This is a genomic window from Cupriavidus sp. 2TAF22, from assembly GCF_052115045.1.
Classification (GTDB): domain Bacteria; phylum Pseudomonadota; class Gammaproteobacteria; order Burkholderiales; family Burkholderiaceae; genus Cupriavidus.
The window spans coordinates 1-56,971 of the sequence record NZ_JBFRFX010000041.1 but is presented as its reverse complement, the minus strand read 5'-3'; the positions used below and the strand labels follow the sequence as shown (position 1 = coordinate 56,971).

General features: G+C 64.7%; 50 protein-coding genes (1 of these 50 cut by a window edge). 31 read left to right on the top strand and 19 right to left on the bottom strand.

Annotated elements, in window-relative coordinates:
• Together AB4Z48_RS32970 and AB4Z48_RS32965 are read left to right on the top strand one after the other, a co-directional pair.
• A protein-coding gene (locus tag AB4Z48_RS32970; protein WP_441621820.1) for an ATP-binding protein crosses the window boundary here: on the top strand, positions 1-572 show its end. It extends 745 nt beyond the left edge of the window; the window shows 572 of its 1,317 coding nt (coding positions 746-1,317); its start codon lies off the left edge, out of view; its stop codon occupies positions 570-572.
• Positions 569-2,350 (top strand): glycosyltransferase family 39 protein, encoded by a 1,782-nt coding sequence (locus tag AB4Z48_RS32965; RefSeq protein ID WP_441621818.1) that lies wholly within the window; start codon positions 569-571, stop codon positions 2,348-2,350. Before AB4Z48_RS32970 ends, AB4Z48_RS32965 begins: the two co-directional genes overlap by 4 nt.
• Positions 2,351-2,403: 53 nt before the next feature.
• Here AB4Z48_RS32965 and AB4Z48_RS32960 read toward each other — a convergent pair whose 3' ends face one another.
• From AB4Z48_RS32960 to AB4Z48_RS32940, 5 genes are all read right to left on the bottom strand, one after another.
• Complete coding sequence (locus tag AB4Z48_RS32960; RefSeq protein WP_441621834.1) at positions 2,404-3,168, bottom strand: fumarylacetoacetate hydrolase family protein; 765 nt, start codon at positions 3,166-3,168, stop codon at positions 2,404-2,406.
• A 93-nt stretch (positions 3,169-3,261) separates the two neighbouring features.
• Positions 3,262-4,710, bottom strand: coding sequence for an MFS transporter (locus AB4Z48_RS32955; protein ID WP_441621816.1), 1,449 nt, complete (start codon positions 4,708-4,710; stop codon positions 3,262-3,264).
• 112 nt (positions 4,711-4,822) lie between these two features.
• Positions 4,823-6,349, bottom strand: a complete 1,527-nt coding sequence (locus tag AB4Z48_RS32950) for an amidase family protein (RefSeq protein ID WP_441621814.1) — start codon at positions 6,347-6,349, stop codon at positions 4,823-4,825.
• A gap of 104 nt (positions 6,350-6,453) precedes the next feature.
• Positions 6,454-7,758 (bottom strand): MFS transporter, encoded by a 1,305-nt coding sequence (locus AB4Z48_RS32945; RefSeq protein ID WP_441621812.1) that lies wholly within the window; start codon positions 7,756-7,758, stop codon positions 6,454-6,456.
• A gap of 118 nt (positions 7,759-7,876) precedes the next feature.
• The gene (locus AB4Z48_RS32940) at positions 7,877-9,097 is read right to left on the bottom strand and encodes a pyridoxal-phosphate-dependent aminotransferase family protein (RefSeq protein ID WP_441621810.1); all 1,221 of its coding nucleotides are present in this window, start codon (positions 9,095-9,097) and stop codon (positions 7,877-7,879) included.
• 180 nt (positions 9,098-9,277) lie between these two features.
• On the opposite strand from AB4Z48_RS32940, the gene AB4Z48_RS32935 reads away from it, so the two are divergent.
• Complete coding sequence (locus AB4Z48_RS32935; protein WP_441621808.1) at positions 9,278-9,997, top strand: GntR family transcriptional regulator; 720 nt, start codon at positions 9,278-9,280, stop codon at positions 9,995-9,997.
• A gap of 103 nt (positions 9,998-10,100) precedes the next feature.
• A complete protein-coding gene (locus AB4Z48_RS32930; RefSeq protein ID WP_441621806.1) occupies positions 10,101-10,787 on the top strand; it encodes an aspartate/glutamate racemase family protein in 687 nt (228 codons plus the stop codon).
• A 101-nt stretch (positions 10,788-10,888) separates the two neighbouring features.
• Here the strand turns inward: AB4Z48_RS32930 and AB4Z48_RS32925 are convergent, their stop codons facing one another.
• Positions 10,889-11,827: a LysR substrate-binding domain-containing protein gene (locus AB4Z48_RS32925; RefSeq protein ID WP_441621804.1), complete on the bottom strand. Its 939-nt coding sequence runs from the start codon at positions 11,825-11,827 to the stop codon at positions 10,889-10,891.
• A gap of 150 nt (positions 11,828-11,977) precedes the next feature.
• Between AB4Z48_RS32925 and AB4Z48_RS32920 the strand changes: the two genes are divergently transcribed.
• From AB4Z48_RS32920 to AB4Z48_RS32905, 4 genes are all read left to right on the top strand, one after another.
• Positions 11,978-13,177: a fumarylacetoacetate hydrolase family protein gene (locus AB4Z48_RS32920; RefSeq protein WP_441621802.1), complete on the top strand. Its 1,200-nt coding sequence runs from the start codon at positions 11,978-11,980 to the stop codon at positions 13,175-13,177.
• A 132-nt stretch (positions 13,178-13,309) separates the two neighbouring features.
• Positions 13,310-14,641, top strand: a complete 1,332-nt coding sequence (locus tag AB4Z48_RS32915; RefSeq protein WP_441621800.1) for an MFS transporter — start codon at positions 13,310-13,312, stop codon at positions 14,639-14,641.
• A 106-nt stretch (positions 14,642-14,747) separates the two neighbouring features.
• Positions 14,748-16,304 carry a UxaA family hydrolase gene (locus AB4Z48_RS32910; protein ID WP_441621798.1) on the top strand — a complete coding sequence of 519 codons (1,557 nt, stop codon included), beginning with the start codon at positions 14,748-14,750 and terminating at the stop codon, positions 16,302-16,304.
• 68 nt (positions 16,305-16,372) lie between these two features.
• A complete protein-coding gene (locus AB4Z48_RS32905; RefSeq protein ID WP_441621796.1) occupies positions 16,373-17,107 on the top strand; it encodes a TetR/AcrR family transcriptional regulator in 735 nt (244 codons plus the stop codon).
• 2 nt (positions 17,108-17,109) lie between these two features.
• Here the strand turns inward: AB4Z48_RS32905 and AB4Z48_RS32900 are convergent, their stop codons facing one another.
• Genes AB4Z48_RS32900 through AB4Z48_RS32885 form a run of 4 tightly spaced genes read right to left on the bottom strand, consistent with a single transcriptional unit; the run spans position 17,110 to position 23,766 of the window.
• A complete protein-coding gene (locus AB4Z48_RS32900) occupies positions 17,110-18,513 on the bottom strand; it encodes an efflux transporter outer membrane subunit (protein WP_441621794.1) in 1,404 nt (467 codons plus the stop codon).
• Positions 18,500-21,664, bottom strand: a complete 3,165-nt coding sequence (locus AB4Z48_RS32895; RefSeq protein WP_441621792.1) for an efflux RND transporter permease subunit — start codon at positions 21,662-21,664, stop codon at positions 18,500-18,502. The genes AB4Z48_RS32900 and AB4Z48_RS32895 overlap by 14 nt, the downstream gene beginning before the upstream one ends.
• 4 nt (positions 21,665-21,668) lie before the next feature.
• Complete coding sequence (locus AB4Z48_RS32890) at positions 21,669-22,874, bottom strand: efflux RND transporter periplasmic adaptor subunit (RefSeq protein ID WP_441621790.1); 1,206 nt, start codon at positions 22,872-22,874, stop codon at positions 21,669-21,671.
• A 4-nt stretch (positions 22,875-22,878) separates the two neighbouring features.
• The gene (locus AB4Z48_RS32885; protein WP_441621788.1) at positions 22,879-23,766 is read right to left on the bottom strand and encodes an alpha/beta hydrolase; all 888 of its coding nucleotides are present in this window, start codon (positions 23,764-23,766) and stop codon (positions 22,879-22,881) included.
• Positions 23,767-23,928: 162 nt separating this feature from the next.
• On the opposite strand from AB4Z48_RS32885, the gene AB4Z48_RS32880 reads away from it, so the two are divergent.
• Complete coding sequence (locus AB4Z48_RS32880) at positions 23,929-24,942, top strand: LysR family transcriptional regulator (protein ID WP_441621786.1); 1,014 nt, start codon at positions 23,929-23,931, stop codon at positions 24,940-24,942.
• 37 nt (positions 24,943-24,979) lie between these two features.
• On the opposite strand, the gene AB4Z48_RS32875 is transcribed toward AB4Z48_RS32880, so the two are convergent.
• Complete coding sequence (locus AB4Z48_RS32875) at positions 24,980-25,558, bottom strand: TetR/AcrR family transcriptional regulator (protein WP_441621784.1); 579 nt, start codon at positions 25,556-25,558, stop codon at positions 24,980-24,982.
• 59 nt (positions 25,559-25,617) lie between these two features.
• On the bottom strand, positions 25,618-26,028 hold the full coding sequence (locus tag AB4Z48_RS32870; protein WP_441621782.1) for a plasmid pRiA4b ORF-3 family protein: 411 nt from the start codon (positions 26,026-26,028) through the stop codon (positions 25,618-25,620).
• Positions 26,029-26,321: 293 nt separating this feature from the next.
• Here AB4Z48_RS32870 and AB4Z48_RS32865 point away from each other — a divergent pair, with 293 nt between their 5' ends.
• The 5 genes from AB4Z48_RS32865 (at position 26,322) to AB4Z48_RS32845 (ending at position 32,058) form a co-directional block, all read left to right on the top strand.
• Complete coding sequence (locus tag AB4Z48_RS32865) at positions 26,322-27,590, top strand: Rieske 2Fe-2S domain-containing protein (RefSeq protein ID WP_441621780.1); 1,269 nt, start codon at positions 26,322-26,324, stop codon at positions 27,588-27,590.
• Positions 27,591-27,874: 284 nt separating this feature from the next.
• Positions 27,875-29,128, top strand: coding sequence for an NAD(P)/FAD-dependent oxidoreductase (locus AB4Z48_RS32860; protein WP_441621778.1), 1,254 nt, complete (start codon positions 27,875-27,877; stop codon positions 29,126-29,128).
• Positions 29,129-29,205: 77 nt separating this feature from the next.
• Positions 29,206-30,468 (top strand): DUF3500 domain-containing protein, encoded by a 1,263-nt coding sequence (locus AB4Z48_RS32855; protein ID WP_441621776.1) that lies wholly within the window; start codon positions 29,206-29,208, stop codon positions 30,466-30,468.
• Positions 30,469-30,535: 67 nt separating this feature from the next.
• The gene (locus AB4Z48_RS32850; RefSeq protein ID WP_441621774.1) at positions 30,536-31,507 is read left to right on the top strand and encodes a quinone oxidoreductase family protein; all 972 of its coding nucleotides are present in this window, start codon (positions 30,536-30,538) and stop codon (positions 31,505-31,507) included.
• A 95-nt stretch (positions 31,508-31,602) separates the two neighbouring features.
• The gene (locus AB4Z48_RS32845) at positions 31,603-32,058 is read left to right on the top strand and encodes a carboxymuconolactone decarboxylase family protein (protein WP_441621772.1); all 456 of its coding nucleotides are present in this window, start codon (positions 31,603-31,605) and stop codon (positions 32,056-32,058) included.
• A 193-nt stretch (positions 32,059-32,251) separates the two neighbouring features.
• Here AB4Z48_RS32845 and AB4Z48_RS32840 read toward each other — a convergent pair whose 3' ends face one another.
• On the bottom strand, positions 32,252-33,166 hold the full coding sequence (locus AB4Z48_RS32840; RefSeq protein WP_441621832.1) for a LysR substrate-binding domain-containing protein: 915 nt from the start codon (positions 33,164-33,166) through the stop codon (positions 32,252-32,254).
• A 418-nt stretch (positions 33,167-33,584) separates the two neighbouring features.
• Between AB4Z48_RS32840 and AB4Z48_RS32835 the strand changes: the two genes are divergently transcribed.
• The 3 genes from AB4Z48_RS32835 (at position 33,585) to AB4Z48_RS32825 (ending at position 36,639) form a co-directional block, all read left to right on the top strand.
• Positions 33,585-33,917, top strand: coding sequence for a non-heme iron oxygenase ferredoxin subunit (locus AB4Z48_RS32835; RefSeq protein WP_441621770.1), 333 nt, complete (start codon positions 33,585-33,587; stop codon positions 33,915-33,917).
• 53 nt (positions 33,918-33,970) lie between these two features.
• Positions 33,971-34,981, top strand: a complete 1,011-nt coding sequence (locus AB4Z48_RS32830; RefSeq protein ID WP_441621768.1) for an NAD(P)H-dependent flavin oxidoreductase — start codon at positions 33,971-33,973, stop codon at positions 34,979-34,981.
• Positions 34,982-35,199: 218 nt separating this feature from the next.
• Complete coding sequence (locus AB4Z48_RS32825; protein WP_441621766.1) at positions 35,200-36,639, top strand: NAD-dependent succinate-semialdehyde dehydrogenase; 1,440 nt, start codon at positions 35,200-35,202, stop codon at positions 36,637-36,639.
• A 115-nt stretch (positions 36,640-36,754) separates the two neighbouring features.
• On the opposite strand, the gene AB4Z48_RS32820 is transcribed toward AB4Z48_RS32825, so the two are convergent.
• Positions 36,755-37,810 carry a LacI family DNA-binding transcriptional regulator gene (locus tag AB4Z48_RS32820; protein ID WP_441621764.1) on the bottom strand — a complete coding sequence of 352 codons (1,056 nt, stop codon included), beginning with the start codon at positions 37,808-37,810 and terminating at the stop codon, positions 36,755-36,757.
• 288 nt (positions 37,811-38,098) lie between these two features.
• On the opposite strand from AB4Z48_RS32820, the gene AB4Z48_RS32815 reads away from it, so the two are divergent.
• The 8 genes from AB4Z48_RS32815 to AB4Z48_RS32780 all read left to right on the top strand — a co-directional run bounded on the left by AB4Z48_RS32815 (position 38,099) and on the right by AB4Z48_RS32780 (position 45,503).
• A complete protein-coding gene (locus AB4Z48_RS32815; protein ID WP_441621762.1) occupies positions 38,099-38,779 on the top strand; it encodes an SDR family NAD(P)-dependent oxidoreductase in 681 nt (226 codons plus the stop codon).
• A gap of 85 nt (positions 38,780-38,864) precedes the next feature.
• On the top strand, positions 38,865-39,872 hold the full coding sequence (locus AB4Z48_RS32810; protein ID WP_441621760.1) for a Bug family tripartite tricarboxylate transporter substrate binding protein: 1,008 nt from the start codon (positions 38,865-38,867) through the stop codon (positions 39,870-39,872).
• Positions 39,873-39,903: 31 nt separating this feature from the next.
• Positions 39,904-41,460 carry a class I adenylate-forming enzyme family protein gene (locus AB4Z48_RS32805; RefSeq protein ID WP_441621758.1) on the top strand — a complete coding sequence of 519 codons (1,557 nt, stop codon included), beginning with the start codon at positions 39,904-39,906 and terminating at the stop codon, positions 41,458-41,460.
• On the top strand, positions 41,457-42,176 hold the full coding sequence (locus AB4Z48_RS32800; protein ID WP_441621756.1) for an SDR family oxidoreductase: 720 nt from the start codon (positions 41,457-41,459) through the stop codon (positions 42,174-42,176). Before AB4Z48_RS32805 ends, AB4Z48_RS32800 begins: the two co-directional genes overlap by 4 nt.
• Positions 42,173-42,949: a citryl-CoA lyase gene (locus tag AB4Z48_RS32795; RefSeq protein WP_441621755.1), complete on the top strand. Its 777-nt coding sequence runs from the start codon at positions 42,173-42,175 to the stop codon at positions 42,947-42,949. Before AB4Z48_RS32800 ends, AB4Z48_RS32795 begins: the two co-directional genes overlap by 4 nt.
• Before the next feature lie 73 nt (positions 42,950-43,022).
• Entirely contained in the window at positions 43,023-43,565 is a 543-nt protein-coding gene (locus AB4Z48_RS32790; RefSeq protein ID WP_441621753.1) for a carboxymuconolactone decarboxylase family protein, read from the top strand.
• Complete coding sequence (locus AB4Z48_RS32785; protein ID WP_441621751.1) at positions 43,558-44,415, top strand: SDR family NAD(P)-dependent oxidoreductase; 858 nt, start codon at positions 43,558-43,560, stop codon at positions 44,413-44,415. The genes AB4Z48_RS32790 and AB4Z48_RS32785 overlap by 8 nt, the downstream gene beginning before the upstream one ends.
• A gap of 65 nt (positions 44,416-44,480) precedes the next feature.
• Positions 44,481-45,503, top strand: coding sequence for a Bug family tripartite tricarboxylate transporter substrate binding protein (locus AB4Z48_RS32780; RefSeq protein WP_441621749.1), 1,023 nt, complete (start codon positions 44,481-44,483; stop codon positions 45,501-45,503).
• Between the two features lie 201 nt (positions 45,504-45,704).
• On the opposite strand, the gene AB4Z48_RS32775 is transcribed toward AB4Z48_RS32780, so the two are convergent.
• From AB4Z48_RS32775 to AB4Z48_RS32760, 4 genes are all read right to left on the bottom strand, one after another.
• Positions 45,705-46,253: a plasmid pRiA4b ORF-3 family protein gene (locus AB4Z48_RS32775; RefSeq protein ID WP_441621747.1), complete on the bottom strand. Its 549-nt coding sequence runs from the start codon at positions 46,251-46,253 to the stop codon at positions 45,705-45,707.
• 134 nt (positions 46,254-46,387) lie between these two features.
• A complete protein-coding gene (locus tag AB4Z48_RS32770) occupies positions 46,388-46,633 on the bottom strand; it encodes an H-NS histone family protein (RefSeq protein WP_441621745.1) in 246 nt (81 codons plus the stop codon).
• Between the two features lie 258 nt (positions 46,634-46,891).
• Positions 46,892-47,941: a DNA-binding protein gene (locus AB4Z48_RS32765; protein ID WP_441621744.1), complete on the bottom strand. Its 1,050-nt coding sequence runs from the start codon at positions 47,939-47,941 to the stop codon at positions 46,892-46,894.
• A gap of 484 nt (positions 47,942-48,425) precedes the next feature.
• Positions 48,426-49,415, bottom strand: a complete 990-nt coding sequence (locus AB4Z48_RS32760; RefSeq protein WP_441621742.1) for a LysR family transcriptional regulator — start codon at positions 49,413-49,415, stop codon at positions 48,426-48,428.
• Positions 49,416-49,511: 96 nt separating this feature from the next.
• Here AB4Z48_RS32760 and AB4Z48_RS32755 point away from each other — a divergent pair, with 96 nt between their 5' ends.
• The 6 genes from AB4Z48_RS32755 (at position 49,512) to AB4Z48_RS32730 (ending at position 56,502) form a co-directional block, all read left to right on the top strand.
• The gene (locus AB4Z48_RS32755; protein ID WP_441621740.1) at positions 49,512-50,201 is read left to right on the top strand and encodes an HAD family hydrolase; all 690 of its coding nucleotides are present in this window, start codon (positions 49,512-49,514) and stop codon (positions 50,199-50,201) included.
• A gap of 27 nt (positions 50,202-50,228) precedes the next feature.
• Positions 50,229-51,245: a tripartite tricarboxylate transporter substrate-binding protein gene (locus AB4Z48_RS32750; protein WP_441621738.1), complete on the top strand. Its 1,017-nt coding sequence runs from the start codon at positions 50,229-50,231 to the stop codon at positions 51,243-51,245.
• A 48-nt stretch (positions 51,246-51,293) separates the two neighbouring features.
• Positions 51,294-52,427, top strand: a complete 1,134-nt coding sequence (locus tag AB4Z48_RS32745; RefSeq protein WP_441621736.1) for an alanine racemase — start codon at positions 51,294-51,296, stop codon at positions 52,425-52,427.
• 337 nt (positions 52,428-52,764) lie between these two features.
• Positions 52,765-53,037, top strand: coding sequence for an XRE family transcriptional regulator (locus AB4Z48_RS32740; protein WP_441621734.1), 273 nt, complete (start codon positions 52,765-52,767; stop codon positions 53,035-53,037).
• Positions 53,038-53,834: 797 nt separating this feature from the next.
• Positions 53,835-55,058: an 8-amino-7-oxononanoate synthase gene (locus AB4Z48_RS32735; protein WP_441621830.1), complete on the top strand. Its 1,224-nt coding sequence runs from the start codon at positions 53,835-53,837 to the stop codon at positions 55,056-55,058.
• An 85-nt stretch (positions 55,059-55,143) separates the two neighbouring features.
• Positions 55,144-56,502 carry a cytochrome P450 gene (locus tag AB4Z48_RS32730; protein WP_441621732.1) on the top strand — a complete coding sequence of 453 codons (1,359 nt, stop codon included), beginning with the start codon at positions 55,144-55,146 and terminating at the stop codon, positions 56,500-56,502.
• 77 nt (positions 56,503-56,579) lie between these two features.
• Here AB4Z48_RS32730 and AB4Z48_RS32725 read toward each other — a convergent pair.
• A partial coding sequence (locus AB4Z48_RS32725) for a biotin/lipoyl-containing protein (RefSeq protein ID WP_441621730.1) occupies positions 56,580-56,971 on the bottom strand: 392 nt, incomplete at its 5' end.

Below are 56,971 nucleotides of genomic sequence, written 5' to 3'. Positions count from 1 at the left end.
AGCTGGCGCTGGCCAAGCTGGGCGACCGCCTGGACCGCACCACCCACCTGGTGGCGCAGCTGCTGACGCTGGCGCGCAGCGAGGACAGTACCTCCGCGGCCCAGTCGCTGGTCGGCGACGTGCGCCTGCACGACGTGGCCGTGCAGGTGGTACGGGAGCTGCTGCCCATGGCCGAAGCCAGGGAGGTGGACCTGGGCCTGGAAGCCCGCGACCCCGAATGCCGGGTGCGCGGCGTGGCCGGCGATCTGTTCATCCTGCTGCGCAACCTGGCCGACAACGCGATCCGCTACGCCGGCGCCGGCGGCCGGGTCGACCTGCGCATCGAGCTGGCCGATGGCGCGCCCGTGCTGGCCGTGACCGATACCGGCCCGGGCATCGCGCCGGCCGAGCGCGACAATGTGTTCCGGCGCTTTCACCGCGGCAATGCCAGCGACGCGCACGGCAGCGGGCTGGGCCTGGCGATCGTGCAGAACATTGCCACGCGCCATGGCGCCACGGTGCGGCTGGAAGACGGCCCGGCGGGCCGCGGCCTCACCGTGGCCGTGGTGTTTCCGGCGCAGGGCAGCGCATGAGCGATCACAAGCATCCGATGCAAGACCGATCTCCCACTCGCGTTCACACCGAGGTTCACCCCGAAGATCACGCCAACGCGCAACCCCGCGGACCCGAGTGGCTTGCCCGGCCGGTGGCGGGCCTGCCGGCCGGCATCTGGCTGCTGGCAGGCCTGGCGGTGCTGCTGCTGTGGTTCGGCACGCTCGGCGCCCGCCACCTGCTCAGCTCCGACGAGGGCCGCTATGCCGAGATCTCCCGCGAGATGTTCGCCACCGGCGACTGGGTCACGATCCGCTACAACGCGCTGAAGTACTTCGAGAAGCCGCCGTTCCACATGTGGGTCACGGCGCTGTCGTACACGCTGTTCGGCGTGGGCGACTGGCAGGCGCGCCTGTGCGTGGCGCTGTCGGGCATGGTGGGGCTGGTGGCGTCGATGTTCGCGGCGGCCCGCTGGTACGGCAAGCGCGCGGGCCTGCTGACCGGCCTGGTGCTGGTGGCCGCGCCGATGTGGAGCGTGGCGGCGCATTTCAATTCGCTGGACATGACGCTGTCCGGCGCCATGGCCTGCGTGCTGGCCTTCATGCTGGTGGCCCAGCATCCCGCGGCCACGCCGGCGGCGCGCCGCTACTGGATGTGGGCATGCTGGGTGGCGATGGGCGTGGCCATCCTCAGCAAGGGGCTGGTGGGCATCGCGCTGCCCGGGCTGGTGCTGGTGGTCTACACGCTGATTTCGCGCGACGTCGCCCTGTGGAAGCGTCTGCATCTCCTGACTGGCATCGCCTTGATGCTGGCGGTCACCGTGCCGTGGTTCTGGCTGGTATCGGCGCGCAATCCCGAGTTCCCGCACTTTTTCTTCATCCACGAACACTGGCAGCGCTATACCTCAACCGTGCATTCGCGCGGCGGGCCGGTCTGGTATTTCGTGCCGCTGCTGGTGGCGGGATTCCTGCCCTGGCTCGGGCTGGCGCCGCGCATGTGGGCGGTGCTGCGCGACGACCGCGCGGCGGCGCGCACGGCGACGTCACGGCAGTTCCGCCCGCCGCTGCTGCTGGCGGCCTGGGCCGGCGCGATCTTCGTCTTCTTCAGCCTGTCGGGCTCCAAGCTGCCCGGCTACATCGTGCCGGTCTTCCCCGCCCTGGGCATGCTGGCCGCCATTGCGCTCGAGCGCATCGACGACCGCGGCTGGCGCCGCCAGGTCAGCGGCATGATGGCGATCATGGTGGTCGGCCTGCTGGCCAGCCCGGTAGTGGCCACGCTGCATTCCAACCACACGGCCAACGCCGACTACCGCCGCTACGCGGTCTGGGTGGCGGCCGCGTTCGTCGTGATGCTGGCAGGGCTGTGGCCCGCCCGCCGGCTCCTGCGCACCCATGGCCGGATGGCCAGCATGCTGGTGTACTCGCTCGCCTTGTTCGCCGGATTTACCACGGCGCTGCTCGGGCACGAATCGATCGGTGGCCCGGCCTCCGGCGCGAACCTCGTGCCGGCGATCCGGGCCGTGCTCACCGACGACATGCCGATCTACGGCGTACGCACGCTGGATCACACGCTGCCGTTCTACCTGCGCCATGCCACCGTGATGGTGGAGCACCCGGACGAACTGGAGTTCGGCACGCAGCAGGAGCCGGAAAAATGGCTGCCGACACTCGATGCCTTCATCGCAAAATGGCAGGATGGCCAGCATGCCGTGGCGATCATGTCGCCCGAAACCTACCGCCTGCTGCAAGAGCGGAAGGTGCCGATGTCCAAGATCGGCGAGGACAAGCGCCGGGTGGCAGTGAGCAACTTTGCGCCGTAGGATCGCCTGATCCGGCGTCTGTGCTGGCCACGGGGGCGTGTCCTCAGCCCTCCTCAGAGCTGGACCGAGGCGTGTCCGATGCCATCGAACTCCGCGGTCACGAGGTCGCCTTCGGACGCGTCGAGGATGCCCACCCAGGTGCCAGTGGTGACAACCGTACCAGCCTCCACGCGTCGTCCCTCGCGCGTGGCGTGGCGCAGCCACGCAAGCAGTCCGTAGGCCGGATCGCCGAGCGCATGGGTGCCGCGGCGCTCGGTCGCTTCGGTGCCGATCTGCACCCGGCAACGCTGGGTAGCCCAGTCCCGGCCGACATAGTCACGCCACTCTCCGAGCACCAGTGCGCCATGTGACTGCAAGTCGGCGAGCTTCAGCAGGGCTGGCGCGGCCACGTACTGCTGCCAGCGCGAATCGACGACTTCAATGGACACCGCCATCGCATCGACCAACGCCCCCGCGCCGGCGCGGTCAAGACTGGCCGCTTGCGCGGCGTCGACGCTGCGACCGATCCGCAGCGCAATTTCAGCCTCGATGCCGCGCCTTGTGAAGGGCCAGTCGCCGGCCTGCGCGGGACTGGCCCACACGCCGGCTGACGGCAGCTGCGCATGTGTCAGCGTCGCGTCACGCGAAGCACCCCCGGATTTCCAGTAGGCGGTGCCGGCGTCTTTCCAGCCCAGCGAACGCGCCACGATCGCCTGAACGGCATAGGCCTGGTCGGCGTTTTCAAGTGCGGTGGCGAAAAGCTCCGCATCGGCGCAACGGCGCTCGCCCCGCGCGCTGAGCAGCGCCTGCGCAACCCGGTCGATATTGGATGATGTCATGCGTTCAAGTACCTCTTCAAATGTGATGAATATCGCCTTCAGCGCCGCTCGCCGGCGAGCGTGCAACGCGCGCTGCGGCGAGCGGACCGGCTTTCACGACCGGATTGCACTCGCTGTACTGCCATCGACTGCCGGGCCGGCTTCGTCGTCGGCGGCGGTCTCACCCATGGCGCGCCCGAAGGTTTCCGGCGCGAACTGCACGCTCAACGCAAACACGGCGTACATTGCAGCGAGCATGCTGAACATGCCGCCAACACCATGGCTTTCAAACACGCGGCCACTGACCAGCGGCGTCAGCGCTCCCGCCAGCGTGCCAAGCGCCAGGATCACCGAGGTGCCGAATGCGCGCACATGGGTCGGATATTGCTCCGGCGCGAAGATCCAGATCGAGGTGTTCAGCAACACCACACAGAACGTAAAGGCGGCGCCAAATAGCAGCACCAGCGCTACGTTATAGGTCAGGAAGCCGAAGCACAGCCCGGCCGCGCAGGCCAGCCCCGCGCCGACCGTCAGCACGCGCTTGCGCGGAAAGTGATAGCCGCAGTATGACGCCGCCAGCGCGCCAAACAGACTGCCGCTTTGCATCACCATGGTAAAGAGAAAGCTCTTCGAGATGGTGTAGCCCTGCGACATCAGGATGGTCGGCATCAGGGTCAGCACCGAGATCTGCGCGCCGTAGGTCATCGATACCGCAATGCCCAGTGCGATCGTGCGTCGCCCCAGTCGCCCCCTGAAGATATCGCTCAACCGCACCTTGGTGCGCGGGGCGTCGTCCTGCACCGCAGCCTTGATATAAGGTGTCGGCTCCCCGTCGAGCTTGCCCAGGCGGCCGGACGCGAGGACCGACAGCACCCGGTTAGCTTCATCCACGCGCCCCTTGGACAGCAGGAAGCGCGGCGTCTCGGGGATAAATCGCCGGTAGAACACGACAAAGAACGCCGGCAGCACCAGGCAAGCAAACAGCCAGCGCCAGCTGTCCGGCCCCGGGAACAGGGCGAACACGGCCAAGCCGAAGGCCGGGGCCAGCATATTGCCCAGGCCACCGCTGCCCACGCTGACCATCCCTACCGCGGTACCGCGGAAGCGCGTCGAGCACAATTCGGCCAGCATGGTCACGGCAATGGAGATTTCGCCGCCGAGGCCGATGCCGACAATGAAGCGGCCCGCCGCCAATACCCCATAGTTGGGTGCCAGCGCGCAGATGATGGCGCCCAGCGTGAACAGCAGCAAGTTCACGCTCAGCATCGTGCGCCTGCCGTAGCGGTCCGCGATATAGCCGGAGCCGATGCGCCCCAGCGCGGCGGCGCTGAAGGTCAGCGTATTGAGGAAGCCAATTTCCGCGACCGAGATTCCCCACTGCTCTCGCAATATGGGGCCGACCAGGCCAACGGCGTTCTGCTCGAAGACGTCGAACATCACCCCCAGCATGATCAGGAAAATGATCTTCTTGTGCGAGGCCGTTACCCCGATGCCATCCATGGCCCGGTCGAGTTCGTGCTGCTGTGGGGAATTCGGCGATTGAACTACAGTTTCTGCGCCCATCTTTGTCTCCTCCTCGTTGCGAGGGTGTCGCGGTATGTCCGCGACCTTGTCGCCGCCGTGTCCGGCGGGCGTTTGTAGAGCAGCGATAAAACTTCGTTCCGACGGCTGTTCGCTATGCCAGCGCTGGTGTCGAGTGCGGTGGCCGGCGCGCGCGCAACGCCTGCTCCGCGGCAAAGGCAAGCCGTATCAGCACGGGTTCCGTGAAAGGGAGGCCAAAGAACTCCAGTCCGACCGGCACGCCCTGGCGTGCATGGCCGTCCGGTGCCGAAAACCCGGCCGGAATGACAATGGCCGGAAAGCCGGTGGCCGATGCGAGCACACCATTGCGCTCTGCCTGGGTCTCGCCAACCGGCACCACCAGGCGCCGCTGGTGCGGAAACGCCAGAGCGTCGAGCCGATGACGCGCCATCAGGTCCTGCAGCCGCTCGCGCAATGCCTGCTGGCGCCGCAGCCGCTCGCGGTACTCGCGTTCCCGACCGCTCAGGGCAGCAGCGGTAACCAGCGTTCCCGCCACGCTCGGATGGACCTCCCCCGCGGCGATGATGTCCTTCATCGAGCGCACTGGCACGCCGGGTGCCATCCCCTTCAGGTAGGCGTCGAGATCGCGCTCCATCTCGTAGTGGTGCACAAGCGTGGAGGCCAGCAATTCGTCCGGGCTGATGGCGTCTTCAATCGCGACGAGCTCGGCGCCCTGGGCAGCGATCACCGACAGCGCTGCCTGCATGACGGCGTTGACGGGACGGTGCACCTCCTGGTCGCCGAAGAAATGGCGCAGCACGCCGATGCGCGCGCCCTTGAGTCCATCGCGGTCAAGGCTTGCGGTGTAGCTCGCCGGAATGTGCGGCGCGCCCACGCTGGTGACCGGGTCGGCATCGTCATAGCCGGAAATGACATCGAGCAGCCGCGCCGTATCGGCGACGGTGCGGGTGATCGGGCCGATGGTGTCCTGCGTCAGCCCGCACGGGACCAGCCCCGACCGGCTGACCAGCCCCATGGTCGGGCGCAGGCCAACCAGGCTGTTTGCAGAGGCCGGCGAGCGGATCGAATTGACGCCGTCGGTGCCGATGCCCAGCAAGCCGAAGCTGGCGGCGATGCCGGCGCCGGTGCCGCCGCTGGAACCGCCAGGCGTGCGCGTCAGGTCATAGGGGTTCAGGGTCTGTCCAGCCAGGGTGCTGACCGTCTCGCCTCCCGAGGCGAGTTCATGCAGGTTGGTCTTGGCCAGGACGATGGCGCCGGCCTCGCGCAGGCGGCGGATGACAAAGGCATCGCCGGCGGACAAATTTCCGCGCAGGCAGGCGGCGCCCGCAGTGGTTGCCATGCCATCGCATTCGATGTTGTCCTTGACCAGCACCGGGATGCCGTGCAGGGGCGCAAGGGCCTGTGACGGGTTGCGCCCGGCGATGGCGTCGATGCGCGCGGCCTCTTCCAGCGCGAGCGGATTGCATTGCAGGATGCTGCGCAGCATGGGACCGCTCTGGTCATACGCCGAAATGCGGTCCAGGCATTCGCGCGCCAGCTGGAGCGCGGTCAGCCGGCCCTCCCGCATCGCGGCATGCGCGCTGGCAACGGTAGCTTCCACCACGCTGAACGGGGCGTGATGTCGCGGGCCGTCCGGCCCCGGTTCGTACGAGTTTGTCATGAGAGCTTCCATGCGCCGGCAAGGGCGCGCGAAGTGTTGACGAAGGTTGCTGTGGTGCCGGGGATGCGGAGCCAGGGCGCAACGCCCGCGCCCCGCATCACCTGCTATCGGTTGACCAGCTTGGCGGGCAGCGTCCAGATCGCGAAGGCGCCAAGGATCAGAATCCCGGCGATCATGTAGTAGGCGCTATTGCCGCTCTGGGTCACGTCGCGGAGGTAGCCGATCATGTAGCCGCTGGTAAAGCCGGCGAGATTGCCGATCGAGTTGCTCATGGCAATCGCCGTCGCCGCCGCCGCGCCGCTGAGGAATGCCGTCGGCAAGGACCAGAACAGCGGCGTGCAGGTCAGGATACCGGCTGCGGCGATCGACAGGAACACCAGGGACAGCGCGGTGCTGTGCATGACCCAGGGCAGTGCCAGGAAACCGATCGCCCCCATCATGCAAGGGATGATCAGGTGCCAGCGCCGCTCGCGGTGCCTGTCGGCGCTGCGCCCGAAGTAGTACATCGCGACGATCGCCGCCATATAAGGGATGGCGCTCAGCAAGCCGATATGGAAAGGGTCGCTGACACCGGTCGACCTGATGAACGTGGGCAGCCACAACGTGATGCCGTACTGGCCCGTGACATAGCAGAAGCAGATCAGGCTGATCAGCCAGACGCGAGGGTCGGTGAATACCTTGCCGACGCGCGCCTGCGGATCCGCCGCCTTGACGTCCTCGGTCTTTGCCTGCTCGAGGACTTGTTTCTCTTCGCTGGTCAGCCACTTTGCCTTGGCAATGGAGTTGTCCAGGTAGTAGAAGCAGAAGCATCCGAGCAGGACTGCCGGTACCGCCTCGATGAGGAACATCCACTGCCAGCCGCTCCAGCCGGCCACACCCGCCATGCCGCCCATCAAGTACCCGGACAGCGGATTGCCGATGATGCCGGACAGCGGCGAACCCATGCAGTAGATGGCCATGATCTTGGCGCGCCGGTGTGACGGGTACCAACACGACAGGTAGTACACGATGCCCGGCGTGAAGCCGGCTTCGGCCAGCCCCAGCAGGAAGCGCAGCGTGTAGAACTGGGTTGGCGTCTGCACGAACGCGAAGCACGCGGAAAGCAGCCCCCACGTGATCATGATCCGGCCGATCCAGATCTTGGCGCCAAACTTGTGCAATGCCAGGTTGCTCGGCACTTCGAACAAGAAGTAGCCGATAAAGAAAATCCCGGCGCCCAGCCCGTAGACGGTTTCGCTGAAGCCCAGTTGCTGCGCCATCTGCAGCTTTGCAAAACCTACGTTGACACGATCGAGATAAGCGATCAGGAAGCAGACCATCAGGAATGGCACAAGTCGCCAGCTCACCTTGCGATATGTCGCATCCTCGAACGTCCTGATCTTTGCTCCCGCCTGCAGTGTTGTATCCACAGCGTCTCCTCTGTTTTTTGTCAGGTACGGCAGTGCTGCGCTGATCCGTTGCGATCCGTCCCGGCAGGCGCGTTGGGCACGCGTGGCGCCCGCCCCTGTCCGGGATGGAGTGGCTACGTCAGGCCGCAGCCTTGAGCGGCAGCGGCGTGGCGTGCGCGGCGAGATAGTCCATGGCGGCCACAGTGCCGCTTGCCGCGACCGGCACGCCCGACATCTTCAGGCCCATTTCGCAGCCGGCCAGCGTGGCCATCAGCGTGAGGTCGTTGCAGTCGCCCAGATGGCCGATGCGGAACATGCGGCCCTTGACCTTGCCGAGGCCCGCGCCAAGCGACATGTTGAAGCGGTCATAGATGTTCCGGCGCACCAGGTCCGCATCGACCCCGTCGGGCATCATCACGCCGGTGAGCACCGGGCTGTAGACCGCCGGGTCAGCGCACTGGATCTCCAGGCCCCAGGCACTGACCGCGCGCCGGCAGGCTTCGGCCAGGCGCTGGTGGCGGGCAAACACCTGGTCCAGCCCTTCCTCCAGGATCATGTCGAGGGCTTCGGACAGGCCATAGAGCAGGTTCGTGTTGGGCGTATAGGGCCAGTAGCCGGTGCGGTTCATCTCGATGATCTCCTCCCAGCCCCAGAAGCTGCGCGGCAACCGGGCCGCGCGAGACACTTCGATGGCCTTGGGCGACACCGCATTGAAGCTGATGCCCGGCGGCAGCATCAGGCCCTTCTGCGAGCCTGACACGGTGACGTCCACGCCCCACTCGTCATGGCGGTAGTCGGCAGACGCCAGCCCCGAGATGGTGTCGACCAGCAGCAATGCCGGGTGCCCGGCCGCGTCGATGGCGCGGCGCACGGCGGCGATATCTGAAGTCACGCCGGTCGAGGTTTCGTTGTGCACCACGCACACTGCCTTGATCGCATGCGCGGTATCGGCGCGCAGGCGGGCTTCGATCATATCGGCCTGGACCCCGTGACGCCAGCCTTCCACCCCGGGCAATCCGAGGAACTCGGGGCGGATGCCGAGGTTTTCGGCCATCTTCTTCCACAGCGTGGCGAAGTGGCCGGTCTCGAACATCAACACCGTGTCGCCGGGACTCAGGGTGTTCGACAACGCCGCTTCCCATGCCCCTGTGCCCGAAGCCGGATAGATCACCACCGGCTGCGCAGTCTTGAAGATTTTCTTGATGCCCTCCAGCACCTTCAGGCCCAGGGCGCCGAATTCCGGCCCGCGATGGTCAATGGTCGGGTAGCTGATGGCGCGCAGGATGCGATCGGGCACCGGGCTCGGTCCGGGGATCTGCAGGAAGTGACGGCCGGCCGGGTGGAAGTTGAGATTCAGCATTTGACTCCTCCTTTTGAGTTTTGAATGCAAAATACTTTACCAGACAGACTTCACGAAGGAAGCGGCAATTTGCGTAGTGTTTACCCCGGCATGCCATATACGGCGCGGGTTTACGCGGATTTTTGAGTTTCGGTTAAGCGTCTGCTAAAATCGCATGCAAACGCCAAGAGGGAATTTTGAATGCTAAAACAAGAGGTCCAAGTGATGGATTCGCCGGCCCTGGTCCTGCCTAAGGTTGAACGCCAGCGCCTTCACGACACGGTGGTCGCTCACCTGCGTTCATTCATCGTCGAGGGGGTTCTGGAGCCGGGCCGCAAGCTCAATGAACGCGAACTCTGCGAGACCCTCGGCATCTCGCGCACGCCGCTGAGGGAGGCACTGAAGGTGCTTGCCGCCGAAGGGCTGATCGATATCTCGCCCAATCGCGGCGCGACCGTATCGCGCCTTACTACCGACGAGATACTGGATACCTTTGAACTGATGAGCGGCCTGGAAGCCTTCTCCGGCGAGCTGGCCTGCGAGCGCATCACGGCCGTCGAACTGGCGGAAATCAAGGCCCTTCACTATGCGATGCTGGCATGCCGGGCGAACGAAGACCTGCCCGGCTACTACCGCCTCAATCACCAGATCCATGACCAGATCAACCTTGCGGCACGCAACACCGCGCTGCGCCAGACCTATCTGTCGGTGAACCGGCGGCTGCAGGCATTGCGCTTTCGCTCGAACTACCAGAAGCCGAAATGGGACAGCGCCATCCACGACCACGAAGAGATGCTGCTTGCCCTGGAAACCCGCGATGGCAAGCGGCTTGCCGCCATCCTGCGCCAGCACTTGCTCAACAAGCGCGATGCGGTGCTGTTGATCCAGGCTGGCGCGGCCGGCGGCACGCCGCAGGCCTAGAACGCCAACGCCGGGAGCAGGCCATCTGTCGCGCGGCGTGCCTCTCAGGACGACCGCTTTGAACTTACCAGCGTCTTCTACGACTACTGACAACGCCAGCCCCATGCGAATCGCCCTCCTGAACCCCAATGCCAGCCAGCACATCACCGACCGCATGCTTGCGCAAGCCAGGCGGGCGACCGGCGACACATGCGAGATTTTCGGCTTGACCAACGCCGCGGGCCCCGCGGTTATCCGGTCGCGGGTGGACAATGCCGCGTCAATCGATGGCCTGCTGAAGATGGCGCGGACGCTGGATGCCAATGTCGATGCAGTGATTCTCGGGGTTTCGATGGACACGGCCCTTTACGCACTGCGGCAAATGCTGACTGTCCCCGTCGTTGGAACGACCGAAGCGGCCCTGGCCACGGCAAGCATGATAGGCGGCAGGATCGGACTGTTGACGATCGGCCCTGCCTTGACGCCGTTGTACCGCGAACTGGCGGCCTCATACGGTTATGCCGGGCGCGTGGCTGGCATCCGCGGCATCGAAACGGCGGCCCCATATGGCGCCGGACTTGCGGACGAGGCCGGCGCAATGATGCTCGATGCGGTGATGTCGCTCAGCCGGGAAGACGGTGCGGACGTTGTCGTCACCGTGGCCGCTGCGTTATGCGGGTACGTACCGGCGATCGCCGCCCAGGCAGACGTGCCGCTGCTTGACGGCATCGCTTGCGCGGCCGTGCAGGCAGAGGCGCTCGCAAAACTAGGTCCTCGCAAGGCTGCCTACGGCTCGTTCGCCACGCCCTGACGACTGAACCGGCTGGCGGACACGGACCTGTGCGTGCGCGCTTGGAGTGCTCCTCCGCAACCGGTTCGTCGACCTTGTAACCCTGCGATCCCCGCCCTGTCTCACCGGGCCGCCGCCCGCAGCGCCGCCATGAACTGCTGCATGGCCTCCGACGGCAACTCATGCTTGCGGATGACAATGCCGTAGCTCGACATGGCGCGCCGGATCGGCACCGGCACGTGCGCCAGCATGCCTTCCGCGACGAAGCGCTCGACCACGGCGCGCGGCTGCAGCGAAAGCATATCCGTCGCCTGCAGCAGTTCCAGCGTGGAAAAGATCGATGGTGTCTCCACCATGCCGACCAGGCCCTGGATGCCCGCCGCCGCGACGGTTTCATCAAACAGTTGCCGGATGGCGGTGCGCTGCGGATAAAGGATCCACGGCCATGCGCCGATGTCGGCAATTTCCAGCCTGGGCCGGTCCAGCAAGGGATGTCCCGGCCGGCAGACGACCCAGACCGGCTCTGGTGACAGCGCCTCGAAATCGAAGATCGCCTGGTGCCGTGGCTCGGTGAGCCGCCCGACCATGATGTCCAGCTTCCGGTCTTCCAGCCAGATCGCGAGCTGGTCACTGCTCTGCTCGATCAGCTTGACGACCAGCCGCGGGCGCTGCTGCAGGATCTCGCGGATCGCCGTAGTCACCACCTGCGCGGCCGACGCCGAAATCGCACCAACGGTGAGGTGGCCGTGCCCGCCGGCTCGCAGCGCTTCCAGTTCGCTCACGAACTTGCCGAGCTCGGCCAGTGCGGTCGACGCGTAGCGCAGCGCGAACTCGCCCAGTTCGGTCGGGCGCATATCCCTTGGCAAGCGATCGAACAGCCTGGCCTGCAGGGTGTCTTCAATGTCGCTCAGTATCTTGGTGGCAGCCGGCTGGGAAATATGCAACTGCTCGGCCGCGATGCGCAGGTTGTGGCTGCGTCCCAGCACATCCAGCAGCTGCAGGTGCCGGAAACGCAGCTTGGCGAGCACGGCGGAAGGGGCGGAAGCAGTTTGTCTGGGCATAAACGGGGTAAACCCGGTCGAATCAATAACTAAACGGAATTGATTCTACCCAATAATCGATTGGATGTTTATCGGACTGCCACGTAGAGTTCCATCCAACGCCGCGGTGATCACGGCGCTCATGACAACAACATCAGGTGGAGACAATCGATGACATTGCCGCTCGCGCTCAGCGCCAAGCAAACGCTTCCTGCCGACGGGCTGGCGGGGACGCTGGTCGGCCGCGCATGGATCCCGGCCGGTGACGGCGCGCCGGCGGGTCCGGCCGTGGTGGTCCTGCGGCCGGATGGTGTATTCGACATTTCCGATGTCGCTCCGACCATGAGCACCCTGCTCGAACACGACGACCCGGTCACGGTGGTTCGCAATGCGCGCGGGCGCTTGGTCGGCACGCTCGACGAGCTGCTGGCCAATATGGCCGGTCCCCGCGGCGGCGACGCTTTGGCCCGCTTGCTGGCACCATGCGACCTGCAGGTGATCAAGGCGGCAGGCGTGACCTTTGCCGGCAGCCTGGTGGAGCGCGTCATCGAGGAGCAGACCAAGGGCGACCCGCAAGGCGCCGCCGAGGTCCGCAGCCGGATCTGCGCGCTGGTGGGCGAGCGCCTGTCCCGGATCCGGCCCGGTTCCCGCGAAGCGGGCGAACTCAAGGCCTTGCTGATCGAGCATGGCATGTGGTCCCAGTACCTGGAGGTGGGTATCGGCCCGGACGCCGAGATCTTCACCAAGGCACCGCTGCTTTCTGCGCTCGGCACCGGTACGGAAATCGGACTGCATCCCGGCTCGGCATGGAACAACCCGGAACCCGAGATCGTGCTGGCCATCAACAGCCGCGGTGATGTGCCCGGCGCCACGCTGGGCAATGACGTCAACCTGCGCGATTTCGAGGGCCGCAGTGCGCTGCTGCTGGGCAAGGCCAAGGACAATAACGGCTCCTGCGCGATCGGGCCGTTCCTGCGCCTGTTCGACCAGAGCTTTTCGCTGGACGACGTGCGGCGGGCGACCGTGGACCTGCGCGTCGATGGCCCGGACGGCTTTGTGTTGTCCGGCACCAGCTCGATGGACCAGATCACGCGCGACCCGCTGGAGCTGGCCGAGCAGGCAATGGGCGCGACCCACCAGTATCCCGATGGCGCGATGCTGTTCCTGGGTACGCTGTTCGCGCCGGTGGAAGACCGCGACACCGCTGGCGGCGGTTTCACGCACAAGGACGGCGATCTCGTCACCATCTCCAGCCGCCAGCTTGGCAGCCTGGTCAACCGCGTGGGCCGAAGCGACCGCATCGCTCCGTGGACGTTCGGCGTACGCGCCCTGATGGCCAACCTGGCCGCGCGCGGCCACACCAACTTCTGAACGGCGCTTGCTGAACGGGCGCCACGGCGCCCCGCCCTGAACACAGCAGCTATCCTCGCGCGAGCAAAAGACGGGGATGCCGCAATCCATGACATGAGGCCGCGACGCGCGGCTTCGTACCGGAGACAACCCATGCAGACTCAAGCTGCCAAACACGATCCGCTCGCAAGCGCGGTAAGCAAGGCACGCCTGCGCCTCGCGCCTTTCCTTGCGCTGATGTTCGCGCTGTCGATGCTCGACCGCTCCAATGTCGGCTTCGTCAAGCAAGCCCTGATGGTCGATTCGAATATCGGCAACGCGGCCTATGCGCTTGGCGCCGGCATCTTCTTCATCGGCTACGCCGTCTTCGAAATCCCCAGCAACCTGATCCTGCACCGGGTCGGCGCCAGGATCTGGCTCAGCCGCATCATGGTCACCTGGGGGCTGGCGTCCGCGGCCATGATGTTCGCGCACGACCAGACCTCGTTCTACGTGCTGCGCTTTATCCTTGGCGTGGCCGAAGCGGGCTTCTCGCCGGGCGTGATCCTGTACTCGACCTACTGGTTCCCTGCCAGCCAGCGCGGCAAGGCGCTCGGCATTTACTACTTCGGCTTGCCAGTGGCACTGGTGCTGGGCGGGCCGCTCTCGGGGCTGCTGCTCGAAGTGATGGGTGGCCACCTGGGCCTGCGCAACTGGCAATGGATGTTCATCATCGAAGGCCTGGCGGCGTCGGTGGTGGGCGTGATCGCCTTCTTCTACCTGGTCAGCAGGCCGCGCGATGCCAAGTGGCTGGACGCCGACGAGAAGACCGCGCTCGAAGCCGCGATCGCCGCGGAAGACAAGCAGAAGACCGCGCACGGCCCGGCCACCGCACTGGGCGCGCTGGGCAACTGGCAGGTGCTGCGTTTCGTCGCCATCTACTTCGCCATCCAGGTCAGCGTCTACGGCGTCATCTTCTACCTGCCGACGCGCATTTCCGAGCTGACCGGCACGGCAATCGGCGCCAAGGTGGGCCTGCTCACCGCGATTCCGTGGCTGTGCGCCCTGATTGCCCTGCGCCTGATCACCAGCATCGCGGACGCCAGGGGCAAGCAACGGGAATTCGCCATGGCCATGCTTGCCATGGCGGCCACGGGTATTGGCCTGTCGACGCTGGGGCATGAACTGGTGCCCGTGCTGATGGCTTTCTGCCTGGCTACTGTCGGCTTTGTGGTGGTCCAGCCGCTGTTCTGGACACTGCCCACCGCGTATTTGAGCGGCACTGCAGCGGCCAGCGGCATCGCCCTGATCGGCGCGCTGGGCAATCTCGGTGGCTTTATCGCGCCGACGCTGAAAACCGCGGTCGAATCCGCGTTCCATAGCCAGCAAGCGGGCATGCTGGCCCTGGCAATCGCGGGCGTAGTCGGCGTGCTGCTGCTGACGAGCGTCGGCGCACGGGCCCGCCCCTCCCCGGCGTTGCCGCTTGGTTCCTCCGAGGCGGCCTGACCGCTTCCCGTATTCCCTGCATCCAGACACCTGACATGACCATCCCCGGACTTCACGATATCGGCGGCGAACGCCGTGCCGCCGCCCCCCTGCCGGAGGCCGCAGCATGAGCGCCGTCCTGGAACAAGCCGCAGCAGTAGCCGGCGAACCCGTCATACGTCTGCATCCGGATGACGATGTCGTCATCGCGCGTGCGCAACTGGTGGCGGGCGTGCGCCTAGGCGCAGGCCTGGTGGTACGCGGCCTGGTGCCCGCGGGGCACAAGCTGGCAGTGCGCGCACTCGAGGCCGGCGCGCCGGTGCGCCGCTACGGACAGGTGATCGGCTTCGCCACGCGCCCGGTCGCGCCAGGCGAGCACGTCCACACCCATAACCTGGCCATCGGCGAGTTCGAGCGCGACTACGCGTTTGGCGCCGCCAGGCGCCCTGCCGCCGTGGCGGCGCAGCGCGCGCAATTCATGGGCATCGTCCGTGGCGACGCGCGGGTCGGCACGCGCAACTACATCGGTATCCTTACGTCCGTCAATTGCTCTGCCACCGCGGCACGCGCCATCGCCGAGCATTTCCGGCGCGAGATCAATCCGCAGGCGCTGGCAGACTACCCGAACGTGGATGGCGTGGTGGCCCTGACGCACGGGCAAGGCTGCGCCGTGGATGGCGAAGGCGAAGGCCTGGCGCTGCTCCGACGCACGTTGGCGGGCTATGCGCGCCACCCCAACTTCGCAGCCGTGCTGATCGTCGGGCTGGGCTGCGAAACCAACCAGATCGACGGCCTGCTCGACAGCGAGGGACTGGCACGCGGTGCCGCGCTGAAGACCATGACCATCCAGGCCACCGGCGGCACGGCCCGTACGGTGGCGGCGGGCATCGAGCAGATCAAGGCGATGCTGCCCGACGCCAACCGGGTGCGACGCGAGCCCGTCGATGCCAGCCACCTGCTGGTCGGACTGCAATGCGGCGGCTCCGACGGCTATTCCGGCATCAGCGCCAATCCCGCGCTTGGCGCGGCGGTCGACCGGCTGGTGGCGCACGGGGGCACTGCCATCCTGTCCGAGACCCCGGAGATCTATGGCGCCGAGCATTTGCTGACGCGCCGTGCCGTATCGCCGCAAGTCGGGCACAAGCTGCTCGACCGGATCCGCTGGTGGGAAGCCTACTGCGCACGCATGAACGCCAGCCTGGACAACAACCCGTCCGCCGGCAACAAGGCGGGCGGGCTCACCACCATCCTGGAGAAGTCGCTCGGTGCCGTGGCAAAAGGCGGCACCACCAACCTGGTCGACGTATATGGCTACGCGCAGCGGGTGGAGGCGGCTGGACTGGTCTTCATGGACACCCCTGGCTACGATCCGGTCTCGGCGACCGGCCAGGTGGCTGGTGGCGCCAACCTGATCTGCTTCACCACCGGGCGCGGCTCCGCCTATGGCTGCGCGCCGGCCCCGTCCCTCAAGCTCGGCACCAATACCGCCTTGTGGCAGCGCCAGCAGGAGGATATCGACATCAACTGCGGCACCGTGATCGATGGCTCGCAGTCGATCGACGAACTGGGGGAAGTGATTTTCAGCCTCATGCTGGCGACGGCTTCAGGACAGCGCTCAAAGAGCGAATTGCATGGCTACGGCCAGAACGAGTTCGTTCCCTGGCAGCTTGGCGCGATCACCTGATCACGACACCCGTCTTGGTGCATGCGATTCACCGGCGGTCTTCATGGCATCGACACTAGCTCAATACCGTGAGCAACGCGAGCTTCAAGGACCCCGGGTTCCGCAAGCGCCGGGAGGCAATCGGAACGCCTGTGGCTGGTCTTCGTCGCTATAATTGGCACGTGGCTCACACACTGCAGCCGACGAAGACCATACTCCCGACTCCACGGCCCGCTCAGATGGGATATTCACAAGCTGACAAGCAAAGTTCGCACGCACGTATCGTGGAAATCGCAGCCCGGCGTTTTCGCGTCCACGGCTTGCGTGGCATCGGCGTGGCGGAAATCATGAAGGAGGCCGGCCTCACGGTCGGCGGCTTCTACAAGCACTTCGATTCTCGCGAAGCGCTGATTCGGGAGGCCATGACACAGGCGTTCCTCGATACCACCGCATGGCGCGCAAAGGCACGCGCCGATCTTCGCCGTGCCGTGCGCGAATACCTGGCCGAACCCCATCGCGACAACCTGGAGACCAGTTGCGCCATCACCGCTTTCCTCAACGACGCCGACAAGACCGGTGATGCGCCGCATGCCTTGTACACGGCGCGCCTGCAACAACTGCTGGCGCTGATTACCTCGCTGCTACCGCCCGAAAACCAGCCAAAGGCCGTGGCCCAGGCCAGGCTGATCTGCAGCGCCTGCGTCGGGGCGCTGGCCATGTCCCGTGCGGTCGACGACCCGCGGCTCTCGCGCGAACTGCTTCACACGGTCGCCGACCAGCTGATGGCGCTGATCCCATCTCGCGGCGCCGGCGACCGCGCCTGACACTACTCGGTCTGCCAGCCACCCCCGGCCGCCGCAAAGATCCGCACCAGATCCTTGCGGAGATCCGCATCGGACGTCGCCTGCCGCGACTCGGCTTCCAGCAGGTCTCGTTCGGCCACGAGCACGTCCAGCAACCCGACGTAGCCATACTTGTACTGCATCCGCGCCAGTTCGGCAGCCTTGCGGTTCTGCGTCACGCCTGCCAGCAGCGATGCATTGCGCACGTTCTCGTTCAGGTAGCCGGATAGCGCGTTCTCCATGTCTTCCAGCGCATCTAGTACGGTCTGCTGATAGCTGAGAAAGGCCTGGGTCTGCCTGGCATCCGCGGCGTTGATCTGCGACCGGATGCGGCCAAAGTTCAGCACCGGCTGAAGCAGGCCCGCACCAATGCCCCACGGCGTGGAGGAGAATGGCGTGGCATTCTGCGCGCCGAAGAAGGCCGTCAGCGAGATGTTCGGGAAGAGTTCCGCCACGGCCGCCCGCCTTGCCGAGATGGTCGCCGCGAACTGGCGCTCCGCGGCGCGTACGTCAGGGCGTTCCGCCAGCACCGTCGCCGGCGCCGATACCACGATACCGTGATCGATGGCCTGCCACGGCTGCGCTGTCGCCAACGTCGCCGCGAGCGTGCCAGGCGGCCGCCCGAGCAGCGTCGCCAGCCGGTTTGCCGCCGCGTCGTAACCGGTGCGCAGCGCGGGCAACAGCGACTCGGTGGCCGACACCTGCGCGGCGGCACGCTGGACGTCGAAGTTGCTGACAAGCGCGCCGCGTTGTTGTGCCTGGATCAGTTCGAGCGTGCGTCGCTGGCTGTCAAGATTGCGTTGCGTGAGGTCCAGCTGACGATCGACGTTGCGCAGTTCAAAGTAGGTGCGGGCCACCTCGGCCAGCAACGCCACACGCACGGCCTGCCGCGTCGCCTGTGTCGATTGCAGGATCGCCGTCGCCTGTGCCGTGCGTGCCTGGTTGCGCCCGAACAGGTCGACCTCCCACGCTGCGGAAATCGCCACCTGATTGATCGTCACCGCGTGATCGTTGGTCACGAAGCCACGATTGGCGCGCTCGCTGCTGGCCGATGCATTGACCTGCGGTGCCAGCGCGGACTGCGCCAGCAGCCGGCCGGCGCGCGCCTCTTCCACGCGCGCCGTGGCAATCGCGAGTGATTTGTTGCCTTCCAGCGCCTCGGCCACCAGCGCGTCGAGGGTCGGGTCGCGGAAGCGCGACCACCACTTCTGATCGACGCTGGCATCCTCGTCCCCTGCGACAAGATAGTCACTTGCGCCCTGCCCGCCGGCCAGTTTCGGCCATTGCGACGGGCTTGCGATATCGGACGATTGCGGACCGGGAGGGGTCGTGCATGCCGCCAGCAGCGCAGCGGCGGCCAGCACGGTCATCGCCTTAAGCTTCAACATGGTGATGCACCTTTTCAGTCTTGGTGATGCGTTTCTCCAGGGCACGCACCATTACATAGAAGATCGGCGTCAGGAACAGGCCGAAGAAGGTCACGCCGATCATGCCGAAGAACACCGCCACGCCCATGGCGTGCCGCATCTCGGCGCCGGCGCCGTGCGAAAGCACCAGCGGCAGCACGCCCATGATGAACGCGATCGACGTCATCAGGATGGGCCGCAGGCGCAGGTGCGCGGCCTCCACCGCTGCCGCGAAGGTCGACTTGCCATGGATTTCCAGTTCCCGCGCAAACTCGCCGATCAGAATGGCGTTCTTGCATGACAAGCCAATGAGCACGAAGAAGCCGATCTGCGTGAACAGGTTGTTGTCGCCGCGCGTCAGCCAGACCCCCGTAATGGCCGAGAACAGGCACATCGGCACGATCAGGATGATGGCCAGCGGCAGGAACATGCTCTCGTATTGCGCGGTCAGGACCAGGAAGACCAGCAGGATGCAGATCGGGAACACGATCAGCGCGGTGTTGCCTGCCAGAATCTGCTGGTAGGCGAGCTCGGTCCATTCGAACGTCATCTCCCCCGTCAACGTCTGATCCAGGATCTTCGCGATAGCGGCCTGAGCCTGTCCCGTCGAATAGCCCGGGGCGGGCCCACCATTGAGGTCCGCGGAACGGTAGCCGTTGTAGCGCGACGCGCTGTCCGGTCCGCTCGTATCGCTCAGCGTGATCACCGCTCCCAGCGGCACCATCTTCCCTTCGACGTTGCGGACCTTGAGGTTCAGGATGTCCTCCCGCTTCGAACGGAAGTCCTTGTCGCCCTGCGCAATGACCTGATAGGTACGGCCGAACTTGTTGAAGTCGTTGACATACAGGGATCCGAGATAGATCTGCATGGTCTTGAACACATCATCGACGTCGATACCGAGCTGCGAAGCCTTTGTACGATCCACATCGGCAAACAACTGAGGCGTCGTGACGTTATAGGTCGTATAGACGCCGGCCAGTTCCGGCGCCTTGCGGGCCTTTTCCAGCACGGCATTGACGGTCTTGCTCAATGCCAGATACCCAGCGTCGCCACGGTCTTCGATCTGGAGCTTGAAGCCCCCCGATTTGCCCAGCCCCTGCACCGGCGGCGGCGGGAACACCGCGATAAACGCATCCTTGATGGAGGCAAATTTCTTCTGCAGGTTCGCGGCCAGCGCCGGGCCGGAGGCACCGATCTCACGCATTTCCTCGAACGATTTCTCGCCGATGAACACGGTGGCCGACGATGGGCTGTTGATAAAGCCGTTCAACGACAGCCCCGGAAATTCCACGGCGGTCCGGAAACTCGGATCTTTCGAGGCAAGCTCCGTCATCTGCCGCGCGACCGCTTCGGTACGTTCGAGCGTGGCGCCATTGGGCAACTGGACCAGATTGACCAGATAACCCTTGTCCTGAATCGGCACGAAACCAGACGGCACCTTGGCGAATCCCAGCACGGTAGCGCCAAGCAACACCAGATAGATCAGGATCGAGCCACGCTTGCGGTGCAAGGCGCGCGTCACGCCGCCGCTGTACGCGTCGGAACTTCGCAGGAAGAACCGATTGAACCTGACGAAAAATCCGCCCAGAAATCGATCCATGAAGCGAGTCAGGCGATCCTTGGGGGCATCATGGGCACGCAGCAACAGCGCGGCCAGTGCCGGTGACAAGGTCAGCGAATTGAACGCCGAGATCACGGTCGAGAACGCAATGGTCAGGGCAAACTGGCGATAGAACTGACCCGTCAGCCCGCTGATGAACGCGATCGGCACGAACACAGCGCACAGGACGAGCGCGATGGCGATGATTGGCCCGGTCACTTCCTGCATCGCTTTGATCGTCGCCTCCCTGGGCCGCAAGCCGTTGGCGATGTTGCGCTCGACGTTCTCGACGACCACGATGGCGTCATCGACGACGATACCGATCGCCAGCACAAGCCCGAACAAGGACAAGGCGTTGATCGAGAATCCGAACACGTGCATCGCCGCGAACGTGCCAACCACGGATACGGGCACCGCCAGCAAGGGAATGATGGCAGCCCGCCAGGTCTGCAGGAACAGGATCACCACCAGCACCACCAGTACGATGGCCTCCAGCAGCGTGTGCGTGACCGCCGAAATGGAGTCACGCACGAACGTTGTCGGGTCGTAGGCAATCCGATACTCGAGGCCCTTGGGGAAGCGCTTGCTCAACGTCTCCATCGTTGCGCGGACATTCTTTGAGATCTCGAGCGCATTGGCGCCCGGCGACTGGAAAATCACCAGCGCGAGCGCCTGCTTGTTGTCCAGCAGCGCGCGCAGCGCGTAGTCGCTGGCGCCCATCTCGATGCGCGCAACGTCGCGGAGATAGGTCACCACGCCGCCATCGCGCTTGATGATGATGTTCTCGAACTGGTCGACATCCGTGAGACGGCCCTGCACGTTGACCGGCAACTGGATCTCGACGTTGTCCTTGTAGGGCGCGCCGCCGACCACGCCGGCCGCCACCTGGATGTTCTGCTTGCGGATCGCGGCAACCACCTCCTCGGGATTCAGGTTCCGTTCCGCAATCTTCTGCGGATTCAGCCAGACGCGCATGGCATAGTTGCCTGACCCGTTCAGGTTGATCTGGCCGATGCCGGAGATCTTCGACAGCTCGTCCTTGACGTTCAGCAACGCATAGTTGCGCAGGTACAGGTTGTCATACTGATCGTTGGGCGATACCAGATGGACCACCATCGTCAGGTCTGGCGAACTCTTGACGGTGCTGACGCCAAGCTGGCGCGTCACGTCGGGCAACCGCGGCAGCGCCTCGTTGACGCGGTTCTGCACCAGCTGCGTGGCCAGGTCAGGGTCCGTGCCGAGCTTGAATGTCACGGTCAGCGTCATCACCCCGTCGCTGGCGGCCTGCGAGGACATGTAGAGCATATTCTCCACGCCATTGATCTGCTCCTCGATCGGCGTGGCGACGGTTTCCGCAATGACCTTGGGGTTGGCGCCCGGGAACTGTGCCCGCACGACGACCGACGGGGGAACGACCTCCGGATATTCCGAGATGGGCAGTTTGGGGATCGCAATCAACCCGGCCAGGAAGATCAGGATGGAGATCACGGCCGCGAAATTGGGCCGGTCGACAAAGAATTTGGAGAGATTCATCGTGTCACTCCGGCCGCGTCGCCGTTCCCACGGCGGCGGTCTTGACGGCCTCTGGCGCGCCTTCCTTCGGTGCCACCAGGATATCCGGACGAACGAACTGCACGCCCGTGGTGACCACGCGGTCGCCGGCAGTCAGCCCGCTCAGCACAATGTGCTGCCCGTCGACGCCTGCGCCCAGCGTCACCTCGCGATAGACCACCTTGTTTTCCGGGTTCACCACGAAGACGAACTTCTTGCTCTGGTCGCTGCCGATCGCGATGTCGGGCACCATCAGCGCCCGCGTATCGGCGCTGCCCGCCAGGCTGATCGATACAAACATGCCCGGCAGGAGCGCTCCGTCCTTGTTGGCGAACTTCGCGCGCGCGCGGATCGTGCCGGTATTCACGTCGATGCTGTTGTCGAAGGTATAGATCGTGCCCTGGTACGTGTGGTCCGTATCGCCCTGCACCTTCAGGTCGACCGGAATCTGCTGCTCCTTGCTCTGCGTGCTGGCATGCGTGCGGATCGTCCGGACGTAGCTTTGCTCGTCGACCTCGAAATCCGCATAGATGCCGTCGCTCGAGACGATCCGGGTCAGCACTGGCGCGTTGGGCCCCGGCTGTACCAGATTGCCGAGCGTGATCTCGGCGCGGCTGATGCGCCCGGCGATCGGTGCCTTCACATAGGCATAGTCAAGGTTGATGCTGGCCTGACGCAACGCGGCCTCGGCGGCGAGCACGGCGGCCTGCGCCATCCGGTTCTCGTTGCTGCGCTGGTCGTGCACGCTCTTGGGGATTGCCTCGGCATCGATCAGCCCCTTTGCCCGCTCATATTCGGTCGCGGCGAATTCCGCACGCGCACGAGCCGAGGCCACATCGGCCCGCGCACGAGCCACGGCGGCCTCGTACGGGCGCGGATCGATGACGAACATCACATCACCGGCACGAACGTTCTGACCATCCCGGATCCGCACTTCGACGATGCGACCGCCGACCTCCGGCCGGACCAGCGCTTCGTCCACCGACTTCAGACGACCGGAAAAGCTGGTCCAGACCCGCACATTCTCTGGCTGGAGTGACTTGACGATGACCTCGGTTGGCGGGGGCGCTGCAGGCGCGGCAGCACGCGTGTCCTTCTGTACAAAGGCCGCAGCCAGGCCGCCGGCCACGGCCACGGCCGCGACACCGGCCAGCACTGGCGGGCGACGAAGGATAGATCGGGGATGTTCCATGGCTTCACTCCTGGGAAGGTCGACGTTGGGAATCGGGAAGGAAATCGGGTGCGGGTTGGGGACGGGTCCGGCGTCCACGGGGTGCGGGCTCGCCAGAGTGCAGCCGAAGAAACGCCGCCACCTCGGCCAGCGCCCCCGCGTGGGTGACGATGGACCCGTGCGTGGCCTCGCTGTAGCAGCTGGCCTCGGTCGGCACGCCGGCCGCAAGCAGACCGCCGGCATAGAGCTCGCCTTCGACGTGGCACAAATCCTGGGCGGCGCCGACAATCAGGGTCGGCGGCAGGCCGCCCAGTCGGCGCGATTCGAGCGGCGCCGCGTACGGATGGAGTTGCTGCAGCACGTCAGGCAGGTAGGCCCGATAGCCCTGAGCGCAATCACGGGCGGAGAGATCGTTCTCCTGCAACCGTGCAGCGTCGGCGAGGCGCGTCATGCTTGGATCCAGCAACGGCGCCAGCAGCGCCTGGGCGCGCAGGACCAGGTCCTTCCGGTCGCGCGCCATCGCGCAGATACCGGTCGCCAGGTTGCCGCCGGCATCGTATCCGGCAATGGCCATGCGCCGCGCATCGCCGCCAAGCGCCTGTGCGTTGGCCTGTGCCCAGCGACCCGCCAGATAGCCGTCTTCGAGCGGCGCGGGAAACGGAAACTGCGGCGACAGCGAATAGCCCACCGCCACGACGATGGCCGGCGCCTGGCTGGAAATCGCCGTGGCCGGCACATCGGCGCAGTCGAGACCACCGGTCAGAAAGCCGCCACCGTGGAAATAGAGCACGATGGGCAACTTCTCCCGCGATTCGGCCGGGGCATAGATGCGCAAGGGAATGCGCTGCGCATGACCGGCAATGGTCACGCCACTGACGCGCACGGCAATGCGATGGAGGGGTGAATCGGCCATGACGGAGGGGAGGTCCTGCGGATGTTGCGATGCATGAATTCTGGTACAGTGCGCGAATCTGATAAACGCCTATAATCCAGAACACAATTTGGCGCAGCCAAACAATCGGACAGCCACGCTGCATTCGTTCGGTGCTGCGTACCGAAGCAGGGAAAGCCATAGATGGACAAGGTGCAAGCAATGGAGGTCTTCACCCGCGTGGTGGAGATGAGCAGCTTCTCGCGCGCGGCAGAGGCGCTGGGGCTATCCCGCACGTCGGCCACGACGATCATCCAGAACCTCGAAGCGCACCTGCATGTGCGCCTCATTCACCGCACGACGCGCCAGCTCAGGCTGACGGCGGAGGGCGCCGAGTATTACGAGCGCTGCATGCGAATCCTCGGCGAGATCGCCGAGACTGAAGTCGCCCTGACGCGCTCAGGCAAGGGGCCGACGGGCAAGCTGCGTATTGAAATGCCGGCCTCGCTCGGCCGCACCGTCGTCACGCCCCGGCTCCATACCTTCCACGCAAAGTACCCGGACATCGAACTGGTCGTGGGCTACGGCGACAAGCTCGTGGATCTGATCCAGGACGGCGTGGATTGCGCGATTCGTGCCGGGTCATTGCAGGATTCCAGCCTGGTCGCGCGCGGCCTTGGTGATATCCACACCGCCACGGTGGCCAGCCCCGCCTATATTCACCGTCACGGCATGCCGCGCAGCCTGTCGGACCTGCAAGATCACAAGGCCATCCACTACATCTCGAACCGTACCGGCCGCACGCTCGACATGAATTTCGTGGTAGATGGCAATCCCGTGGACGTGAGCATGCGCGGCAACGTCAGTTTCAATAGCCTGGATGCATACGTCACCTATGGGCTCAGTGGTGCCGGGATACTGCAGCCGCCCCGCTTCATGATTCAGGAGCATCTGCGCAGTGGCGCGCTGGTGGAACTGCTGCCCCAATGGCGGCCTCGCCCGATCCCGGTCGCGGTGGTCTATCCGCAGAACCGGCATCTGGCCCCCAAGGTGCGCGTATTCGTCGACTGGGTCGCCGAGTTGTTCGAGTCGTGTCCGCTGATGGCGGCAGCCGATTCCACGGGCGAGGCTTGCGAACTCGCCAGGAGCCGGGTTGCCCGCGCCGATCCTCCGCCTGCGCGGGCCCGGCCGGCCGTCGCGCAAGCGCTCGCGGTCTGAAGCCCGGTCGCTCGTTCGAATCCGTTCCTGCTGGTTCTTACCCGGGCCGGGCGGGCACCTTGGCGCCGATCGCATTCAAGCCGTTGGCCACGTCGTCGAGCAACGCGACGGATAGCGCCGGATCTGCCGAGGCACGCGCCAGCCCCATCGCGCCAACACAGGTAGAGAACTGAAAGATCGCCATGGCCCGTGGATTGCTGCAGCCTTGCGCCGCAAGCAGCCCCTCCAGGAAACGCAGGACCCGCTGCACATGGTGCGTGTAGGCGTGACGCGTGGCGGCGTCGCCGCGTGCCGCATCGTTGGCCAGCGCGACGATCGGGCAGCCGCTTCCGGGCGCATCGCGATGGGCGGTGCTCAAGTAATTGCGCAGCGCGGACGCCAAGTCCGGTGACGAGGCCGCCCAGGTATCGAGGCTCCGCGCGGCTTCATCAAAGGCTTCGGCCAACATCTCTTCGCGGGACGCGAAATGCCGGTAGAAGGCACCGGTCGTGACGCCGGCTTCCGCCGTGATCTCCGCCAGCCCGACCCCAGACATGCCGTGTTCACGGAAACGCCGCGCCGCGATCTGGATGATTCGTTGCCGGGTTGCGGCCTTGGCCGCCTGGGAATGGCCCATGGGTATCTTCGCGCCTGTCTTGGCTTCCTGGCTGGCACATCGCCAGCCTGCGCGAGATTTTAATCCATGCCCGGCGACACTGGCTGCGGGAGTGATGGTATCCGGCCTCGCGCTTGAAATTGCCGCGGTTCGGCCATTCCGTAACGACTGCAGGATCTGCTTCCAGGCGATCGCAAAACGTGGAAGAAGGCCTCATGCTCGCGCAAGGCGAATGCACCCAAAGGCAGCACTGTTGGCGCCGTGCAATATTGCAGAGCGCCCTCGCGGGCTTCCCCGTAACGCTGGCCACGAATCACGAATACATGCAGATGATCGTTGGTCCAGCCCATGACCATCTGGATGACTTCGTGGAATTGCCCAAGCGTCATGGTCTCGGGAATGAGCACACGTCGCCAAGCCGACGGACTCAATCCGCGGAGCGCGATTCGGAGTTGTAAGACGGAGGGCGCGGTTCGAGAGTCCGAAGTCATTAGCGCATTCTAGGTGGCTCATCAGCCTCACAGCGCGGGTCAAGGACTTCGCCCCCGTTTTGGCGCGATCTCCTTGCCGTCATCGTTGCTGTCCCTGGCCATGCGGCCCCCCGGTCCGAATTGAGGTCACTGCGATCCCATCAAGCTCGTGGTCGAAAGCCGCATACGAAACAAGCGATTATCCAGCGGCGCCTGAGAGTGTTTCCGCCTGCGACGTGTTTATCCGGGCGCCCGCAGAGCGTAACTTCGTCCCTAGCGTAATAACGCGACAACACAATATTTGGAGACACGTAATGCAGTCCGCCTACGGATACCAGACCCCACCAGCCGCTTCCGAACTCACCTCCGTCGAGGCGGGCACCCCAATGGGTGAGCTGCTGCGACGCTACTGGCAGCCTGTCTGCACCTCGGATGAGGTCAAGGACCTGCCGCGTAAGGAAAAGCTCCTTTGTGAGGAGATCGTCCTGTTCCGCGACGGGACAGGACAAGTGGGTGCCTTGAAGCCGCACTGCGCGCATCGCGGCGCTTCTCTTGAATGGGGCCGGGTAGAAGACAAGGGATTGCGTTGTTGCCTTCACGGCTGGCTTTACGACACCCAGGGGCGCTGTGTCGAAATGCCATGTGAAACCCAGGAATTCTGCACGCGGATGAATGTCTGGCAGCCGGCCTATCCAACCCACGAATTTGGCGGGCTCATCTTCGTCTATATGGGGCCGCCCGGCACCGAGCCGGTGTTCCCGATTTATGACGTCGTCGATCCGGACGTGGTGGGCGAGGTCGAACTTCGCGGCATGCGGCTCTGGGGCGACTACGGGATTGGCTACGTCAAGGACTGTAACTGGTTGCAGCATTACGAGAACATTGTCGATCCCTGGCACCTGATTCTGTTGCACCAGGTTATCAGCGGAAACCAAGGGCACAACATGCTCGATGGGCTGACGCAGGAAATGATGGCGCGGGACATGGCCAAGATAGATTTTCAGAAGACGCCATTGGGGGTGCGCTTCAACATGGTGCGCGAGCTACCGAACGGTGACTACTTCATTCGCCACGCCGAATGCATCGTGCCGAACGCCTTCCTCGTTCCCGCCGTCAACGACAGTGGTGCGCGCAAATCGCGCGCCACTGAACTGTCCTGGGCAGTGCCGGTAGACAACGAACATGTCCGCGGTCTCAGCATCGTCGCCTGGCCGCTGGAGGGTGGCGCACCGAAGCCCGGCTGGCGTCCCGGGACCGATATCAGCGACGCGATCCGGCCGGGCGCGGCCTTGGAGCGGAGTTACGAGGAGCGCCAGCGTAAGCCCGATGACCGCGAGGCGCAGGAGGGGCAGCGCGCCATTGCCGTGCACGCGCTCGAAAACCTTGGCACCTCCGACACTGGCGTCGTCATGTTGCGACGCATGCTGCGCGAGCAGTTGAAGCGGCTGGAACAGGGGCTCGACCCACTCAACATCGTGCGCGACAAGGACGCCGCGCGCGGCATTCCGACCTTCACCTGGAACGCGGTCCTCACCGCCAGCGAAGCCGCCGCGCTTGGCGACAACGTCGGGCGCTTCGGGTGATTTTCCGGAGCCCACGTCCCTGGCGCCCGATGCGCCGGGGACGCGTATTCCGCGATGCTCGACGGATTCATCCGCATCGCAGGCGAGTGCAGCGATGTGGAGGTACACGACACCTGCCACGCCTATATCGCGGAGTGCGATCGCGGCTGTAGCCCAATGTGGAGCGAAAACGAGATGCTCAAATTCACCTCCTGCAAGCACCGTCCGGACAGTCGCCTGTCCTACCCATTACCAGCATCGCCAAAAATCTGCGGGCTCGCCTTGCACCTGATGGGTCCCCGGGTATGAAGTACAACTCGACTGTCGTCATCATCGGCGCCGGCCAGGCCGGCTTCCAGGCAGCCGCGTCGCTGCGCCAGGCGGGGTTCGACGGCAGGATCCGGCTCGTCGGCGACGAGCCCTGCATCCCCTACGACCGCCCGCCCCTTTCGAAATCCTATCTTGCGGGCGAAGCCCAGATCGACAACCTTTGGCTGCGGCCGGAGACGTTCTACCAAAAGGAGCGCATCGAACTGGAACTCGGCGAGACCGCGACTGCCATTGACCGGCAGACGCGGCATGTCGAATTCGCCTCTGGCCGCAAGATTGCCTACGACCGATTGGTGTTGGCGACCGGTGCCCGCTGCCGTCCCTTATCGGTCCCAGGTGCCGGACTTGACGGCGTTTTTCCGCTGCGCAACCTCGCTGACGCAGACGCCTTGCGGCCGCGGCTCGCAGAGGCGAGCGAAGCGATTGTGATCGGCGCCGGATTCATTGGCCTTGAATTTGCCGCCGTTGCTCGTCAAGCCGGGGTTGGCGTACGCATCGTCGAAGTCACGCTGCGCCCGATGGGACGCGTTGTCTCCGAGGAGACATCACGCTTCTACACCAAGGCGCACCGGGACTGGGGCTCCGAGATTCTGCTCGGCACTGGTGTCACCCGTATTCTTGGCAACGGCCGCGTCAGCGGCGTTGAGACTAGCGATGGCCGCAGACTGCCGGCCGACCTCGTACTCGTTGGCATCGGCGTCCTGCCAAATACCGAGATCGCCGCGGCAGCGGGGTTGGCGACCGACAACGGCATTGTCGTCGACCAAAACCTGGCGACGTCCGACCCAGCGATTTTTGCGATTGGCGATTGCGCCAACTTCCCCAGCCGCTTCGCGGCGGGACGCTGCCGCCTCGAATCGATTCAAAACGCCGTTGACCAGGGCCATGCCGTCGCTGCTGCAATCGTCGGCAAGCCAATACCTTATGACAAGGTGCCATGGTTCTGGACCGACCAAGCAGATTTGAAATTGCAGATCGCCGGCAACACCGTCAGCCGTGATCGCGTAGTGCTGCGCGGCGATCCTGAGAGCCGCAGCTTCTCAATGTTCTGCTTCCGCGCCGGCACGCTGACGGGCGTGGAATCGATCAACCGGCCGAGCGACCACGTGATCGCGCGCCGGCTGCTGCTTGCCAGCCCGCGCCTGTCCCCAGAACAAGCCGGCGACCCTGATTTCGATCTGCGGGCGTATGCCACCAGCGTTTCGCGACGCGAGGCGGCGCACACATGACGATCGAATAACACGGGTGTGTTTCCAATCTTGGCTTGCCATTGAATGGCGAACGAACAACTGGGAGGACCGTAGAGATGGCGGGAGAAACTGCAAATTTCGGATTGCGCAACTGGCCGCCGGCGCCGGCAATCCGACCATTCGAGCCGACACCGCGCCAGCAGAAGATGCGCGACCTGGCGCTAGCCGGCCTGGCCGAGCCGTTTCGCGGAATAAGCTGCGCAGCCTCGCTAGTCGAGGGGCCATCCCCGCGCACTGCCACCGGCGCCTCCCTTGCCCCGTTGGTCGACGCGGCACACACCTTTCTCGCGAGCCTCGACGCCAGGCAGCGGCAAGCCGCCTGCCTGGCCATCGACGATGACGCGGGCCGGCAGTGGTCCAACATTCATGCCTGGTTGATACCGCGCAATGGGATTTGCCTTGCCGATCTCGACCATAGCCAGCGCGAGGCAGCGCTGGCACTGCTGCGCGAGACGATGAGCGAGACGGGTTATCAAACCGCGCGTGACGTCATGCGCCTCAACGAGCATGCCCTAGAGATAACGGGCAAGCCTGAGGAATACAGCGAGTGGTACTACTGGATCAGCATGTTCGGCACGCCGTCGCCGAACGCCCCCTGGGGCTGGCAGATCGATGGTCACCACCTGAACGTCAATTGCTTCGTGCTCGGTCACCAACTCGTCATGACGCCGACCTTTATGGGGTCGGAGCCCGTTCTGGCGCGGTTCGGCAAATATAAAGGTCTCCGCGTGTTTGCCGCTGAAGAGGAACACGGCCATGCGTTGATGGGCGCGCTGTCGGCCGAGGCGCGGCAACAGGCGACCATCGGCACTGACCTGCCGCGGGAAGTGTTCGCTGGTCCGTTCAACGATAACCGGCATATCGAGCCGGGCGGCATCCGTTATGCGGACCTGCCGCAGGAAGGCCGTGAGCGTCTCGAGGCGCTGCTGGCGACCTATGTCGGGCACATCCGCCCCGGTCACTCGGCACTGCGCTGGGACGAGGCCAAACGCCACCTCGCCGATACGCATTTTGCCTGGATCGGGCCGTTTGACGAGTCCAGCCCGTTCTATTACCGCATCTTGAACCCGGCAATCCTCGTCGAGTTCGACCACCAACCCGGCATCGTCTTTGACAACGATATGCCGTCGCGCGACCACATCCACACGCTCATTCGCACACCAAATGGCAGGGATTATGGCAAGGATCTGCTGCGCCAGCATTACCTCCAGTGGCATACCGGTGGGCACGGTACCCATACCCACTCGCACACCCACGGGTCACCCGCCCGTAGCACGGCTGAGCCCGGCGGCCGAAGTCCGGCCGAACCGCCGAAGTGAACGCCTGGCCGACGACGCATCGGCACGACTAAACCTGCAATGCTTAACCAACTGAAGGAGACGACTGATGCCCTACGCCATTCGCATTCACGAGACCGGCGGACCCGAGACTCTCACTTGGGACGAGATCTCCATCGGAGATCCTGGTCCGGGAGAAGTACGCCTTCGCCAGACGGCCGTCGGCGTCAATTTCATCGACACCTACTACCGTACCGGCCTCTACGAGCTGCCGTTGCCCTTGATCCCGGGGCGCGAAGCCGCCGGCGTGGTGGAGGCAGTCGCGCCTGACGTGACTTCGCTGAAACCGGGCGACCGCGTTGTTTATGGCGGTACGCAAGGCAGCTATGCCGAAGTCCGGCTCATGCCTGCCGATCGCCTCATCAAACTTCCCGACGGGATTAGCGACGAGCTCGGTGCCGCAATGATGCAGAAGGGCATGACCGCCCAGTTCCTGTGTCGCCAGATCTACCCGGTCGGCAAGGGTGACACGATTCTCGTGCATGCCGCCGCGGGCGGCGTCGGCCTCGTGCTCTGCCAGTGGGCCAAGCATCTCGGCGCGACCGTCATCGGCACAGTGTCAACCGAGGAAAAGGCGAAGCTTGTGAAGGCCCACGGCTGCGACTATCCGCTGATCCACGGCAAGGATGACTTTGTCAAAGCAGTGAAGGAGATCACAGGCGGTGTCGGCGTCCCGGTCGTCTATGACTCGATCGGCAAGGACACCTTTATGAGATCACTCGACTGCCTTAAGCCACGCGGCCTCATGGTGTCATTCGGCCAGGCGTCCGGCGCGGTGCCGCCGTTTGACATCAGCATCCTGAATAAAAAGGGCTCGCTATTCCTGACTCGCCCTACCCTCAATGCCTACCTGGAGACCCGTGCGCAGGTCGACAAGGTTGCCCAGGACGTGTTCGACGTCGTGCAGTCGGGGGTAGTGAAGGTGTACATCGGCCAGCGCTTTCCGCTCAAGGACGCAGCGCAAGCGCATCGCACCCTGGAGTCCCGCAAGACAACGGGCTCCTTGGTGCTTCTACCCTGACATAAAGCGCCACGTTCTACCTCACGATGTCGAGGTGCTGGCTCGATCATCGGCAAGCTCACGACATCACAGCTCGAAAGAAAAGGATGCCATTGATGACACACGCCAACTTCGACATGAATGCGGTCAGAAGCAAGATCGGCTCGTACGCCGATACGCTAACGCCTCTCGCTGATCGCGAACAGGAATACAAGGACCTGGTCGGTTTCGTGCCGCCGCGCATCGCCGCCCGACTTGCCGTGACGGGCGCGCTCGATCCGATACTGCTTGGTATGCAAGAGGACGTGCGCCGCCGCGCTATGTATCCGACATGTTTCGATACGAAGACCGCCCAGCTCATGGCATTCGGCATCCTCCTTGTCAAACTACTCGATGCAGCCACGTTGCACGCTCGCGCGGCGCGCCGTGCCGGTGCGACCTGGGAAGAGCTGCAAGCGGTCGTCAATCTCGCCTACTTATACGGTGGCATGCCGATCGCGAACCGCGGAGCGGAGATCATGGCTCAGCTGGCTGCATCCGAGATCGAGGTCCGGACCGATCCCACTGCCTAGCCGCAAAGGCGGCTCAAGACGTCTTGAATGATCCGCCATCGCGGCGGCTCTCCCCCCGCCGTTCTTGCCAAATACCGGAAATGAAATGCCGCAGCGCATGCCCGGTGGTGAGCGGCGGTGTCCTGGCATCGAGACGCTAGTTGGGCCACCTTCCGCAGGGCACTGAGAGGCCTGGCGGATTACGACTCCAGTCCTACCGATCAGGCATGGCGGCAAGCCAGCGCTGCTCGTCGGCAAACCGCTCGATCAGCATGTCGAGGAGCAGCCGGACCTTGGTGCTTAAGTGTCGCCGATGGGGGTAGAGCGCGACGATCTCCAACTCCTCTGTCCGGTAGTCGGGCAGCAGCGGCACCAGCGCGCCAGAAGCGAGAAGATCAGAAACAATAAACGGGGGGCACAGCCACAATCCGAGTCCGGCAGTTGCAGCCGAGCGCATGACGGTAATGCTGGCGGTGACCATGTTGCCCGACACGCGAGTGGTCGTTGTATTGCCGGCAGCATCGATGAAACGAAACTCGTTGCGGAAGAGCGAATAGGCGTAAAGCAGGCAGTTGTGGCCGGCCAGGTCTGCTGGCGTGTGCGGTGTGGAGTGCGTGTCGAGATAAGCCGGCGCACAGTACAACTGGTAGTGCCATTTCGCCAAGGTCCGTCTGATCAGGGTCGAATCAGGAGGCGATACAGGCATGATCGATAGGTCGAACCCATCCCGCACGGGGTCGATCGTCGCGTCGGTCTCGAAATCCAGCGAGACTTCCGGGTACTTGGCCGAGAAGTGGGTGGCGACAGGTGCAATAAAGCGGTCCAACGAGTGGTGGCAACGCAGGCGGAGACGACCGCGCGGAGTCGCCTGCAACGCGCTGGTATTTTCGTCCGCTTCCGCCAGATCCAGCAGGATCCTCGAGCAGCGTTCGTAATATTCGCGGCCAATCTCCGTCAGGCTGACATGCCGCGTGGTGCGGTTCAACAGGCGCACACCGAGGCTGTCTTCCAGCGCCTGTACCTGGTTGCTGATTGTCGTTGTCGAAAGGTCGAGGCGCCGCGCTGCCATGGTGAAGCTGCCGCTTTCGACAACGCGGACAAAGGCGGTAAGACTGGCCATCCGATCCATGCGTTCCACCGACCATCGCGTCACAGTTGACAGTCACTCATGATGGAGCGCCAAGCCAGCGTTTGTCAATGTGGCTGTCGTATCGCATCAAGCACATCGCTTTCACTTCCGCGGCTGTTCCTGCCCTGGATTCAGCCACATTTCTTCCCGCAAATCTCAATTGCGCGTCTCTCGCGATCGGCGCCGCGCCGCTGTGCGTCGGATATGGCGGCAACCAGTCCGCCCACAGGGGGAAATGCCCTCCAACCAGGTACATGATTTTTTCATGTCACCTGAAAGTCTATCCCGTTTTCGGGGAGTTATTCCCTCGGAAAAAGCGTTTATCTTGGACCCAATGCAGACGGGCCGCCATGTTGATCCAAACCGTCTGATTGACAAGAAACGCGTCAGGAAAAACCAAGTGAAACGGAGGTGAAACATGCCCAAAGGTCATGATGTTTGCAGCGTTGCCGAATTAAAGTCGGGCGACATGAAATGTGTCTTTATGGGAGCCACGCGGGTTCTGCTCGCCAACGTGGACGGCAAGGTCTACGCGACCAGCGATATCTGTTCGCACGCTTTGGCCTATCTCTCGGACGGATACCTCGAGGGCTCTGTAGTCGAGTGTCCGCTTCATGGTGCGCAATTCGACGTCATAACCGGGAAGGCGTTGTCGCCGCCGGCAGACGGAGATATTGAAACCTACGAGGTCACAGAGGCAGACGGCAGGATCTTTGTAGCCCCAGTGGAATTGGCGCTCGCGAAAAGCTGAGCCAGACCCATAGACCTGATAGATGCTCAATCTGAGCGTGGAGGAATACTGATATGCCTTTCGAAACAGCGTTGACCAGAGCGCTTGATTTGCGCGTTCCGATCTTGGCGGCCCCTCTCGGACGAGGTACAAACGCGGAATTTCTCGGAGCGATGGCCAATAGCGGCAGCTTCGGGTTTACTGCGCTGGCGCATATGGCGGAAGAGACTGTAAGCGACGAGCTTGCAGCGATAAACCGGGTCACGAACGGCCGGTTTGGTGCCAATCTCACCTTGGTCGTTGATCAACGGAAGCGGCTCGCTGCAGCATTGGATGCCGGCGTGCGCGTCTTCTCTCTATGGCAAGGAGATATCGAGCCCTATGTTCGTGCCATCAAGGATGCGGGCGGGCTTGTTTTCTGGACAGTGGGTGACGCAGAAGATGCGGCGCGGGCAAAGGAGTTGGGCGTCGACTTTATCGTTTCTCAAGGAAGGGAGGCTGGCGGTCATTTCGTAGGAAGCGCACCTACGATGACGCTCCTCCCCTCCATTGTTGACGCCGCGAATGGGGTCCCCGTGGTAGCTGCGGGCGGTATTGCAGACGGCAGGGGCCTGCTCGCTGCGATGGCTCTTGGTGCTTGTGGCGTTTGGATGGGAACGCGCTTTGTTGCGAGCAAGGAATCGGCCAATCACAGCGGTTACAAGGAACGCGTTGTTTCAGCTCGCGCGCGGGATCTTGTCGAGACCGAGCTCTTTGATCCGGTTGGGCAGGAATGTCCCCATTGGGTAATTCGCAACTCCACATTCTCTAAATGGGAAGCGGCCGGTTGCCCACCCGCCGGTCAACGACCTGGGGAAGGCGAGCCTATATCGCGCTTTCCGAATGGAAAGCCACTCTATCGCTATAACGTCGCGGCGCCTTGGGACGCCATGGAGGGAGAATGGGAAGCTAGCCCACTCTATGCCGGCGCCACAGTTGAACTCATACATGATGTGAAGTCTGTCGCAGAGATCGTTACGGAGATCGAGGCAGCGGCGCAGGCCGCGCTTGCCAAGGTTGCTCACTGGCAGACCGTCGTCAAATGAGGCAGGTGATCTATCAGAATGACAATCCACAACGGATCTTGGCGCCAGGCCTCGAATGGGGATGCGGCGCGCGACGTTCCGGGGCACCACGTAGCGTTCAGTCGCGAAAWCGGGACTCGCAAGTGCATCGCCGGGTGTGCAGAGGGGTGTCAGCTGAAGGCTTCGCGCAGTGCGCCAAGGCGCTGGAAGATGCAACCAGGAAAGAGGAGTTGGCGTAAATGACATATCCGAATACTCAGTTGTTGATTGGTGGTGAGTGGGCCGACGCGCAGAACGGCGAGACCATGGACGTGGTGAACCCGGCCACCGGCCTCGTCATCGGGAACGTGGCGAAGGCCTCCACCGCCGATCTCGATCGCGCGCTTGAGGCCGCACAGAAGGGTTTCGAGGGCTGGCGCGACGTGCCTGCCAACGAACGGGCCCAGATCATGCGCCGCGCCGCCGCGCTGATCCGCGAGCGTGCCGATACGATCGCCCCCTGGATGACCCAGGAACAGGGCAAGCCGCTGGCCGAGGCGAAGGTTGAGACGCTGGCCGCCGCCGACGTCATCGAATGGTTCGCCGACGAAGGCCGCCGCGTCTACGGCCGCATCGTCCCGTCGCGCAATATCGCCGCGCAGCAACTGGTGATCAAAGAACCGGTCGGCCCGGTCGCGGCGTTCACGCCCTGGAACTTCCCGATCAACCAGGCCGTCCGCAAGGTGTCGGCCGCGCTTGCCACGGGCTGCTCGATCATCGTGAAGGCGCCCAAGGAAACCCCGGCATCGCCGGCCGCGCTGATGCGCGCGTTCGTCGACGCCGGCGTGCCGGCGGGCGTGGTGGGCCTGGTGTTCGGTGACTCCGCCGAGATCTCCAGCTACCTGATCCCGCATCCGGTCATCCGCAAGGTCACGTTCACGGGTTCGACCCCGGTCGGCAAGATACTGGCGGCCATGGCCGGCCGGCACATGAAGCGCGTGACGATGGAACTGGGCGGTCACGCCCCGGTGATCGTCGCCGAGGACGCCGACCTGGAACTTGCGGTCAAGGCCGCCGGCGGTGCCAAGTTCCGCAACGCCGGCCAAGTTTGCATCTCGCCGACACGGTTCCTGGTCCACAACAGCGTTCGCGCCGAATTCGCCAAGCGCATCGCCGCCCACGCCGAAAGCCTGAAGGTCGGCGACGGCCTTTCCGAAGGCACTACGTTGGGCCCGCTGGCCAATCCGCGCCGCGTCATGGACATGACCAGCCTTGTGGAAGACGCGCTCAAGTCGGGCGCCAAGCTGGAAACTGGTGGCACGCGGATCGGCGACGTCGGCAACTTCTTCGCACCGACCATTCTGAACGACGTCCCGCTCAACGCCTGCGTGCTCAATGAAGAGCCGTTCGGCCCGATCGCGGCTATCCGCGGCTTCGACAAGATCGAAGAGGCAATCGCCGAAGCCAACCGCCTGCCGTTCGGCCTGGCTGGCTATGCGTTCACGACGTCGATCGCAACGCTCCACATGCTGTCGCGCCGTCTCGAAGTCGGCATGCTCTGGGTCAACCAGCCGGCAGCGCCGTTCGCCGAACTGCCGTTCGGTGGCGTGAAGGATTCCGGCTACGGCTCGGAAGGTGGGCCAGAAGCGCTCGAAGCCTACCTGAACACCAAGACCGTCAGCGTCATGTCGGCAGCCTGATCGATATTGCGCGCCCGCATGCCCGGCGGCACAGGTCGGGTCGCGGGCGCCGGCTTAGAACAGGCCTTGAACCTTTTCGGGATAGTCTCCCGACATCTCCCTCGGAAGACTTCGCTTATCTCGACTCAGGCGCATGTGCGATCCCGCCGGGCCGCCCGTGTGCCGCCGAAGCTGACGACTCACCCAGAACCAACTCAAGCGGCACATTCACGCTACGTGGTTGTTTCACACCCTCCCCGGTCAACCGGTCAAGCATCAGATGTGCGGCCGCCTCCGCGGCGCGCTCGATGTCAAAGCGCAAAGTGGTTAGCGGGGGATACATCAACTCAAGCGTCTCGGGCGTACCGATGCCGATCACCGAAAGGTCTCCGGGAATATCCAACCCCGCCTTGCGCGCAACATAAACGGCGCCAGAGAGCAGGCGCGTTCCTAGTCCGATGATTGCGGTCGGGGGCACGGAAAGAGCGAGCATGGTCGCCATTTGGGTGCGTGACGAATCGATCGCCGAGCGTGACATGCAAACTAATTCGGGGTCGAACTCCAGACCCGCCTCCGCAAGGCCATCCCGGTAGCCGAGCAGCTTTTCGCGCCCTGGACGAATGTGCTCGCCGGGCCCGAAAAACGCGATACGGCGGTGACCTAATGAAACAAGATGTGCCATCGCCTGCTTCATGCCGCTACGGTGATCCAGATAGACGGTATCCATTGGTAGCGGCGTTTCCCGATCCAGAATCACCACCGGCAGGCTGCAGTTGCTGAAGAGGCTGTTGGCGGGGTCCGCGCTCTCCAAGCTCGGCGCGGCGATGATGCCCTCCAGCCGGCGGCTCTCGAACAGCGCAACCAGGTCGCGGTCGCGCTGTGGCTGGTCCAGCGTATTGCCGACCAGCATGGAGTACCCGGCAGCCTGCATATGCCTCTCGACTTCGCGGAAATGCGCCGCCAGCAGCGGGTTTCCGATGTTCGAAACGAGATAGCCAACCGTCTTGCTGCGCCCGGTGCGCAGATGGCGGGCTGCAAAGCTGGGCTCATAGTTCAGTGCCTCCACGGCCGCGTGCACCCGGGCTCTCAGCGCCTGGCTGGCATAGCCGGTGCCGTTCAGAACCCGCGACACGCTGCCGATGGAAACCCCCGCCGCCTCAGCCACATCTCTGACGGAAATCCGTTGCGTCATGGTCTTCCCTAATGAAAACGTTCCACAGTTGGACGCCAAATTTGTTGCCTGATAACTTATCACAAACGGAAATCGTTTTCACATTTCCCCACATTAACTGAGACAGCACCAAACTATCCAATGCAGCCAGACCGTCCTTCGCGCCCCATTTCCGCGCCCGCCGGCGCCGGCCTTGCAGGCGAGGCCATGTGTGGATCGCTGGGCGGCCAACGCATCCTCGTTGTCGGAGGCGGACAGCTCCCTTCCGCCGATACGGGGAATCCTGTCAACAACGGACGCGCCATCTGCATGACCCTGTCCCACGCTGGCGCCAGCATCGCCTGCGCCGACAAGAGCACGGAGGCAGCGGAACTCACCGTACGCAGTGTGCGGGACGGCGGCGCGGTGGCCATCCCGGTCGATGTCGCCAGCGCCGGCGGCATCAAAGGGATGGTCCAGGCTGCACGCGCGGCGCTGGGCGGCCTCGACGGACTCGTACTAAACGTGGGCATTAGCCGCCGCGAGCGCCTGGCGGAACTGACGGCCGACAGCTGGGACGAGGTGATGGCGGTCAATCTGCGCGCGCACATGCTGACCGTGCAGCAAGCCTTGCCGCTTATGTCCATGCACGGCGCCGTCGTATTCGTGTCTTCAGTTGCGGCCAGGCTGCCCGCGGGAATGAATCCGGCATACGAAGCCTCGAAGGCAGCGCTCGGTGCCCTGTGTCGTGCGACCGCGCTGGCCGGGCAGCCTAACCACATACGCGCCAATGTGGTCATGCTCGGCCTGATCGATACGCCGATGGGCCGCGCGGCCTCCGCGGCGCGGCCTGGACGCACCGCCGCCTTGCCGTTCGGGCGGCAAGGCACGCCCTGGGAGGTCGCGCATGCAGTGCGCTTTCTGCTATCGGCGCAAGCCTCCTATATCAACGCAGCCGAACTTCCCGTCGACGGTGGCTTAAGTGCAGGCGTTGCATCTGCGCCGTCCTGAATCCCGCTAGGCGGCTGGCACCAAGCCTGGCGCGGCTCCACCCGGAGCTTGCCGCCGGCAACAACTACGACAACGGAGACATCCCATGCTTCACAGACTGATCTGTGCGGTCGCGGCCGCGCTCGCCCTGCACATTGCGGGGCCGGTACGGGCCGAGGCCTATCCCTCACGGCCAATCCGATTGGTGGTGCCGTTCCCGCCCGGCGGCGCCGCGGACATTTTCGGACGGCTGCTCAGCCAGCAACTGACCCAAAGCCTCGGGCAGCCGGTGCTGGTGGAGAACCGCGCCGGCGCTGGCGGCAACATCGGCGCGGCCGCCGTCGCCAACGCGGCGCCGGACGGCTATACCTTGCTGCTGGGCACGATCGGCACCCATGGCATCAACCCGACGCTGTATGCCAACCTGCCCTACGACCCGAAGAAGGACTTCCAGCCTGTGGCCCTGGTTTCTTCCGGCGCGAATGTGCTGATCGTCAACTCTGCCTTGCCGGTGCGCAATGTGAAAGAACTGATTGCGCTGGCCAGGAGCAAACCTGGCCAGTTGATGATGGGCTCGTCCGGCAATGGAAGCAGCATTCATATGTCCGGTGAACTCTTCGAGCATATGACCGGCACACAGCTCACGCACGTGCCCTACCGCGGTGGCTCGCCCGCGCAGACCGACCTGATGGGCGGGCGGGTCCAGTTGATGTTCGACAACCTGCCCACCTCGCTGCCGCTGATCGCCAAGGGCCTGGTGCGCCCTCTCGCCGTGACCTCGGCGCGCCGTTCGCCCGCACTGCCGGATGTGCCGACCGTTGCCGAAGCCGGCGTACCGGACTACCTCGTTAGCAACTGGAGCGGCATCTTCGCGCCTGCACACACGGCGCCGGAGATTGTGAACCGGCTCAATGCCGCGGTCGGCCAGGCCGTGACAAGCCCGGCGCTGCGCCAGCGCTACGCGCAGATGGGCGCCGACAGCGGCGCGGACCTCGGCACCGGCAGGAACGCAGGCAGCCAGCCGATGAGCGCAGCGGAATTTAGCAGATTTGTCGATGAGGAGATGAGCAAATGGGCAAGGATCGTCAAGGTATCGGGAGCACGGGCGGAATGAGTGAAATGAACGAGACGCAACGGATGAAAACATGCAGCCAATCGACTACCTGCTGAGAACCGCCAGCGCCACGCCGGCGCGCATCGCCTTGCAGGCGTCCGGCGAATCGCTGACCTATGGCGAGCTGACGCAGAAGGTGCTCGCGCTCGCAGCGGCCTTCCAGGCGCTGGACTCCACGCCCGGATCGCGCGTCGGCATCTGCGCCGGCAATAGCGTGCAGCATGTGCTCGCGCTGCTGGCTACGCTGGCCGCCGGCAAGTGCTGGGTGCCGCTGAATCCGCGCGCCTCGGTCCACGAACGGGCCCGTATCGTCGACTTCACCGAGCCGTCCATCCTGGTGGTGGAAGACAACGGCCCGAGCCAATCCGGCACGATCACGCAGGGCACCCGCGTGATCGCCTGCGGGCCGCAGGCATCCGGCCCGGACAGCTTGGCCGGACTACTAGCTGCCTGGCGCGGCCGCGTCCCGCTACGCGTGCAGCGCGAACTTGGCGAAACGCAGGCCATCAAGTTCACCGGAGGTACCACCGGCGCGCCCAAGGGCGTCATGCAGTCGCTGCGGACCTGGAACACGACAGTGGTGTCCATCCTCACCGCAATGCAGTTGCGCGAGGACGAGCGCTATCTCGCCGTGGCTTCCATTACCCACGGCACATCTACCTTCCTGCTGCCGGTGTTCGCGCGCGGCGGCACGGTAGTGCTGGCGGATACGACGAGGCCGTGCGCACTGCTCGATCAGCTGGAGCGCGAGCGCATCACCGCGGTGTTCATGCCACCCACGCTGATCTACGATTTGCTGGACGAACCGGGCGTAGGCGCCCGGGACTGGTCCGCGCTGCGGCACCTGATCTATGCGGCGGCGCCGATGCGCGCCGACCGAATTGCCCAGGCCATCGAAGTCTTCGGCACCCTGGAGACCTCGTTCGGGCAGACCGAAGCCCCCGGCATCATGGCTTTCCTGCCTGCCAGCGAAATGCGCGACCCCGCCCGCCACGGCTCTGTGGGACGTGCCACCTGCCTGACCGAGCTCGCCATCATGGGGCGCGATGGCAGGTTGCTGCCGGCTGGCGAGACCGGAGAGATCGTGGTGCGCGGCGACCTCGTCATGTCCGGCTACTGGCGCCAGCCCGGCAAGACCGCCGAGGCACTTGCCGATGGCTGGCTGCATACGGGCGACGGCGGCTACCTGGACGCGCAAGGCTACCTGTACCTGAAAGACCGGTTGCGCGACGTCATTATCACGGGCGGCTTCAACGTGTACCCAAGCGACGTGGAGAACGCGCTCGGCGCCCATCCCGCGGTGTGCCGCTGCACTGTGCTCGGCATGGACGACCCGCGCTGGGGAGAGGCCGTGCATGCGGCCGTGCAACTGCATGCCGGCGTCACCGCCAACGCCGCCGAATTGCAGGCGTTCGTCAAGGAACGCCTGGGTTCGGTGCAGGCACCCAAGCGCATCCATTTTGTGGAAACCCTTCCGCTCACGGCCAACGGCAAGGTCTCGAAGCTCGAAGTGAAGACCCTGCTCGCCGCCAGTGCATGCAATTACGCCAACGACAACCCTCAAGGCAAGGAGCCTCTTTCATCATGACACCGACAGATATCCTGGTAACCGGCGGCTCCGGCGGCATTGGCTGGGCCCTGTGCAAGACGCTGCGCGAGCGCGGCCACACGGTAGTGAACTTCGATCGGGTGGCACCTCCCGAGGCCGGCGTGACGCATTTCGTCGAAGTCGACATGGCCGAGCCGGCGCAACTCGCCGCCGCGCTTGGCGAAGCCACGGCCAGCTTTGCCTTCGCCGGCCTCGTCAACAACGTGGCGACCCTGCGGGCGGCGAGCCTGGAGGAAACCAGTCTTGACGACTTCGACAAGCAGATCGATGTCAATGTCCGGGCGGCGCTGCAATGCACTCAGGCACTGGTGCCGGCCATGCGTGCGGCGCGCCACGGCCGCATCATCAATATCTCCAGCCGTGCCGCGCTGGGCAAGGAACTGCGCACGGCGTACTCGGCCAGCAAGGGCGCCCTGAACGCCATGACGCGAACCTGGGCGCTGGAACTCGCGGCGCACGGCATCACCGTCAACGCCGTTGCTCCGGGGCCCATCGCCACGGCGGCGTTCGGCGAAGTCAACCCGGCCCGGGATGCGTTGACGCAGCGCATTGTGAACGGCGTGCCGGTCAGGCGGCTAGGCAAGCCGGAAGACATCGTCCACGCTGTCGAGTTCTTTCTCGACGAACGCGCGTCCTTCGTCACCGGGCAAGTGCTGCACGTCTGCGGCGGCATCACCGTGGGGCTGAGCGCATGAATGGCGTACGCACCGAGATCGGCTACACCACACCCGATCGCATCACGCTGCGCGGACTCGACCTGGCCACCGAGGTGATTGGCAGGCTGGATTTCGTGCAAACGCTCTGCCTGGTCGCGCTCGGCCGCCTGCCCAGCGCGGCGGAAGCACGGATGATTGACACGCTGCTGGTGACCGCGGTCGATCACGGGCTGACGCCAAGCGCGATCAGCGCCCGCATGACCTGGCTCGGCGCGCCGGAATCCTTGCAAGGCGCGGTCGCCGCAGGATTGCTGGGCGCCGGGGAGCGCTTCCTCGGCACCGTTCAGAACATGGCGGAGATGCTGTTGCAGGAAGGTGCAACGCTGGCGGCTGATGCTGACGGCGACACCATCGCGGCGCAGGCACGGCACATCGTCGCCGCTCGCCGGTCAGCCGGCAAGCCGATACCTGGCGTGGGCCATCCGATCCACGCGCAGGGCGACCCGCGCGTGCCGGCCCTGATGGAGGCAGCCAGGGCAAACCACTTCCACGGCAAGTATTGCCGTCTTGCGCTTGCACTCGGTGAGGCCTGCGATGACGGCGCGCGCCGCGCCCTGCCGCTCAACGCCGCTGGCGCGATCGGCGCGATCCTCGCCGAAATGGGGCTGGACCCGTTGTTCGGTCGAGGCCTGGCGCTGATCGGACGCTGCGCGGGACTCGTCGCCCACTTGATCGAGGAATGCGAGCAACCGATCAGCCAGCAGGTATGGAACCTGGTCTTGCGCCAGGACGCTCGCAACATATTGCCGTAAGCGGCCAACCCTTCTACCCCTGTTCCCACCACGACATCACCTGCCGCAAGGCAGGAAACGGAGACAACGCAACATGGCAAGATTGCCTTATTTCGATGTGGACAACGTGCCCGGCCGCCTTGGCGAGCAACTGCGCGGACGTCCCGCCCTGAACCTGTACCGGGTGCTGCCGCATGCGCCAGAGATCGCGCTCGGCTTCCTCGGCCTCGGCCGGGCCATTCTCACCGAGACCGTGCTGCCGGCGACGCTACGCGAGCTGGCCATCCTGCGGGTGGGCGCGCTCAGCGGCGCCAGCTACGAGGTGCATCAGCATCGCCGCGTGGGGCGCGCCGCCGGCCTGCCCGAGGAAAAGATCGATGCCGTGCTGACGCCCGACGCCAACGGCGACTTCAGCGAAACCGAGCGCCTTGTCATCGCATTTACCGATGCCGTGGTGCGTGACGTCAAAGCGCCGGCGGCGCTCTACGCGCAGGTTGCCGCGGCGCTGGACGCGCAGATGATGGTCGAGCTGCTGGCGACCATCGGCTTTTACATGCTGGTGTCGCGCCTGCTGGAAAACCTCGAAGTCGATATCGAAAACCCACCGCTGGAAAAGCTGGAGCTGCGTCATGACTGAATTCCTGGAAAGTCGTCCGGACCAACAACTCTTTGCGCCCGCGCTTGGCCTGCCGCGCCGCGAAGGTCGGCTCGCCGGGCGCCGCATCCTGGTGGTCGGCGCGGGCCAGCGCCGCACCGTCGATCCGGTGCCATCCGTGGGCAACGGCCGCGCCATGTCGCTGCTGTTCGCGCGTGAAGGCGCGGCCGTGGCATGCGCCGATATCGACATTACCGCCGCGCAGGACACGGTCGACCACATCCGGCTCGAGGGCGGCGTCGCCGTGCCGGTCCAGGCGGATGTGGCGGACCCCGCGCAGATCGCGCGCATGGTGGCGCAAGCCAACGCCGCGCTGGGCGGGCTCGATGGCTTGGTGGTCAACGTCGGCATCGGCAACCAGAATCGCTTCGGCGCGGAGACGCCTGAGGACTGGGGCCGTGTGCAGGACATCAACCTGCGTGCCCCGATGTTCTGCGCCCAGGAGGCGGCCGCGGTCATGCCCGCCGGCAGCGCCATCGTGTTCGTCGCCTCCACTGCAGCAATCTCGCCACTGAGCGGGCTGCCTGCCTACGAAACCTCGAAAGCCGCATTGATGGCGCTCGGCCGTGCCGTGGCGTTCGCCGGGCAGCCCAGCGGCTTGCGCGCCAATGTGCTGGCACCGGGACTGATCGACACCCCGATGGGCCGCGACGCCTCGCGCGCCAGGCCCTCGCGCGCAAGCCGCCCGCTGCCGTTCGGCCGGCAGGGCACAGGCTGGGAGGTTGCACATGCCGCGCTCTACCTGATCAGTGCCGAGTCCTCCTATGTCAACGGGCAGATGCTCATTGTCGATGGTGGCCTGTCGATCGGTGCCGTACGCGCCGCGGGCTGAAGGTTGGTGCACAGCCGGGCCTGTGCCGTGCAATGTGCATTGGCTCGGCCCACCATCACAACATCATGATGGAGACAAACATGATGCGGTATTGCTGCAATACATTGAAACTCGGCCGTTTCCTGGCCCTGGCATGCGCGCTTGGCATGGCCCTGGACCTTCTTGGCGCCGCGCCGGCGATCGCGCAGCCGTGGCCGGCACGGCCGGTTCGCCTGATCCTGCCCAGCGCCGGTGGCAGCGGGCCCGACACCATTGCGCGCATCTTTGCCGAGCGCTTGTCGCGCACGCTGGGCCAGCCCGTCGTGGTCGACAACCGGCCGGGCGCTAACGGCGTCATCGGCGTCGACGCGGTGGCCAAGGCGCCGCCTGACGGCTACACCTTGCTATTCGCCAGCTCCTCTTCGACCGTCATCAGCCAGGCCCTGTTGCACAAGCTGCCCTTCGATGTGACGCGCGACTTTGTGGCCGTGGCGCAGATCTTCTCAGGGGGCATCCATCTGGTCGCCTCTCCGGATTTTCCAGCGCACAACCTGAAGGAGTTCGTTGCCCTCGTCAAGGCGAATCCCGGCAAGTACGACTATGCCACCTGGGGTCCGGGCTCCACCGGACAGCTTGTGATGGAGTACCTGAAGCGGCAGGAGGGACTCGACATCCGGCATGTGCCCTACAAGACGATCGGCCAGATCTACCAGGACATGCAGGGCGGGCGGGTGAAGGTGGCCTTCGTCGACGCGACCAGTTCCGTGCCGCTGATCAAGACCGGAAAGCTGCGCGGCCTCGCCATCACCGGGTCGCACAGGGGCCCGGCGCTACCGGACCTGCCGACCATGACCGAACAAGGTTATCGCTTCGATACGGATGCCTGGTACGGCGTGTTCGCCCCGCGCGGTACGCCGGCCAGCATAGTAGCGGCCGTGCATCGGGAGATCCTGAACACGCTGTCCGCCCCGGAACTGCGTGACCGGTTCGTCCAGCTGAACCTGGTCGATCCGCCATTGAAAAGCCCGGAGCAGTTTGCCAATACCGTCCGTACCGACCTGTCCCTCTGGCAAGGCATTGCCAAGGCAAACGGAATCAGCCTGGACTGAGAGCCCGGGGTCTTGCGCCCTCGCCTGCACGGCCGCCAGTTCGGTGCGCAGGTCCGCGACAGGCCCGGGCATTGCATGACCTGTTCGGCCTGTCGGTCGACGGGCTCGCTGGCCAAATGATCCTCAGTCGATCACCCACCCACCCTCGATCAAGCTTTCGAGACTTGGGTAGCTATGCCCTTGCCCGTCAGTGAGCAGGCGTCACCGAATTGCCCGCAGCCTCGCATTGACCGCATTCACATCAAAGCCAACTGGATCGAATACGCCGCCAACCCACGACCGGAAGTCATTGTGCTGTTCGTGGTTCTTGTCCCGGAGCGCTGCAAGGAATTGCGCATAACCGTGTGGCCCGCCAACGTCTTCCGGAGGGCAAGCGTTCTCGCCAGCCAGGCAAGCCGGCAGAGCCAGCGCCAGGTCAGGGTAGCCAACTGATTCGACAATGACACGGTGCCGCCAGTCATCGCCAAAATCATAGCGGTACTCGAATTCAGTGACCGCGCCGAGTGCATTGTTCAGCCGGACGCCCTTCTCCGACCGCAGGCCTTCATCCGAGACGTCCTTATCCTGCACACCGAACCGCTCGCTGTCGATGTCGAATTCATGCAGGTGAGTGTCCTCCCAGCCCATCACAGAATGGATTACCTTGTGGAGCTTGGGGAGTTGCATATCGGCCGGGACAACAAAGCGACGCCAGACCAGAGGCTTGACGTGGAGCAGTTCGATACGAAGGGTTGCGGCAAGCTTGAGCATAGGCGGAAGAGATAATACATAGGTCCGGAGACCACGCTAACTGGCTTGCATGGTGAAGCTGATGAGCCATGAGCGAGCGGCTCCCGATGGCGCGGGTGAAGGAAATCGAAGTGGTAGCCTCTACTCGCCAACCACTAAACGCGGAAATGCTCCACGCTCTGCCCGGCGTTGACCGCCCGCTGCAGCCAGTCCGGCATGGCGCCGCGGCCATCCCAGCCCTGCCCGTGCGCGTTGCGATAGCGCACCGCGCCAGGCAACGTCGCCGGTGGCGGCTCGGGAAAACAGCCAGCGGCCTGCAACTGGGTCAGGGTCAGGCCGTGCTGGGCCATCTGGATGCGGATCCAGGTAATCGCTTCGGCGCGCTCGATTTCGATCGACATTATTTTCGGTGCACAGATTGGAGGAAGCTGCGGAGCAGGATCCTGCGTGGTCGTCTTAGAGACCGTTGGGCCTCAGCATTGTTCGGGCGGCTCGTTGGTGTCAAGCCACCCACCGCATTGGGGACTGGGCATCACGTGCCCACCCATCGCTTAAAAATTAATCAGATCCGAGGGGCCCGCCGAATAGCTGGTCCTCGCGCGGCTTGTCCACAGGCTTATCCCGTGGCGCAGTGGACAAATCCTCGCCCCCTCTTCTCTTCAGGCCGGCCCCGGCTTGAACTTGGTGCGCGCCACCGGCGTCCGACGCCGGGCCGGCGCCAGATGGCGCGCCGCAGCGGCCTCCGCCTGGGCACGCTCGGCCCGCCGCAGCGCCGCTTCCAGTTCGGCCCGCAGCCCGTCCTGTGCCGCCTGCCCTTGTCCGAGCGCCTGCCGGGCCTGCGCCAGTTGCTCGCCGAGCGTGTCGCGCTCGGCCTGCAAGCGCGCCCGCGCCTCGGCACCGGCCACGGCGGCGTCCTGCGCCCTCGCCTGTACGGCCGCCAGTTCGGTGCGCAGGTCCGCGAGCACCTGCTCGCCCTTCTGGCGCAGCGTGCGTTCCTGGTCGATCTCGCGCAGCGCGCGGCGTTCGGTGGCGCTGGCCCGTTCCTGGGCCACGGCGACCTGCTCGCGGGTGTGCTCCAGCTCCGTCGAGAATTGGGTGCGCAGCTCCTGCAGTTGCCGCTCGAGCGCTGCGAGCTGGCGCGTGCCTTCCTCCTGACGCGCCTGGGCAGCCGCGAGAGCCTGGCGCGCGGCCTCCAGTTCGCCCTGTAGCGCCGCGCGCGCCTGCTGGGCGGCGTCACAGTCGGCCTGGACGGCGGCGGTCTCCTGTTCGGCCACCACCACCGCGGCGCGCGCTTGGTCGCGCTGGGCCTCGGCTTCACTGGCCTGGAGCCGGGCCTCGGCCCGCAAGGCGGCCAACTCGCCGGTGGCCGCCTCGTTGGCGGCCTGCCAGATCGATTGCACGGCATTGGCGGCGATCGCCTTGAGCGCGTCCGGCAGGCCGGGATGGTCGATGGTCACGCGCATCTTGTCGCGCAGGTCGGTCCAGAACTGCGCCAGCACCTCGGTCGGCGTGCCCATGCTGCCCTTGCGCACCAGTTGATAGAGCTTGTTGGCGGTGGGGGTGATGCCGTAGCGGAAAAAGAGCAGGCCGCAGACCTCGCGGTAGAGCGCGCGGGTCTCGGGGAATTGGGTGCGCAGGGCGGCCACGTCGGCGGCGAGCGTGGCCTGCAAGGCGGCGTCGGACGGCGTGGATTCAGGGCTGGCGGTCATGGTTTGGCAAAAATCGTCCGAGAATTTTCAATATATTACTACGTAATACGTATTTAATATTGATTTTTATCTCACACGTTAGACATAATTACGCTTCTGTCTATAACTTATGGCGCACTGCCCTCCTGACTTGCGCCTCGGCCACACTTTCGGCAAACCGCTCGCACGAAAGTGATCGCGGCGGCTAGGAGAGGCTGACCTGGAAGAACTGGAAGCGGCGGGAGGCCTCGGCCCGGCTGGCTGCGGCGGGCGGTCAATGCGGGGCTGACGGCGGGATTTTTCCGGGATCGGATAAGAGTCCTGGAGAACCAAGCGGGGCCCGGAATCTCGCAGGAGCCTTGCTTGCCCCCGGCCCAGTCACCGTCACACTTGTGGCAGCCGAGCTGGTGCTCGCCGGGAAGGGTGACTTCCGCAGCCCACGTGGCTATGCCCACGCGGGCCTGATGGCCTTTGTTCGGCTGCGCTGCTCGTCGGATTCGGCCCATCATCCCCGGCGGGTCATACGCCACGGCGGCCTTGGCCCCAGGGCTTTGCGCAGCATCTCGACGAAGAGCCGCGCACGCATTGATGACTGGCGCGACTGCGGCACCAGCGCCATCACGTCGGCGTCGGGCAGCCGGTACGCTGGCAGCAGCGCTACAAGACGGCCGGAGAGCAGTTCATCGGCCACATCCCATTCTGACCGCGCCATGATGCCTTTGCCGGTCAGGCACCAGTGATGGACAACATCGCCGTCGTTGCTCTCCATCGTTGGGCGCACCCGCACTGTCTGTTCTCGCGATCGCGCATGGCGAGGGTTCTGGCTTTGGCTGTTTCCGCCGTCCTTTGCGCCGTCATCGCAGGTAAAGCGCCACAGCGTCACATCCTCCTCGTTCTCCCTGAGAACCAGGCAGGCGTGCCGTTCGAGATCTGCAGGCGTTTCCAATGGCGGTACTTTGGCCAGGTATTCGGGCGCCGCGCACAGGATGCGTCGGTTCGGCGCAATGCGATGCGCAATCCAACGCGAATCCGGGATCTCGCCGATGCTGACCAGCACGTCGAAGGCATCACGGCCATGCACCGGCTGGCGCGGCAGCATCAGGTTGTCCGACAGGTACAACTGCACCTCGAGATTGGGATGCGTGCCATGGAACTGCGCCAACAGCGGACCGAGGTAGCGGCGCCCAAAGCCAAACGGCCCGTGGACTTTGAGCTTGCCTGCCACGGCCTGGCTGCGCTGCTGCAGTGCCTCTTCGATCGCCTGCATCTGTTCCAGGACACCGGTGGCGTGCTGCGCCAGCAGATGCCCTTCGTGCGTGAGTTGGAGGCGCCGTGTGGTGCGCTGGGCTAGCCGGATACCCAGGCGCGCCTCCAGTTGGCCCAGGCGCTTGGTCACGGCCGGTGGGGTGACGTTCTCCTCCCGGGCCAATGCGGCCAGGCTTCCTAAGCGATCCAGCGCCAGAACGAACCGCAGATCTTCGATGTCTAGCTTCATTATTAACCTTCAGGTGAATTAAGAAATTCTATGGCATTAACCACATGAGGGCATGGCATACCTACACTGGCGACTCGAAACCCGGAGACCGCCGCCATGACACAGCCAACACATCAGCCACTGCAAACACCTCAAGCCCGCCAATACGATTTCGTCCTGTTCGATCTGCTAACCGCGTTGCTCGACTCCTGGTCCCTGTGGAATAGCGTCGCGGGCAGCGAGACGGCAGGCCGGGCCTGGCGTGCCGCCTACCTGAAGCGCACCTATGCGTGCGGCGCCTACCGCCCCTACGAGACGCTAGTGCGCGAGGCCGCGATCGAGACCGGGCTGCCACCATCCATGGCTGACGCGCTCGAAGAACGGTGGACAGAGCTCACGCTGTGGGACGGTGCCGCCGCTGTTCTCGACGCCCTGCGCGCATCGCATGGACTCGGTGTTGTGACCAACTGCTCCGAGCGTCTCGGGCGGCTGGCGGTCGAGCGCCTCAATGTGCCGATGGACGTGATAGTGACGTCCGAGCGCGCCGGCTTCTACAAGCCGGATCCGCGCCCCTATCGACAGGCGCTGCAGGAATTGGGGGCGGAGGCTGCCAATACGCTATTCGTCGCCGGATCCGGCTTCGATCTGTTCGGAACATCGGCGGTAGGGCTCGACACCTACTGGCACAACCACGCAGGGCTGCTTTTGCCCGACGGCGCGCCGGCACCGTTGCAGCAGGGCCCGAGCCTCCTGCCCGTGCTCGAGCTCGTCGCAACGCCGCGCAGCGGAACCCAAGCGCAGGGTTGAGAGGCGCGCTACTTGCGAGGAGACCCAATGAAATCCGCCATTGCCACCGCCCTGCTCGTCGGCTCGCTGAGCGCCGTCGTTGTCCCAACCGCGTTTGCTGCCACTGCGCCCGCTGCACCGCCCGCGCCGGCGCAAAAGTGGCCAAGCAAGCCACTTACGCTCATCATGCCGTTCCCTGCCGGCGGCCCCAGCGACGCGCTGGCCCGCGCCGTTGCCGCCAGGATGGCATCCGGCCTGGGCACATCGATCGTGGTCGAGAACGTTGCGGGCGCAGGCGGCTCGATCGGCATGCAAAAACTCGCTCGCGCGCCCGCCGACGGCTACACGATCGGTTTCGGCACCATAGGCACCCAGGCGGCCAACATGATCCTGTATCGCAAGCCGCTGTATGACGCGCGTCAGGATTTCGAGCCGCTGGGGCTGGTCGGGTCCGCGCCCGTGCTCCTGCTGGTCAAGCGCGATCTGCCAGTCAATGACTTCAACCAGTTCACCGACTACCTTCAGGGACATCCGGCCACCACGTCATATGGCACCGCTGGGATCGGTTCCATCTCGCATCTGGCGTGCCTGATGCTCCTGGGCGACCTGAAGCTGAATGCCATGCACGTTCCGTACAAGGGCGTGGCGCCGGCGATGGCAGGTTTGATGGGTGGCGAGACAGACTTCACCTGCGATCAGACCACCACATCACTCGCGCAGGTGGCGAGTGGCCGTGTCCGCGCCATCGCGGTGCTGACGCGGGAGCCTCTGCCCACGCTGCCCAAGGTCGCCACGGCGCAAAGCAGTGGCAAGACACGCATCGATTTCCATTCCTGGAACGGCCTGTTTGCTCCCAAGGGCACCCCTGCTCCTGTGGTGGCCAGGCTGAATCAGGCAATCAACGACGCGTTGGCTGACACTGCCCTGGTGCGCCAGATGCACGAAGTGGGTGTCGAGTTCCCGGCCCGCGCCGACAACACGCCCGCCAATCTAGCCCGGCTTGTGGAGCGCGATTTCCGGCGCCTGCGGCCGCTTCTCGAAGCCAACAAGGTGCAACTGGATTAAGCAAGCGGGCAGCCGCTCGCTGCGTGCTGCCCCCAACAAAGGATTCCCATGACTTTGCAAGAACTTGAAACGCCGGCGCTTGTGCTGGACCGAGCCAAGATGGAACGCAATATCGCGCGGCTGCGCAACCGCCTTGCGCCCTCCGGCGTCACGCTGCGGCCACACGTCAAGACCAACAAGTCGGTCGACGTCACGTCTTGCATCGGTGCAGCTGGTACGCCAATCACCGTGTCCACACTGAAGGAAGCTGGCTACTTCCTTGACCACGGCTGGAGCGACATCCTGTACGCGGTGGGCATCGTGCCGTCCAAGCTGGCGCATGTCGAAGACCTGGTGCGGCGGGGCGCAAAGCTGACGCTGCTGCTCGACAACGTGGAGGCGGCCAGCGCGCTCGCGGCCTGGTGTCGCGAGCGCGCCCTCAACGTGCCGGTGCTCATCGAGATCGACACCGACGGTCACCGCTCAGGCGTCAAGCCGGAGGACCCGTCGTTGCTCGATATCGCTGCCGCACTGGGCTATGACGAGGGGACTGGCGCCTGGCTCGCGGGCGTGCTCGCCCATGCAGGCGACTCGTACAACTGCCGTTCGGTCGAGGCGATTGAAGCCCTGGCCGAGCAGGAGCGCGCCGGCGCCGTAAGGGCGGCGGAACGTTTGCGCGCCGCCGGCCATCGCGCGCCGGTGGTTAGCGTCGGTAGTACGCCGACCGCTCATTTCGCCCGCTCGCTCGAGGGCGTGACAGAGGTACGGGCAGGGGTGTTTGTATTCTTTGATCTGGTGATGCGGGGCATTGGGGTCTGCGACACAGATGACATTGCGCTGTCGGTCTTGTGCACGGTGATCGGGCACCAGCGTGAAAAAGGCTGGCTGATCACCGATGCAGGCTGGATGGCAATGTCGCGCGACCGTGGCACCGCGAAGCAACCGGTCGACCATGGCTATGGATTGGTTTGCGATATCGACGGCAAGCCGCTGTCAGATCTGGTGATGATCGACGCCAACCAGGAGCATGGTATCGTCCGCCACCGCACGGATCCGACCGCCACGCCAATGCTCCCACTCGGCACGCTTTTGCGCGTGCTGCCGAATCATGCATGCGCGACAGCGGCACAGCACGGGGCCTACGCGGTAGTAGCGGGCGGCACTGCGTTGCAAGCGCGTTGGACCCGCTTTGGGGGATGGTGAGCGCGATGGCTAAAAGCAATCCTGGCACAATCGCCGCCTCTACGCCCGCGGCAACCACCGGAGTCAACAATGGCGTCGCTTTTTTCGACGTGCCGGCACTAGCTGCGCCACGCGGCCACAACTCGCACGTTGCGACGGGCCAAGGCCTCGTCTTCGTCTTCGTCTTCGTCTTCGTCWTCGTCTTCAGTGTGTCACCGTGATGACAGGGCAGCCTTGCACCGTCTTGGTGTTTCCCCGAGATTGTGCTGACCGCGCCTTACCCTAATAATCGCGCCCTGTGCCTGCGTCGTGCAGGCGCAGTAAGGGCTTGATTGCCCAGGATAAAAAGGAAGTCCAGATGTTCCGCTTCGAGTATGGAACGAGCAATGTTTATGTCCAGCTTGGATTCGCGGACGCCGAAGAAATCCCGCTCAAAGCGGGAATTGTGAGAGACATCACCGACCGCATTCGGGCCGCCGGGCTGACGCTCTCGGATGCCGCCGCCATGCTAGGGACATCACAATCGGATCTGCTCCTGGCGCTTTGCGGGAAATTCCAATCTTTCCGCGCAGCAGAGTTGCACAGTTGGCTTGATCGGCTGAACTTCCCGTTGCTGCCGAAAAGCCGATAAGCCCTGGACGCTTGCAGGGGGCATCGACCTGATGCCCGAGTGGCTGCAGGCTATATTGCCACCGGGACAATGCACGGTACGGCGGAACTGGATACGTCAATACAGCCTCATCCTCGCTAGTCCGATGCAGGGACTACACAGTGGCGGGCTTCGCCCAGCGGATCAATTCCGCCTTCAGTTCCCTGGACTCCTGCTCGAGAGCGCCTCATCGTTCCAGAGCTTTGCCAGCTTCATGCACTCATCGGCAAACGACTCGCGCGCCTGAGGGGTCTCGCCACCATTCCTTCCCGCTCTTTCGCGCGATCCTCATCATCCGCCGACTTGATGCTGGAGCAGATGCGGAGCTTGGTCAGCATCGACCACATTTCATTGCCGCTATTGGCCCGTCACTTGCGGGCTCCACGGGTTGTGGGTGTTTGACGCCTGGCGATTAATTGCGTTTTCCTGCGACGATGGGAGGGCTGAGGCGCCAGCCGACTCGAGGGACGACAGCGTTGCCGGAGCACAATCATCCACTTGATCGCTGATTTTGTCGTCTTTGTCTTGCTTTTATCAGCATCCCGCCGTCAAGTCGCCTCTGTCCGCCAGTTTGCGAAACATGAGAAGACCCGACTAACATCCCCTCTCCGATTCATGCCAGTGCTCGGCCTTCCTGTGAGACGACCGCGCCGAGGATGACCGAAACAGGAGGTGATGTGGGAAATGCATCCACTAGCGGACCTGCCAGCATGCTGGCCCACTGCGATGCGCTGGCTGTGCAACCCGCGGAGCGACCCGCACCTGCAGGAGTTCGGCAATTGCTGATTGACCAACTGAACCAGGTCGCGGCCGAGCGCGCCGCAGGTGCATTGACGCGCCACCGCCGCACCGCGCTCACCGGTTGCGCACCTCACCAGACGGTTAGCGTCAAAGACGGTGAAGCACGTCTTCTGCTGAGTTTTTGCAGCAACGACTACCTCGGGCTGGCAAGCCACCCGGCGGTGATCGCCGCGTTCGCGGAGGGGGCCCGGCGTTACGGCGCGGGTAGCGGCGCTCCCGCCCGCGTCAATGCGCATCCGCTCGCCCACCACCAACTGGAAAGCGAGCTGGCCCGGTGGTTCGCGCCGAATATTCCCAAGGTGCAGGCGCTCTACTTCTGCACCGGATACATGGCCAACCTGGCCGTGCTGAGCGCGCTGGGCACGGCCGACGCCACCCTGTTTTGCGACAAGCTCATCCATGCCTCGCTGATCGATGGCGCGCTGCTGGCTCGCGCCACGATGAAAAGGTACCCACACTGCGATATCACCGCGCTCGCCAGGCAGCTTGCTGCCTGCAACAGCCCGCTAAAGCTGATCGTGACCGACAGCGTGTTCAGCATGGATGGCGACATGGCACCGCTTGCCGAAATGCTGGCACTGGCCGAGCGCCACGACGCCTGGATCGTGGTGGACGATGCCCACGGCTTTGGCGTGCTGGGGCAGCGAGGCCGAGGTGCCCTGGAGCATCTGGGGCTGACCTCCGAGCGCCTGATCTATGTCGGCACGCTGGGCAAGGCGGCGGGCGTGGCGGGCGCGTTTGTCGCTGCCCACCGGACGATTGTGGAGCATCTGGCCAACGTGGCCCGCCCCTACATCCACAGCGAGGCTGCGCCGCCGGCCATCGTTCATGCGCTCCTGAGCAGCCTGGCGCTGATCGCAGGCCATGAAGGACGCGAGCGCCGCGACCACCTGGCGCAGTTGATCGGGCAGTTGCGCAACGGCCTTCAAACCCTGCAGGTCCGGCATCCGCACGCCGGCTGGCATCTCGCCGACAGCAGTACACCCATCCAGCCCCTGATCGTCGGCGACAACGAGGCCGCGCTGTCGCTGTCCCAAGCGCTTGAGAACGACGGCATCCGCGTTACCGCGATCCGCCCGCCCACCGTGCCCAACGGTACGGCGCGCCTGCGCATCACACTGTCGGCGTCGCATACCGCAGCCGACGTGGCACGCTTGCTGGACAGCCTGTCCGCCATCATGGCCCGGCGGGCAGAGCCATGAAAAACCTCTCGCCTCATTGCCGTCGCTTCCGAACCGCGCCAGGCCGAAACCCGACAGCGTCTGGCTGCCAAAGCAGGATTCCACAATGACCAGCATTGCCGACAGCACGACTGCCACCAACCAGGCCACCACGCTCGCTTCCACGTCCCTAAGCCGGTACCACACCGAGGAAGCGATGGCCGGAGCGTTGACCCCCTGCGACCGCCTGGTCGACGACGCCTTCCTGCGTGACCCCTACCCTGCCTACCACGCGCTGCGCGCGCTCGGGCCCATCCATTGGAGCGAAGAATTCTTCGGGGGGGCCTGGCTACTGACCCGGCATGAAGATGTGGAAGCGGTGCTGCGCGACCCCCGGTATTCGGCGCGGCGCACGGGAGGATGGGTGATGCGTGGCAGCGAAGGCGAGCGCCAGGCGCTTTGCCCCTTCCAGCGCTTGTTCAGCCGGGCCATGCTGTTCCTGGACGCGCCCGATCATACGAGGCTGCGACAGGTGCTCAATGCCGGCTTCCGTCCGGCTGCCCTGCGCGCTTTTGCCGGCACCATCGAGCAAATGACGGCCGGGCTGATTGCGCAGCTCGCAGGCGCCGAGGCGTTCGATTTCATGGAGTCGATTGCCAGGCCGCTGCCGGCGATGGTCATCGCGAGGTTGCTAGGCATGGACGTCGAGAACCAGCCGGACTTCCTCGCCTGGTCCGAAGACCTGGCCGCCTTCATCGGCGCACCGGATCCCGACGCCGCGCTGAAACGGCGCGCCCAGGTCAGCCTGCTCAAGATGGCTGCAGCATTTGAATCGATGCTGGCGCGGCGCAAGGCAGAAGACACGGATCTCTCGCAGGCGCAACAGCGGGACCTGATCGGGCATCTGCTGTACGCCGAGGCCGAAGGCAAAATCGAGGCCGGTGCCGAACTACTGGCGCAATGCGCGATGCTGCTGTTTGCCGGTCATGAAACGACGCGCAATCTGCTTGGCAACGGACTGCACGCCCTGCTGAGCCATCCCGAGCAATGGCAGCGCCTGCAGCAGACCCCGGAACTGCTGCCCAATGCCCTGCGCGAGTTGCTGCGCTACGAAAGCCCGGTCCAGTACACGGGACGTCGGGTTGCTACAGACATGATGCTGCACGGGCGCCAGTTGCGGCGCGGCGATCTGGTCGTTGCCCTGATCGGCGCCGCCAATCGCGACCCGGCGCGCTTCCGCAACCCGGACGAGCTGGACATCACGCGACGCGAAGGCTCCCACCTTTCGTTCGGGCATGGCCCACATGTGTGCATCGGCGCCGCGCTGACGCTGATGGAGGCAGAGATCGTGTTCCGGGCGATTCTGCGCCACATGCCCGCGCTTTCGCTCGCAGACGCCGAACCGCACTGGAACGGCAACCCCGTCTACCGGGGCTTGGCCAGACTTAGTTTGCAAGCGCGAGGACAGTCTGCCCGACAGACGTAGCTGGCTTTGTCACAACTTGCCCTCCCGTCCTGGACGGACGGGAGGCAACAGCCTGTCTCCGTGCAAGCACGCCAATATCAATCCGCCGGCTTCAACTCGATCAGCAGATCCTTCGCGGCGACGCGGTCACCCTGCTTCACATGCACCGCGGCAATCTCGCAGTCGCGATCCGCGGTGATGTGGGTTTCCATCTTCATCGCCTCCAGCGCCATCAGCGTCGTTCCCGCCGCCACGCGCTGTCCTGGCTGGACCGCCACCGTCACGATCGAGCCCGGCATGGGCGCGGCGATATGCAGCGGATTGCCGGGCTCGGCAACCGGACGGCTGCTGCGCACCACGCTCGCGTGCGTGGTACTACGCTGCTCGACCAGCGTTGTGCGCGATTGTCCGTTGAGCTCGAACTGGACCTTGATGACCCCCTCTTCGGCGTCAGGGTGCGTGCCTTGCAGCGAGACCAGCAGCGTCTTGC

Excerpts from the sequence above, each read along its gene's own strand:
- AB4Z48_RS32965 (WP_441621818.1), top strand. The coding sequence starts at position 569 with ATGAGCGATCACAAGCATCCGATGCAAGACCGATCTCCCACTCGCGTT.
- AB4Z48_RS32960 (WP_441621834.1), bottom strand. The coding sequence starts at position 3,168 with ATGACATCATCCAATATCGACCGGGTTGCGCAGGCGCTGCTCAGCGCG.
- AB4Z48_RS32955 (WP_441621816.1), bottom strand. The coding sequence starts at position 4,710 with ATGGGCGCAGAAACTGTAGTTCAATCGCCGAATTCCCCACAGCAGCAC.
- AB4Z48_RS32950 (WP_441621814.1), bottom strand. The coding sequence starts at position 6,349 with ATGACAAACTCGTACGAACCGGGGCCGGACGGCCCGCGACATCACGCC.
- AB4Z48_RS32940 (WP_441621810.1), bottom strand. The coding sequence starts at position 9,097 with ATGCTGAATCTCAACTTCCACCCGGCCGGCCGTCACTTCCTGCAGATC.
- AB4Z48_RS32935 (WP_441621808.1), top strand. The coding sequence starts at position 9,278 with ATGCTAAAACAAGAGGTCCAAGTGATGGATTCGCCGGCCCTGGTCCTG.
- AB4Z48_RS32930 (WP_441621806.1), top strand. The coding sequence starts at position 10,101 with ATGCGAATCGCCCTCCTGAACCCCAATGCCAGCCAGCACATCACCGAC.
- AB4Z48_RS32925 (WP_441621804.1), bottom strand. The coding sequence starts at position 11,827 with ATGCCCAGACAAACTGCTTCCGCCCCTTCCGCCGTGCTCGCCAAGCTG.
- AB4Z48_RS32920 (WP_441621802.1), top strand. The coding sequence starts at position 11,978 with ATGACATTGCCGCTCGCGCTCAGCGCCAAGCAAACGCTTCCTGCCGAC.
- AB4Z48_RS32915 (WP_441621800.1), top strand. The coding sequence starts at position 13,310 with ATGCAGACTCAAGCTGCCAAACACGATCCGCTCGCAAGCGCGGTAAGC.
- AB4Z48_RS32910 (WP_441621798.1), top strand. The coding sequence starts at position 14,748 with ATGAGCGCCGTCCTGGAACAAGCCGCAGCAGTAGCCGGCGAACCCGTC.
- AB4Z48_RS32900 (WP_441621794.1), bottom strand. The coding sequence starts at position 18,513 with ATGTTGAAGCTTAAGGCGATGACCGTGCTGGCCGCCGCTGCGCTGCTG.
- AB4Z48_RS32895 (WP_441621792.1), bottom strand. The coding sequence starts at position 21,664 with ATGAATCTCTCCAAATTCTTTGTCGACCGGCCCAATTTCGCGGCCGTG.
- AB4Z48_RS32890 (WP_441621790.1), bottom strand. The coding sequence starts at position 22,874 with ATGGAACATCCCCGATCTATCCTTCGTCGCCCGCCAGTGCTGGCCGGT.
- AB4Z48_RS32885 (WP_441621788.1), bottom strand. The coding sequence starts at position 23,766 with ATGGCCGATTCACCCCTCCATCGCATTGCCGTGCGCGTCAGTGGCGTG.
- AB4Z48_RS32880 (WP_441621786.1), top strand. The coding sequence starts at position 23,929 with ATGGACAAGGTGCAAGCAATGGAGGTCTTCACCCGCGTGGTGGAGATG.
- AB4Z48_RS32875 (WP_441621784.1), bottom strand. The coding sequence starts at position 25,558 with ATGGGCCATTCCCAGGCGGCCAAGGCCGCAACCCGGCAACGAATCATC.
- AB4Z48_RS32870 (WP_441621782.1), bottom strand. The coding sequence starts at position 26,028 with ATGACTTCGGACTCTCGAACCGCGCCCTCCGTCTTACAACTCCGAATC.
- AB4Z48_RS32865 (WP_441621780.1), top strand. The coding sequence starts at position 26,322 with ATGCAGTCCGCCTACGGATACCAGACCCCACCAGCCGCTTCCGAACTC.
- AB4Z48_RS32860 (WP_441621778.1), top strand. The coding sequence starts at position 27,875 with ATGAAGTACAACTCGACTGTCGTCATCATCGGCGCCGGCCAGGCCGGC.
- AB4Z48_RS32855 (WP_441621776.1), top strand. The coding sequence starts at position 29,206 with ATGGCGGGAGAAACTGCAAATTTCGGATTGCGCAACTGGCCGCCGGCG.
- AB4Z48_RS32850 (WP_441621774.1), top strand. The coding sequence starts at position 30,536 with ATGCCCTACGCCATTCGCATTCACGAGACCGGCGGACCCGAGACTCTC.
- AB4Z48_RS32845 (WP_441621772.1), top strand. The coding sequence starts at position 31,603 with ATGACACACGCCAACTTCGACATGAATGCGGTCAGAAGCAAGATCGGC.
- AB4Z48_RS32840 (WP_441621832.1), bottom strand. The coding sequence starts at position 33,166 with ATGGATCGGATGGCCAGTCTTACCGCCTTTGTCCGCGTTGTCGAAAGC.
- AB4Z48_RS32835 (WP_441621770.1), top strand. The coding sequence starts at position 33,585 with ATGCCCAAAGGTCATGATGTTTGCAGCGTTGCCGAATTAAAGTCGGGC.
- AB4Z48_RS32830 (WP_441621768.1), top strand. The coding sequence starts at position 33,971 with ATGCCTTTCGAAACAGCGTTGACCAGAGCGCTTGATTTGCGCGTTCCG.
- AB4Z48_RS32825 (WP_441621766.1), top strand. The coding sequence starts at position 35,200 with ATGACATATCCGAATACTCAGTTGTTGATTGGTGGTGAGTGGGCCGAC.
- AB4Z48_RS32820 (WP_441621764.1), bottom strand. The coding sequence starts at position 37,810 with ATGACGCAACGGATTTCCGTCAGAGATGTGGCTGAGGCGGCGGGGGTT.
- AB4Z48_RS32815 (WP_441621762.1), top strand. The coding sequence starts at position 38,099 with ATGACCCTGTCCCACGCTGGCGCCAGCATCGCCTGCGCCGACAAGAGC.
- AB4Z48_RS32810 (WP_441621760.1), top strand. The coding sequence starts at position 38,865 with ATGCTTCACAGACTGATCTGTGCGGTCGCGGCCGCGCTCGCCCTGCAC.
- AB4Z48_RS32805 (WP_441621758.1), top strand. The coding sequence starts at position 39,904 with ATGCAGCCAATCGACTACCTGCTGAGAACCGCCAGCGCCACGCCGGCG.
- AB4Z48_RS32800 (WP_441621756.1), top strand. The coding sequence starts at position 41,457 with ATGACACCGACAGATATCCTGGTAACCGGCGGCTCCGGCGGCATTGGC.
- AB4Z48_RS32795 (WP_441621755.1), top strand. The coding sequence starts at position 42,173 with ATGAATGGCGTACGCACCGAGATCGGCTACACCACACCCGATCGCATC.
- AB4Z48_RS32790 (WP_441621753.1), top strand. The coding sequence starts at position 43,023 with ATGGCAAGATTGCCTTATTTCGATGTGGACAACGTGCCCGGCCGCCTT.
- AB4Z48_RS32785 (WP_441621751.1), top strand. The coding sequence starts at position 43,558 with ATGACTGAATTCCTGGAAAGTCGTCCGGACCAACAACTCTTTGCGCCC.
- AB4Z48_RS32780 (WP_441621749.1), top strand. The coding sequence starts at position 44,481 with ATGATGGAGACAAACATGATGCGGTATTGCTGCAATACATTGAAACTC.
- AB4Z48_RS32775 (WP_441621747.1), bottom strand. The coding sequence starts at position 46,253 with ATGCTCAAGCTTGCCGCAACCCTTCGTATCGAACTGCTCCACGTCAAG.
- AB4Z48_RS32770 (WP_441621745.1), bottom strand. The coding sequence starts at position 46,633 with ATGTCGATCGAAATCGAGCGCGCCGAAGCGATTACCTGGATCCGCATC.
- AB4Z48_RS32765 (WP_441621744.1), bottom strand. The coding sequence starts at position 47,941 with ATGACCGCCAGCCCTGAATCCACGCCGTCCGACGCCGCCTTGCAGGCC.
- AB4Z48_RS32760 (WP_441621742.1), bottom strand. The coding sequence starts at position 49,415 with ATGAAGCTAGACATCGAAGATCTGCGGTTCGTTCTGGCGCTGGATCGC.
- AB4Z48_RS32755 (WP_441621740.1), top strand. The coding sequence starts at position 49,512 with ATGACACAGCCAACACATCAGCCACTGCAAACACCTCAAGCCCGCCAA.
- AB4Z48_RS32750 (WP_441621738.1), top strand. The coding sequence starts at position 50,229 with ATGAAATCCGCCATTGCCACCGCCCTGCTCGTCGGCTCGCTGAGCGCC.
- AB4Z48_RS32745 (WP_441621736.1), top strand. The coding sequence starts at position 51,294 with ATGACTTTGCAAGAACTTGAAACGCCGGCGCTTGTGCTGGACCGAGCC.
- AB4Z48_RS32740 (WP_441621734.1), top strand. The coding sequence starts at position 52,765 with ATGTTCCGCTTCGAGTATGGAACGAGCAATGTTTATGTCCAGCTTGGA.
- AB4Z48_RS32730 (WP_441621732.1), top strand. The coding sequence starts at position 55,144 with ATGACCAGCATTGCCGACAGCACGACTGCCACCAACCAGGCCACCACG.